Source organism: Natronococcus sp. A-GB7, from assembly GCF_029688865.1.
Classification (GTDB): domain Archaea; phylum Halobacteriota; class Halobacteria; order Halobacteriales; family Natrialbaceae; genus Natronococcus.
On the sequence record NZ_JARUKV010000020.1, the window covers coordinates 1 to 57,671 of the forward strand.

A 57,671-nucleotide genomic window follows, 5' to 3' on the forward strand; every position below is an offset into this window, starting at 1 on the left:
AGACTGTGTCTTTGGGAACTCATCAACAAACAGCACTTCTCGCGGACGAAACGGCTTGCCGTGCTCCCGGCCGACCATCGCCCGAATTTCCTCGCGCAGCTCATCGGTTTCCTTGAATCCGTCCTCAACGACGACATAGAGGACTACTGCCGTCCCCGTCGTGTCATCGGGGACACCGACGGCCGCGGCCTGGTTCACTCCATCGTGTTCCATTGCGGCGCTTTCTACCTCTGCCGGGCCGACCTTTCGGCCGGCGACGTTGAGGGCATCGTCGGCGCGCCCGTGGAGGAACCAGAGACCGTCCTCGTCTTTCTGTGCCCAGTCACCGTGGTCCCACAGCGGCGGGTCCTCGAACGATGACCAGTACTCCTCAAGATAGCGCTCGTCACCGCACCAGAGCGATTTCGTCATCGACGGACAGGAGTCACGAGCCACCAGATACCCACGCTCGTAGTCACCCTTGATGCTGTTACCGTCGTCATCAACAACGTCGATGTCCATGCCGAGGCCAGGACCGCCGAGCGTGCCGGGTTTGAGCGGCTGGATTGGCATCGGCATGAGGAAGCAGCCCATGATTTCGGTGCCCCCGCTGATGTTCACGATGGGCGTCTCGCCGCCGCCGACGTTCTCATAGAACCAGCGCCAAGACTCGGGGTCCCAGGGTTCACCCGTCGAACCGAGCATACGGAGCGAGGAGAGATCGTAGCCATCAACCCACTCATCTCCCTGTTTGCGAAGGGCCCGAATCGCCGTGGGAGAGATACCGAACTGGGTGAGTTTGTGGCGGTCGATCAGCTGCCAGAACCGATCCGGCTGGGGGTGGTCCGGCGCACCTTCGTACATGAAGATGGTTCCGCCGAAGGCGTGGTTGCCGATGAGCGTCCAGGGACCCATCATCCAGCCTATATCCGATACCCAAAAAAAGCGGTCCGAGGGCTTGAGATCGAACCCGAAATGGAGTTCCTTGGCGGCTTGCACCAACGCACCGGCGTGGGTGTGGACGATGCCCTTGGGTTTGCCAGTGGTGCCCGACGAGTACAGAAGCATTGACTCCTGGTCTGACGGAAGCTCCGTGGTGTCGTAATCGTCGTCCTGGGCTTTGACCGCGTCGGTCCAGCGTTCGTCGCGGTTGTCGTTCCACGGGATCTCACCCTCGCTGACGAGCCCGAGTCGATCGAAGACAATAGTATGCTCGACGTGACCGGCCTGCTGGATGGCGTTGTCGGCCGCTCCCTTCAGCATGATTTCCCCGCCCCGGCGCTGAAAGCCGTCACCGGTGAACAGGACGCTACACTCGGAGTCCTCAATGCGTGTCGCAGCGGCGTCGACGCCGAAGCCCGAGAAAATGGGGACTGCGATCGCGCCGACCTTGAAGCAGCCGTAGAGGATGGATATGACCTCGGGGACCATCGGCATGTACAGGCCGACGGTGTCGCCGGTCTCGACACCGCGCGCCTCGAGAGCGTTCGCGACCTGATTGGCCTGACGGTACAGTTCGTGGTAGGTCACCTCACGGATCTCGCCGTCCTCAGCTTCCCAGATACAGGCGACCTTGTTCCGGCGTTCGTTGTCGGAAGCGGCATGTCTGTCAAGGACGTTGTGAGCGATGTTGAGTTCGCCACCAGGGTACCAGTTGGTGAACTGCGGTCCTCTGGTGTTGTTTCGTACCTGATTATAGTCCGCGTAGAACTCTATATCGAGATAGTCGACGAGTTCGTCCCAGAACCACTCGACGCCCGAATCGGGGATGCCGTCGATCTCAGTCGTTGTGCGTTCGATGAGGTCGTCGTAGTCGTCGATGTTGTATGCCCGCATGAACTGCCAGACGTTCGTCGACTCGACGAATTCCTGGCTTGGCTCATGGACAATATCTGTCTCTGTCAATGACTCCTCTTGCTCCGCCATAGTCGCCTATACATGTGCGCGCCTACAAGGTATAATTGCCGGTCATCAGTGCTCGAACGCAGCTGGTAGGACCCACCCGTCAGTCGAAGTAATATTCATCCTGTGATCAATGTACTATGAAGCAGGAATAGATATTCTGTTTGTCCTCGAACACACCCAGCTCGCATTCCTGGAGTCTACTCCAGCCCAGCCTCCTTGTAGATCTCGGCGTGGTTCACGTAGAGTTCTTGCACGCGAGCGAGTTCCTCGAGATGTGCGTCCTCAATCGGTCGTGTCTCTGCGGGAGCGCCGTACGCAAGGTGGCCCTCCGAGATCGTTTGCCCCTCGGTCACCAGACTACCCGCAGCAACGAGGCAGTTTGACTCGACAATGGCATCTCTTTGGATGGTACTGGACATTCCGATGAGCGAATCATCTTCGACAGTCGCGTAGTCAATGATGACGTTGTGCCCGATAGTTACACCGTCACCGATGGTCGCGCCGTGCAACATCGAGAACTCCTGAACATTTGTTTCGCTGCCGACGATGATCGGTCCGCCGTCGCCGCGAAGACAGACAAACGGCCAGAGACTCGATCGTTCGCCTACAGTGACGTCACCCACTGCGTACGCCAGTTCCGAAACAAATGCCGAGTCCGCAATCTCTGGAATTGAACCGAGTACTGATCGTTCCATGCAACACCCGTACAGTGGGGCGTGATTTAGCAGTACCGGACGCTCCGCGTGCGGAGAATCCCGAACAATCATTCGGCCGTGAACTCTCGACATGCTCTGGTGGCTTCGGAAGGCGTACTCGATTCCCGAGAGACGAATAGCAATCAGAGACGGATATTTTCCAGATACGGTCTCGTATGGGCCGTACCATTGATTCGCCATTCAATTCAATCCAGAATCGGATTTCGGATCTGTGGCTCTTGTGAGGGCGCTCTTCGGCAGTCTGGCGAAAGACACTGACAGCGAAACAATCAGTGAGGCCGTGAATCAGGTTCAGCGACCGGAGGAACTCGTAGATACGAGCGTCCCACTCCGAGCCTTGCTTGAAGAGGTCGCGGAACTTCGCCAACCATGGATAGAGCAGGACTAGAGGCACTCTGCTTAGTTGGTATAGTCGCTGTCTTCTGAGACGTATTCCTTGTCGTAGAGCATAGTTCGGTGATCATGCTCTATTGCTTGTTGAGACAATAACTCGTCAGTCAAGACCACTTCCAGCGGCTGGGAGAAGTCATCAACTCCCATGATTACCGGTCCAAATTCTTCGTCGTAATCAGTTCATTCTTCGGCTGAGACGATCTGACGATCGCTACCCTGCTCTCCTGTCCATCACGTTCGGCCGCCTTCTGGCGGCCCGCCGCGGTCAAGGCCTTCCCGCGGCAGATTTCGATCTTTCTATCAGATATACCTGCTGGGTTTCATTGACTTGCGTTGGTCCATCGACTGTTTAAGAGATTCGCGAGCAGAGAATTATATATTGTCCGCATCCGACTGTGGAGGAGGTGTTTGCGGTCGAAGAAAATAAACGCGGTCTGAGCATATTCGGTCGTCGAAAAACAATTCTCTCTACATTGAATTACCGCTAGAACCCTTCTATGAGGGTCTGCTCGAATTCCACCGGGAGTCGAAGGCGAATCGCCGAAAAGGATGCCATACGAGAACGGGCAGAGTGAATTATGAATTCTTCAGGCACACACAGTACCGTTCTTCGGACAATTCCTCCCCGTCGTCTGGTGAGCAAAACCGATCGTCTGGAAGAACTACTCCGCCCCGACCCATATTACAGCAATACTAATGTAAAACAGTCGATGACCGCTTTGTTCAACCCTCCCGAACGGTTTGATCGAGACCTCAATGCTTTATGTACTGAAGTATTCAGAGGCCGGTATGGACGACAAGAACGGACGATCGATCAAGTCTGTTGAACACTCGATACCATCATTGAACACCTACGAGAACGGGGACCGATCGGCGTCTCGTTGATCAAGCGCACGCTCGGCTCTGCCGTACGTATGCGAAGGTGACAGTCCGAGTTTCGAGGCCGATGCCCAAATCTATTGTCTACAATCTTCGGTAAACAGGACGAATCCGTAGAATTGATCACAGTATCAGTGATCCTTCCCACTGACGCAATGAGTGGAAAAAGTCAAGAACCATCTAGCAACCTCACGGTGGAATTACACTAATACATTTGTAATCCGCATGTTGAAAATCGTCCCGTACACTGAACGACCCGACTCAAAACCAGGCGTTATAATGTGACGTTCCGCACTGATTTGGCTACTATTGGTCTCAAATCGAGCAGTATCGGCCGCCATTTCGCATGGTAGAATGCCACTGTATAATCCACCGGGCTCGATGACAGTGGACAGATGTCGTCTCAGCCGTACGCCAGCGTCACCTTGATCTCGCCAGCCTTGTCTCGGAGTCGATCGACAAGTTCGTTCCGAACAGATTTATCCTTGAACCGACTAGCGGGACCAAACAGACCAAGTCCTCCAAGCAGATCATCATCCGGTGTATAGACCGGGACGGCTACGCCACAGAGTCCGCTCATATACTCCTCGTTGTTGATCCCATATCCCTGGTCGCGAATCTGATCGAGTTCCTCGTAGAGGGCATCCGGGTCTGTAATCGTGTTTGCTGTGTGCCGTTCGAGGTCCGTTTCTTCGATGTACCGGTCGATCTCGTCATCGTCCCAATCTGCGAGAATGACCTTCCCCGAAGCCAGCGAATATAACGGTCGACGCTTCCCGATCATCGTATCCGAGAGACTTCCATACCGGTGGAGGTAGACGCCTTCGTACTCCTCCTCCACTAGGAACACGGCCCGCTCGTCGGTCTCCTGACCAAGTTCGAACACTTTGCGTTTCGCAGCCGTGTATCCCGCCTCGCGGTTCCGTGTCTTCTCGCTGATTTCAAGCAGTCCCAGGCCGATGTAATATCCACCATCAGTTTCGATGATGTACCCCATGTCGGTAAGCGTCGCGAGGTGACGATAGACTGTACTCTTCGAGAGGTTCGTTCGTTCGGTGATTTCAGTGATGGAGAGCCCCTCTTCGGTCTTCAGTGCTTCAAGGATCTCGAATGATTTTTTCGTCGTCGAGACACCCACATCGGTTCGGCCGTCCTGTTCTGTAGTCATATCTACCCATTCACCGATATAACAATCAATGTTCCGGAAGGCAAAACGGAGATACCACTGTGCGGAACAAGCGTAATCCAATCTGATCATCGGCACAAGTGTTTCACTATGCGGAACTCGAGGCAGAGTTCCAGGTCAGTCCCTCGAGTAGCGTTTTACCGATTCCAGTGATGAGTACTCTTGGTCACGAAGGCGTAGCTATTCAAGGATCAAAGAAAACGGAATAATCGATTCAGTATCGCTTCGAGCGACGATCCTATTGGTAAGCCTGGAGACCGGTAAGCTCCTCGCCAAGGACGAGCGTGTGGATGTCGTGGGTACCCTCGTAGGTGTAGACGGTTTCCATGTTCGCCATGTGGCGCATCGGAGAGTAGTCGGTCGTAATACCGTTTCCGCCGAGCATTTCGCGGGCGACCTTGGACTGCTCCCGGGCCATCCTGACGTTGTTGCGCTTGGACATCGAAACGTGCTGTGGCTGCATCTCGCCGCGCTCTTTGAGCTCCGCGAGCCGGTAGGCAAGCAGCTGGGCAAGGGTGATCTGAGTTGCCATCTCGGCAAGTTTCTGCTGTTGAAGCTGGAACCGGCCGATCGGGCCACCGAACTGTTCGCGATCGGTCGCGTACTGGCGGGCCTCCTCGAAGCAATCCCGTGCCGCACCGACGGCTCCCCAAGCGATTCCGTAGCGAGCTTGGGTAAGACACGACAGCGGCCCCTTCATGCCCGACACACCCGGTAAGACGTTCTCCTCAGGCACGTGCACGTCATTGAGTCCAATCTCGCCCGTGATCGACGCCCGCAGGGAGAGCTTCTCGGTGATCTTGTTCGTCGAGACGCCATCCCGATCGGTCTCTACGAGGAACCCCCGAACAGGATCGTCCTCGGCAGAGCGATCGCGCGCCCAGACAACGGCGACGTCGGCAATTGGTGAGTTCGTGATCCACGTCTTGGCGCCGTTCAGCACGTAGCCGTCATCGTCGCGTTCGGCGTACGTCGTCATTCCGGAGGGGTTCGAGCCGTGCTCGGGTTCGGTGAGTCCAAAGCAACCGATCGCTTCGCCTCGTCCCATCGCTGGAAGCCATTCCTCTTTCTGCTCCTCACTCCCGTACGCATGGATCGGATACATCACGAGTGCGCCCTGGACCGAGGCCATCGATCGGAGTCCCGAGTCGCCCGCTTCAAGTTCTTGCATTAGCAGGCCATAGGCGGTTTCGGAAACGTTGGGAGAGCCGTACCCCTCGAGGTTCGGCGCGTAAAAGCCGAGTTCACCCATTTCGGTAATGAGTTCCTCCGGGAAGGTCCCGGCTTCAAAGTGGTCGCCAATGTCGGGTTTGACGTGTTCCTCGACGAACTCCCGGGCAGTGTCCCGAATCATTCGCTCTTCCTGGTCGAGATCTGCCTCGAGCTGCACGAAATCCAGCATACCACCTAGTATGCTAAGGGAGCAATAGGCGTTGTGGTCTCCTATCACCGCAGACGACCGTACTCAGCGTTCTACCCTGCGGGAATCCCATCGATTTCTGGCAATTGATCGATCGATTCCGATGGTCGCAATTCACTATGTGAAACGGCGTGACAACTCCCAGCTCGGTGCCTAACTTGTCAACACCGATCCAGGATATTCGAGCACAGACCGATTTCTCGTGGCACAAAAAACGATACGAGTGGCTCGCTGCGAACCAATACCGATACCAAGCGGTACTATTATATATTATCACTATGGATTACCTTACCATGCCGATCAGAGAACATTACAGCCGCCAGACTCGTCGTTCGTTGCTTGCTGGGGCTGGAATCGGGGCCGCTGCAGCGACCGCCGGCTGTCTCGATGATATCCAGGGTAGTCTCGAGGACGATGAACAACACGACATCCGAATGCGTACTTCAGGGTCTGAAACGGCAGCTTACGGCGCTAATGAGGGAATTGCAAGTGTCGTTAACGATAATACCGATGCCGTGTACGTTGAGGCTCAAACGAGTTCGGGGACAGAGGCTAATATCGGCGCGCTCGACGACGAGAGCGCCGAGATGGTGTACATCCAGAACTGGTCTGCCAGGGAGGTCGCCGAGGGCGTCGAGCCGTTTGACGACCTCAGCTTCGAGATGGCCCAGGTGTTTCACTTTTATGACCTGCCGTGGTTCTTCTGTACGCCTGATGAGAACCTCGAGACCCTCTCGGACATCGATGAAGGGACGACAATCTCGCCGACACCGGAGGGATCGGGAACCGCGCCCGCCCTTGAACACGCACTAGAACAGGTTGCGGGATACGATCGTGTTAGCTATGACTTCGGGGAGCAGGGTAACGCGATGAATGAGGGCCAGCTTGACGTTGGCGTCGGTACCTACATGAATTTCCAGATCATCCCGGGCTGGATCCAGGAGATGATGGGGACAGTCGATCTGCACGTCCTCGGTGTCGACGACGAGATGCTCGAGGCATGGGAGGGCGACGACCAGCTGCTGATCGAATCGTTCGACGGCACCGAACTCGAGGGCGCCGCTTCGACGCCCGACGACGTTCACTGCCCGACGTTCGCCTACAATTTCGTCTGTCGGGACGACCTTGATTACGATGCCGTCTACTCGTTCCTTGAGACGATGTACGATAACCGCGAGACGCTCCAGGAGTACAGCGCGTTACTCGAACGGCTTGAGGACGACCAGTTCTGGGTCGAGAATATGTATGATGAGGTCCCGTTCCACGCCGCCGCCGCTGACTTCTACGAGGAGATCGGCGTCTGGTCCGACGAGTTCGAACGAGCGGACGGCGAGTAACTAACGATGGATGCTACCAGTCAGTCCGACAAACACGACAACGCACCTCGGGTGCTAAACGGTGCCGTCTACGCGTTCGGGGCGCTGTTGACGCTATTGACGATCGGCTACGCGACAGTGCTCGCGTTCGGCCTGCCGCGGGTCGGTATCTACCGCCAGTCGGAGTTGTACGTGAACGTCTTCCTCGGGCTCGGGCTGGCGACGTACTACGTCGACTGCGCGCGTACGACGTACCAGAGTAACCCCAACTCGGCGGCGGCCGCCGACGCGGGATCGAAGGGGTTGCGTGGTCGGCTCGGAGCCGTATACGCGCGGATCGATCCCGTAATTGTCATCGGCCTGGCAATCGCATCCCTCGCCTCGACCGCGTACGTTCATGTCAACTTTAATCGACTGTTTGAGGACGCCCACCTCGTCGGCTACACGACCGTCGACATTCTGGTCGGAACCGTCCTCATCGTTCTGGCCATCGACGCCACGCGACGCGCGTTCGGCTGGGTGATCGCGGCTGTCGCCATTGGCTCGGTGTTGTACGCTCACTGGCTGACGATCGGGCTTGTTTTCCTCGCTTCGAACGCAGTGCCCGTCGTCGACGTTCCCGAGGTATTCCGCCACACGGGAATGAGTTGGACCGAAATCGCTCGCGACGGCGCGATCAGTATCAACGGCGTCTACGACTCGACGCTGATGGGGATCGGCTCAACCTGGGTTGCGATCTTTATCATGTTCGCCGGCATCGCAAAGGCGTTCGGGTTGATGGAGTTCGTCCTCGACATCGGTCGCGAGTTTGGCTCTAGTCTCCGGACCGGTGTCGTTCAGGTCGCGGTCATCTCTAGTATGATTATGGGATCGATTACCGGCAGCGCCGCCGCGAACACGGCGACCACGGGGAGTTTCACGATCCCTATGCTCCAAGAACAGGGCATTCGTGACGATTTCGCCGCCTCGATCGAGGCTGTCGCTTCGGCCGGCGGACAGATGCTCCCCCCGGTAATGGGTGTTGCCGCGTTTCTGATGGCAGATCTCTTGGGCGTCAGTTACGTCCAAGTCGTCCAAGCAGGTGTGATTCCGGCCGCGTTGTTTTATTTCTCGGTCTGCGTTGCGGTTCACTTCGCCGTCCTCAAGTTCGGGTGGACGTCGGTCGAACTAACCTCATTCGACTGGCGGCTCCTGCTCAGTGGACTCCACTTTGTGGTCCCCCTGTTCGTGTTGCTGTACACGTTGATCTACCTCCGGTACACACCGCTGTCGGCAGGATTGTATACGATCCTCACGATCGTCGGCGTGATGGTCGTCAAAAACTTCTATGACGCTGGTATCGGACTCAACACCGCGCGATCCACAGGGAAACAGACACTCGACGGCGTCTCCCGTGGCGGTCTCGAGATGGCGCCGCTGGTCGGCGTCCTCGCTGCGATGGGTCTGATTGTCGAACTGCTCGAAGGGACAGGCCTGACCCAGGGAATCGCCACGACGATCATCGGGTTAGGCGGTGGATTGCTCATTGTCGTTCTGGTACTGGCGATGATCACCAGCATCTTGTTCGGCCTAGGGATGCCGACGCCAGCGGCGTACATCCTCGTCGTCGTTCTCGTCGCCCCCGGCGTCATTCAGATGGGGGTTCCTGAACTGACGACTCACATGTTCGTTTTCTACTTTGCGATGCTGTCGGCAATTACACCACCGGTCGCCATCTCGGTAGCCATCGGCTCGCGTATCGCCGGGACAAGCTTCATGAAATCATGCTTACAGGCGCTGCGGATCGGTGCGCCCGGATTCGTTATCCCGTTCGCCTTCGTCGCGAACAACAGCCTCATTTACTGGTCGACGGAGACGATGGTTGCATTCCCTCTCGTCCTTTTAGGGACAGTCGGGCTCATCGTGGCCACCGTTGGCTTTGACGGCGCACACGACCTCAGCTACCCGATCAGAGTCGGCTACGTGGCCGCAGCGTTCGCTGCGATGTTCGGCTCGCTCGGTCACTTCGGCCTTCAACTCGCCGGTGCCGGGCTCGTCGCCGCTGGGCTGGTCTACGCAAACCTGGTCGTCGGCTACAACGCCGAGGCTCGACGGGGAACCGAACCGTCGACGGCCGAGTGAGCGGCCGAGCGAACCCCTCTTCAACACGATTCAGAGTGACAACGCTTTTGTAGTGTTCACAGGACTCATACATATGACGAATCTCGTGACAGCGGTCGCCGACACCGTCGACTCAAACTCGGAGGCACCAGCTATCGCGTTCGATGGCCGGGAGGTGAGCTACGAGACGTTCTGGGAGCGTGCCGGGCAGTTCGCGCGGGCGCTCGACGACCGCGGGATTGGTGAAGGAGACCGCGTCGGGATCTACCTACCGAACCTTCCCCAGTTCGTGACGGCCTTTTATGGTACGCTGCGGGCCGGCGCCATCGTCGTCCCGATGAACCCTCAATACAAAGCCCGAGAAATCAGTCACCTACTCGGCGACAGTGGGGCGAAAGCGGTTGTCTCGCTTGCCGAGAAGGTTTCCGAGGTCGTCGACGTCATCGACGACACCGACGTCGAGCACGTGATCTCGGTCGGCGATGGCGCTGGCTCGGACAAGCCTGTCGACTTCGAGGTCTTTCTCGCCGACGAGACACTCGATATCGTTGATCGTGCCAACGATGACATCGCCGTCCAGCCCTACACATCGGGAACCACTGGAACGCCGAAGGGTGTCCTGTTGACACATCATAACATCGCGTGGACAACGCGGGCGAACGCGGACGTTCCACCGGGTGGCTTTCAGGCCTCGGATCGGCTCATCGGCACCCTGCCTCTGTTCCATATCTACGGTATGTCCGTCGTCATGAACGGCGCGATGTATAGCGGCGGCACCTACTACCCGGTTTCCTCCTGGGATGCCCCAGCAGTAATGGACCAACTCGAGAACGACGAAATCACCATTATGTTCGGTGTACCAGCGATGTTCAACGACATGATCAACCAGCCGGACGCCGCCGAGTACGAGTTTGAGGCGCTGCGGTTCGTCAACTCCGGCGGTGCGAGCCTCCCGACCGAGGTGCTCGAACGGTTCGAGTCACTGTATGATATCCAGCTCAACGAGGGTTACGGGTTAACCGAGACTAGTCCTGTCACTCACGCCAACACGTCCGATGCCCGTCGGAAGGGCAGTATCGGTCGACCGCTGGAGGGCGTACGGGCGAAGGTCGTCAACGAGGAGTTCGAAGAGGTGCCCCGTGTCAACGAAGGGCCCGTCGACGAGGAGGAGGCAGCGCTCCAAGAAATCACTGGAGAACTCGTCGTAGCCGGGCCGAACGTGATGAAAGGGTACTACGGCTTGCCGGAGGCCAACGAGGAGGTATTCACCGAGGTGGAGGGAACCCGCTGGTTCCATACGGGCGATATCTGCTACTGGGACGAGGACGATTTCTTTTTTGTCGTCGACCGCGAGAAGCACATGATCGTCACAGGCGGCTATAACGTTTACCCGCGCGAAGTTGAGGAACTCCTGTTCGAACACGAGGCTGTCGCCGACACCGCCGTTGTCGGCGTCCCCGATGAGCGGCGAGGTGAGACTGTCAAGGCGCTCGTGGTCCCGACGTCGGACGCTGAAGCAACACCTGAGGAAATCAAGCAGTACTGTCTCCGGAACATGGCGGAGTACAAACACCCACGCGAGGTAGAGTTCGTCGAGGAGCTCCCACGAACAACGACCGGTAAGGTCCAGAAGTTCAAAATTCAGGATTAAGCGCGAACCGAACGGAGCTAAGCCGTTCTCGGCCACTGGGCCCTCACGCCGATCGAATAGCGACGCTTTTGTTTACAATTTTAACAAAATAGTAGATATTCCTTCCACTGTTTGTCAGAACCGAAGTTGTTTTGTAACCGGGTAACGTTATAGAGGTATGGCATTCGCCCTGTCCGACGAGCACCGGGCAATCCGTGACGCCGTTCGCGAGTTCGGCGAGAACGAAATAAAGCCGGTGGCGGAGGAGTATGACCGAGAAGGAAAGTATCCCGAAGAGATCCGCAAGGAGGCGGCGAAATACGATTTCGTTGCGCCAGGAATACCCTTGGAATACGACGGAGCCGGGATGGATAAGATTTCCTCGACTATCGTTACTGAGGAACTGTGGCGCGCCGACCCCGGCATCGGCTCCGCCGTCGGCTCCGCCGGCTTCGGAACGAACATGATCATGGAGTTCGGCGACGAGTGGATGAAAGAGGAGTGGTTACCGAAGATCGCTAACGGCGAGACCGCCTCTTGTTCGATGATCTCCGAGCCCGCACACGGTTCGAACGTCGCGGGCATCGAAACGATCGCCGAGAAGGAGGGTAACGGTTACGTCCTAAACGGCAACAAGATGTGGATCACGAACGGGACGGTTGCCGACGTCGGCGTTTTAATGGCCAAGACCAGTCCGGACGAGGGTCATCGTGGTATTACCGCTTTCCTCGTCGAGATGGACACCGACGGTATCTCAACCGAAAAGATCGATAACAAGCTTGGGATCCGTGCGTCAGACCTTGCGGAGGTCGTCGTGGACGACGTTCGCGTCCCCGAGGAAAACGTCATTGGCGAGGTCGACAAGGGGTTCTATCAGCTTATGGAGTTCTTTGCCTCCGGCCGAACGAGTGTCGCCTCGCAGGCGGTCGGTGCCGCACAGGGTGCACTCGACGCCGCGATCGACTACGCTGGCGAGCGCGAGCAGTTCGGCCAGAAGATCAAGGAGTTCCAGGCCATCGAGCACAAACTCGCCGAGATGGCGACCCGCGTCGAAGCGGCCCGCTCGCTGACCTACCGTGCCGCGACCGAAGTCGAGCAGAACAACCAGGACGTTGCCGCGCAGTTCTCGAGTATGGCGAAGCTTTTCGCCAGCGAAATCGCGGTCGAGGTCGCAGACGAGGGCATTCAGGTTCACGGCGGCTCGGGCTACGTCACGGACTACCCAGCCGAGCGCTACTACCGTGACGCCCGCATCACGAAGATCTACGAGGGGACCTCGGAAATCCAGAAGAATATCATCGCGGATCAACTGCTGTAAGCAGCGGTTCGGTCGTTTTTTGTTCGTGTCCTCCACTCAGGGACTGGGTACGCGGAACTCCACCGCAGCACCCTGCCCGTAACCGACGCACATCGTCGATAGGCCGAGGCCGCCGCCGCGTTTCCGAAGTTCGTGGATCAACGTGACGGGGAGGCGAGCGCCCGACGCACCGAGCGGATGCCCCAGCGCGATTGCACCGCCGTTGACGTTGAACACGTCGTCGTCAAAACCGAGTTCGTCCCGACAGTACAGCGTCTGACTGGCAAAGGCCTCGTTGAGTTCGACGAGGTCGTAGTCGGTTGCGGAGCGGCCGTTTCGGTTCCACATACCCTGTACGGCTGGAACGGGTCCGATCCCCATCACTTCGGGGTCGACGCCGGCAACTTCGTGGTCGCCGACTTCGGCCATGATCTCGAGTCCTCGTTCTTCGGCAAAGGCCTTGCTCGTGAGCATGACGGCCGCCGCCCCGTCGGAAATCTGAGAGGCGTTGGCAGCGGTGACAGTTCCATCTTCTTCAAAAGCCGGTGGCAGCCCCGAAATCTTCTCCTGGGTCGTGCCAGGACGGAGACCCTCGTCTTCCTCGACGACCTTCTCGTCAGTTTCGATGGGAACGATTTCGTCGTCGAAGCGGCCCTCATCGCTGGCCTCACAGGCGCGCTGCTGGCTGCGTGCACCGTAGGCGTCCTGTTCCTCTCGGCTGATGTCGTACCGCCGAGCAACCGTCTCGGCTGTCTGGCCCATCTGGAGGTCCGCGGCGTTGTACTGCTCCGCAATGGCGTCGTAGGACCCAATTCCCTTCTGGCGTTCAGTTCGGCTCATGTTCTCGACGCCACCCGCGACGATGACCGTCCGCTGCCCTGCACGGATGGAGTCGCTGGCGCTCATGATCGCCTCGGCAGAGGAAGCACAGAGCCGATCGATGGTAGTCCCAGGTACGTCCTCGCCGAGTTCGGAGCAGAGTGCGATCACGCGAGCGATGTTGTTGCTCTGTTCGTCAACCTGCATCGCACAGCCCCACCGAACGTCATCTACGTCATCACTCGTCAAGCCGGTGCGCTCAAGCATCGTGTCGACTAGCGGTACGGAAAGTTCTGCGCTGCCGGTTTCAGCGAAGGCGCCGTCGTGTTTTCCTTGTGGCGTTCGAACGGCTTGGACAACTACTGGCTGGATATCACTCATCGGTTGTCACGATGTTTCAGGGGGAGGGGTAAAGTCGCTCCGTTCTCGGCAGGCGTCACGTTGCCCTATATCTCGCCTCGTCCCGTTCCGCCGACCGTACTGGTCACCACCAGCACGTAGAGTGCGCGAACAGGAACGCTTTTCATCGGTTCGCTTGTGGGTTTCGACCATGCAAGTCACGGTACTCGGAGCCGGCAGTATGGGTCACGGAATCGCACAGGTATCTGCGATGGCGGGCTACGATGTTGTCCTTCGAGACATCGAAGAAGAACTCGTCGAAGACGGACTCGAGGGCATCCGACAGAATCTCCGTGGGGGTGTCGACCGGGACAAAGTCAGTGAAGACGAGATGGAAGCAACGCTCGAGCGCATCGAAGGCATGACCGACCTCACCGCTGCTGTCGACAACGCCGAACTCGTCATCGAGGCCGTCCCAGAGGACATGGATTTGAAGAAGGATGTACTCTCAGAAGTGGAGAGAAAAACAGACAAAGAGACGGTGATCGGCTCGAATACCTCCTCGCTCTCCGTCACGGAGATGGCGAGCACGCTCGAGTCGCCCGAACGAGTTATCGGCCTGCATTTCTTCAACCCGCCGCACCTGATGGACTTAGTCGAGATCGTAATTGCCGAGCAGACGAACGATCAAACCGAGAGGATTGCGACCGACTACGTCCGTGAGATCGGAAAAGAAGACGTCGTCGTCCGCGATAGCGCCGGTTTCGCGACTTCACGACTCGGCCTCGTGACGGGACTTGAGGCGATCCGAATGGTCGAGGAAGGCGTCGCTAGCCCAAACGACATCGACGAGGCGATGAAGATCGGCTACGGTTATCCGATGGGTCCGATCGAACTCGGGGACCACGTCGGACTCGACGTCCGCCTACACATCGCGGAGCATCTCCGCGAAGAGCTCGGCGAGCGGTTTAGGCCGCCTCAGGCACTACGCCGGAAGGTCCGTGCGGGCAAACTCGGCAAGAAGTCGGGTGAGGGATTCTACGTCTGGGAGGACGGCGAGCGCGTCGGAACGAGCGGCGACTGGGGTGAGGAGGAATGAGCGAGACCGGACTGGCTGCGCTCGGCGACGAACTCGAACTGGTTTCCGTCTCGGTTGGCGACCATGCTGAAAGTGTCGCAACGATTGCGATCGAGCGCCCCGACGCGCGCAACGCGCTCAACGGACAGGTTCGGAGCGAACTGAAGGAGGCCGTTGCCGCCGCGGACGACGACGACGGGGTCCGGGTACTCGTTCTCACCGGCAGCGAGGGCTCGGGCGCGTTCGTCGCTGGCGCGGACGTGACCGAGTTTAAGGATCGCGGATTAGTCGAGCAGCGCGAGGCCAGCGAGCACCCACGGGTCTACGAAACCGTCGACGACGCCTCGATTCCGATCATCGCCCGAATCAACGGTCACGCGCTCGGCGGCGGCTGTGAACTCGCACAGGCCTGCGACGTTCGCATCGCGGCTGCAGGAGCGAAGCTCGGTCAGCCCGAAATCAATCTCGGACTCATTCCAGGTGGCGGTGGCACACAACGGTTGACCCGCCTCGTCGGTGAGGGACAGGCAATGCGACTCGTCCTCTCCGGCGAACTCATTGACGCCACGGAAGCCGAAGAGATTGGCCTCGTCGATCAGGTATGCGACGAAGGCAACCTCGATGACACCGTCTACGAACTTTCAGCGTCGATGGCAGAGAAAAGCCCTCTCGCGCTCGAGTTCGCCAAGAAGGCCATCAAGGCGGGCTCGCGCATGGGAATCGAGGAGGGCCTTGAGTACGAGTCAGAGCTATTCGTCCAACTCTTCGCGACCGAGGACAAGGATGAGGGAATCGAGGCGTTCCTCGAGGGGCGTGAGCCGGAGTTCGATGGGAAGTAAGAGCCCGATATTCATTTGGAGATGCCTTCACCGCTCTCTCGGATCGTCCTCCTAACGCACGCACTCAACAGGTCCGATACATCGAAACAATTCGGCTATTCAGTGGTGTTGAGATGGTTCGACGGAGACATCTTCGGAAAGCGGATTCCGAAAGGCTGCTACTGAACAAGAACTAAGTCGCGGCCCCTCGCCTAATTGAACATGAACGTCCTCGCGCAGACGGAGGTGACGAGGGAGACCTACTGGGGGCTCAGCAGCACGGAGTACGCGCTGTTCTATCTCCTGGCGACCGTCACGATCCTCGTCTTCCTCTACGGGGTGTACAGCCGGTTTACGCGGTACACGGCCGGTGACGACGACCCGTTCGCCCGCCTCGACAACCTCGCAAGCCGGATCGTCTCGAGTACGAAGATCGTGCTCTCGAACGAGAAGCAGTTCGACAGGGACCTCTACGGCGGACTGATGCATGCCTTCATCATGTGGGGTTTTCTGACCCTACTGATCGCGACCACGATCCTCTTCATCGACGGCTACTTCTGGGAACCGTTCCAGGGCTCGTTCTGGGTCGGCGACTTCTACCTCGCCTACCAGTTCATCGTCGACGCGATGGGGCTGCTGTTCGTCGTCGGGATCGGGATGGCGATGTATCGGCGCTACTGGGTCCGCAACGAGCGCCTCTGGGACCGCCACACGTCGAGCGAGGACGACATCTTCATCTGGACGCTGTTCGCGCTGGGCGTCGGCGGCTTCCTCCTCGAGGGACTGCGCATCTACGCGACGGGGATGCCCGATCACGAGATCGTCAGCTTCGTCGGCTGGGGGCTCGCCCTGCTGTTCCAGACGATCGGCCTCCCCGTCGTCGAAGGGACTGCCACGGATCCGAACTACACTGCACTCGGCGTCCTCGGCTTCAACGCCGAGACCTTCCACTGGCTGGCCTGGTGGTCTCACTCGCTGATCGCCTTTTTCTTCATCGCGTGGATCCCCTACGCCAAGCCGTTCCACATGCTCTCCTCGTTCGCCAACGTCGTCACCCGCGACGAGAACGCCGGCAAGCGCCTGCCGAACGTTCCCGCCGATCTGGACGCCACGAACGCCGAGTCCATCGAGGATTTCACCTGGAAGGAGATGCTCGACCAGGACGCCTGCACCAAGTGCGGGCGCTGTTCGTCCGTCTGTCCCGCCAAGGCCTCGGGCCGACCGCTCGATCCGCGCAACGTCATCCTCGATCTCAAAAAGTACCGCGAACACCGCGCCGAGGGCGGCGAACAGCAGCCGATCATCGCCGACGGCGGCACCAGCGTGATCGACACCGAGACGATGGAGTCCTGCATGGCCTGTATGGCCTGCATGGACGCCTGCCCGGTCGAGATCGAACATCTTCAGTCCTTTACCCGCCTCAACCGCCAGATGACCGATCAGGGCGACGTCGACCCGGGGATGCAGGACGTCTTCCAGAACGTCATGCAGAACGGCAACACCTTCGGCGACAGCCAGCGCTCTCGTGGAGAGTGGGCCGACGACCTCGAGTTCGACGTCGCCGACGCCCGCGAGCAGGAGGTCGACTACCTCTGGTACGTCGGCGACTACCCCAGCTACGACGACCGTAACAAGAAGGTCGCCCGCTCGCTGGCGACCATTCTGCAAGAGGCCGACGTCAGCTTCGGCATCCTCTTCGACGACGAAAAGTACGACGGCAACGACATCCGCCGCGTCGGCGAGGAGTTCCTCTACGTCGAACTCGCCGGCCACCACGTCGAAACCTGGGACGACTGCGAGTTCGACAAAATCGTCTGTACCGACCCCCACTCGTACAACACCTTCAAGAACGAGTATCCGGAGGTCGACTTCGAGGAGTTCGCCGACGACCCGATGATGCCCTTTGACTACGAACAACGGTGGAACAAAGACGGCGAGATCGACGTCTACCACTGGACCCAGGCCGTCGAGGAACTCGTCGACGAGCGCCGACTCGAGCTATCTGGTACCGAACTCGACTACACCGTCACCTACCACGATCCCTGTCACTTGGGCCGGTACAACGACGAGTACGAGGCCCCCCGCGAGATCATCAAAGCCACCGGCTGCGAACTCGACGAGATGCCCCGCAACCGCGCCGATTCCTTTTGCTGTGGTGGCGGCGGCGGCGGCCTCTGGATGGAGTTCGACGAGGAACCAAAGCCCAGCGAGGAACGGCTTCGGGAGGCCTTAGAGGACACCGACGCCGGCTCGAGCATCGAGAAGTTCGTCGTCGCCTGCCCGATGTGCATGACGATGTACGAGGACGGCCGCAAGACCGGCGGCTTCGAGGACGATATCGAGGTCGTCGACGTCGCCGAACTGCTCGTCGAGGCGATCGACGCTCAGGAGAAGGCGGGCCTCAAGATTGCGGCAGCCGACTAACGGTAAATCAATCAGTTGAGCCGGGCGGTACTCGAGCATCGATACTGTATATACACTTCGCTAAAGTTGCTGGATAGACTCGCTCAACTGGGGCGACACGTGCCGAAGCACCTACATTTATTCTCACTATCTTCACAGTCTAACCAACGAATGAAGATTCTAGTCACGGTCAAGGAAGTCTCGACTGTCGAAGACGAGTTCGAGATCGAAGGCACGACCATCGCCGACCAGTATCTTGGCGCCGATCTCAACGAGTGGGACGATTACGCCATCGAGGAGGCCGTCCAGCTCCAGGAAGCGGGCATCGCCGACGAAGTCGTCACCGTGACGATCGGCCCCGAGGAGTGCGAGCAGACGATCCGCCAGGCGCTCGCGAAGGGCGCCGACCGTGCGATTCGCGTCTGGGACGACGCCCTCGAGGACGTCGACCTGCTCGACGTCGGCGCCAAGACCGCGATCCTGCGGACGGTCGTCGAGGCCGAGGAGCCCGACCTCGTGCTGACGGGCGTCCAGTCCGGCGACGACAACTGGGGCGGCACCGGCGTCTCCCTGGCCGAGGAGCTCGGCTTCGAGTGGGGCGCCGTCGTCAACCACCTCGAGCACGACCTCGAGGACGGCACCGCCTCGGTCCGGCGAGAGCTCGAGGGCGGGGTCGAGGAGCTGACCGAGATCGAACTCCCGGCGGCGCTGACGATCCAGACGGGGATCAACGAGCCCCGGTACGCCAGCCTGCGGGGCATCCGACAGGCCCAGCGGAAGGAACTCGACGTCCACACGCTCGGCGACCTCGGCGTCGACGAGGGTGCGGTCGAGGGCGCAGTAACGGTCACGGACATGTACGAACCCGAAAGCGAGACCGACGCGACGGTCTGGGAGGGCAGCCCCGAGGAGACCGCCTCGGAGCTCGGTGAACTGCTCCGCGAGAAGGGGGTGGCACCATGACGGATATTCTGGCGGTAACCGACCACCGCCGGGGCGAACTGCGCGATGTCAGCTACGAGACGATCACTGCGGGTCGCCAGCTGGCCGACGAGACCGGCGGCGACCTCCACGTCGCCGTCGTCAGCGGCCCCGTCGGGGACTTCGCCGAGAAACTCAACCGGGAGGGCGTCGACGTCGTCCACACCGTCGAGTACGGCGAGGAGTTCAATCACGACGTCTACACGCAGGTCGTCACCCAGCTCTACGACGAGCTCGCACCCCAGTACGTGCTGGCACCAAACAGCGTCAACGGCCTCGGCTACGCCCCCGCCGTCGCCAACGCGCTCGATCTCCCGCTCGTCACCGACACCGTCGGCCTCGAGACCGACGGCGAGACGCTGACCGCAACCCGCGAGATGTACGGCGGCAAAGTCGAGACGGCCAACGAGCTGACGGGCAACGCCGTCGTCACCATCCGCGGCGCCGAGTGGGCCGGCGCGGACGGCACCGGTGACGCCGAGATCCGGGAGTTCCACGCCGAGATCGACGAGGACGCGATCCGCTCGAGCGTCACGGGCTTCGAGGAGGTCGGCGGCGGCGACGTCGACATCAGCGAGGCCGACGTCCTCGTCTCCGTCGGCCGTGGGATCGAAGAGGAGGAAAACCTCGAGCTCATCGAGGAGCTGGCCGACGCCCTCGACGCGACGGTCTCCTCGTCCCGACCGATCGTCGACAACGGCTGGCTCCCCAAGAACCGCCAGGTCGGCCAGTCGGGTAAGGTCGTCACGCCCGACGTCTACATCGCGATCGGCATCTCCGGGGCCGTCCAGCACGTCGCCGGCATGAAAGGGTCCGAGACGATCGTTGCGATCAACACCGATCCCAACGCCCCGATCATGGACATCGCCGACTACGCCATCCACGACGACCTCTTCGACGTCGTTCCCGCGCTCACCGAAGAGTTCCAGTAAATCAACTATTCATATTTAGTATAGACGGTCTCGATGAGTTCATTGATCGATGTGTCAAATAAGCACCATCCAATCTTCCGGCGACAAAAGCTGTTGCTCCCCACTTTTTATCGGTTCTGGAAGAAGATTAACGAGTGATATCTCAGATTGACTTATGGGTCAATTTCAAATACGTCTGCTAATCGCTCACGCATGAACTCACGTCGGTACTTCCGGCGCTCGGCTTCCGAGAGGTAGTTTTCCAGTACAACGTTCGCATCGGAACTGCCCTGGTCGCCTGCGATTACGTCGAGATTCTCGAGCAGTTGCTTCTGCGCCTCCATGTACGTCGTATACCAGAAACGCCGGCCCATCTTCGAGGTCGGCGCCTCGCCACGAACGGTAACGCCAGCACGGTTTGCAAGCCGCTGAAACCGTGATTGGACTGTCTCACCAACGATATGGCCACTCGAGGACGCCGTCGAGGAAAATAGATACCCGTTCCACTCGTCGTCTCGAGCACCAAGCGTGTCGATGTGATCCGTCAGTTGCTCGCGGCCATAGACCAGCGCAACCGTTCCCGGACCGTTCTTTCGCTCCTCGAAGTAGATATGTGGATCCTCTCTCTCGAGTACCACCTGAGACACGTGCAACGACGCGACCTCGTTCCGTCGAAGGCCCCACGCACACAGCGCGAGCACGAGTAGTTCCTCCTCAGGACTTTCGGCAACCATGTACAGCTGCTGGACGTCCTCGCTCGAGAGCGGTTGGTTGTCTTTCTCCTCGCGGTTCCAGTTGTACTCCTCGCTGATTCTCGAGGACGGGTTGAAGGCGGCGATCGCCCGACGCTCGAGGTGGCTGTAGAACTGATTGACGTCGCTTAGATACCGTTGCTTCGACGCGTCAGTCCCGAGATCGGCATCGAGTTCGTCGAACACCGCAAGGACGCGTCGAATCTCGGCAGCCCGTTCGGCGGTGTCGACGACGCGGTCCACGAGATTGGCCTGGCCGTGGAGTTCATCGTACAGTTGCGCGTAAGTCGCAAGCCGGGACCGCTTCGTAGCGACCGTGGTGTCGGCGAGGCCTTGCCGGCGTTCAAGCGTCCGGATGAACGACTCGAGTTCCTCAATAGTGGTTTCATCATCGATACCCCATGGATAGCCCTCTTCAGACTCCTCTACGTAGCCTACAGATTCGAGAAACTCTGAAAGGGTCATCTCGTGGTGCTCTCGAAGCGTGTAAGTGAGCCCGCCGTAGCCGACGTCGAGTAGGTCCTGGTAGGTGGGTTTGTCCTCGAGATCGTGGCCAGCACGTTGCATCTCGAGTTCGATTTCGGTGTTCCAGAACTCGCGGAGTTCCTCCAGAGATTTGTGCGACCACTGGATCTGCTCGCTACTCACGCGAGATCCCCTCGAGTAACCCGTTTGCTCCGGATTGTGGTGATTCTAAGAGTGTCATTTTCGTACGGTTCGCTACTCATGGCACTCACTAAAACATATCGTATATTTGGTTGTCGCAAGCCGGACAACCAAAATACACAGTATAGCTCTACTGGCGCATAGAAGTGCCATAAACCATGTATGACTATATAGAATTTTCTCCCCGGAGGAAGTTTCGGAGGAAACGGTAGAGGTAGGCTTCGTAGCGAACAAGGTTAGCACTTCTACGGAGTTCGTTCTCGTTCGAACCCTGGCAATGACTGGTAGCGATATAGTGTACGAACGGATACGGAGTATCGTATAGCGCTCGAGCGGATCGAAACCCTCGAATGTACGCTCTGCGGAGCGACGTACGACCCCGGCCAGGTCAATTACACCCGTCCAGAACACGACGAGATTGCCAGCACCCCCGAGGTCGGTTACGACTATGACGTCCTCGCCCGCCCCAAAGCGCGGAGCTTCCTACGATGGAAGCCTCGCATCGGAGGTTTCAGGACTCGAAGGCTGCAAGCGACGTCTGTCGGAATCGCCGACTCAGCGTGCGGTGTCCTATGGCCGTGTCACAACGGCTCCCATTCCGTGGCATCGAAAATCGGAGTTTTCGGGCCGTTAGAAGACGGAGCCTTCCAAGAAGTCATGTCGTTCCGGAAGTGGTCAAAGCGTTCGTCCACGCGCACTCGACGGCACCATGCTCTTAGAGGCGCTTCAGTGTCGTGTACAGATCCTTACGGAGTGCTCGCGCACGACCGCCATCGTAGACGTATGGCTGGGTCGAAGTATCGTTCTGATAGACACAGCCCGTCAGCAGTTTGGAGTCGCTGATATCGAAACCGATTCGAATCGGGTCGTCCGGCGTTTCCGGTTCGGCTACCTCGGACTCGGCAGTGATGTTTTTTGCGGTGCTGTTAGAGTCGGAGCTCACCGGCTCTCGCGTTTCGTCGAGCAGGCCGAACCAGAGCGATTCCTGCTCGGGGTTGACCCGGAGCGGAATCCAGAACGCATTGCCACATCATGCTTGAAGAGACGCGCCGGCAGGACTCGTGCATTCGCTCGTCAGAGCGATCGATCCGGAAGCCGCGGTTCGTGAACCGGGTGGCCATCAGCCAGCTCCGACGCGTTGTACGTATCCCGAAGCTTCGGGACTTGGGATAGGGGGTGAGTGTGTACGGCGTGACGGCATCGATCACCGCCGATGGCGTGTCAGTGCGACTCTCGAACGGGACATCGAGATCAAGCCACTGTCGGTTCGCGATTGCAGAGGGGATTGCTCACCCACTCAACTCCTCATCCGTTGATCGAAGCTACATCACAGCAGGATCGAAGGACGGTGAATTCGCTCGTTACCGCCCGTGCAATCAGGATGGCACTGTCTAGTTTAGTACCTCCGCAGGCGCTTGTCCGTTGAGTGATTAATGCAGTCGTTGTATGTTATAATAGTGTATGAACTGTCCAAGTCATTTCCTGACGCTCGCCCGGCTGCCTTCCCATGAGTTGTGGAAGCGGTCAACTCGCATCTCGAGAATATGAAACCACTTTTCGATCAGGTTTCGATCAACGTAGTCAAGCTGATCGCTCGTCCTAATCGAAAGAGGAGAGTTAGATACCACAGCCATCGACGAGAAACACCGTTCCATCAAGGTCGTGTTTCTCGGTCAACTGATGCAGGAACGCAGCGGCTGGATCGGTGCCTCGTCGTCCGAACACTGCGACGTCAGGGGTTAGCCGTGAGTGTAGATTTATTGCAACATGTGCCCAAGACCAATCGAGGTTAATTTTGACAGCAGTCTTACCAACTGCGACCCGCGACGGTGAAGCCGTCCTCAGAACGTGAGGCGTTCTGATGGGCCACACGAAAGCGAAGCTCTCGTTGGCGTCGGCGGGTCTGGCGAGCTATAAACTTCCCGATATATAGTGCCAGATAGCCTGATGAGTGCGTTCTACGCCGATCAAGCGAAGAGTTGCTTGTGTCTCTCGGAGTGAACAACCGGTCGCGTAGAGACGGACGGCAAACACCCTAACGGGTGTCGCCGTCCGCTCACGCTCCCAAGGTTCATCAAATTCCGCCGCGTATCACTCGCTAAGCAGGCCTGCGGGATTATTTCAAACTAACCTCACGACCTGCTCGTTCCTCAAACTGCGCACTAAGCGGTGCCCCCGATTAGGAACTAACATGAGTGGTACGTGAGCCACCTATACTGACCACAGCTTCACAGACAATTCTGAATAAAGAACCCGTACTTCCAACTACTGTAAACCATCGTATTCAAGATACTTATTCGGGTTTCGCTTCTGAATCAGCCACTCGATAAGAAAATAGACTGCGTATCCGTTCCTCTCTATTTCTGAATAACGAAACCGCGCTACTATCTACCGTTATAGATCGAAACTCACAGCCGGCACCGCTGTCTCGTCTTCTGGTCTTGTGGTTTCCCTCGTTCGGACAGTGCCTGCCAGTCAGTCGTACTTTCGAAAGCCCATGTCACGGGCCATCTCTCGAAACGACTGTCGACACAGCCAGATCTCGTACTTGCCGATCAAGCCCTGTTCTCGTCCGGTGTCTCTACAGACGTGTTCGTTTCCGGTACGTTCGCCGTTCGTGTCGGTACTGTCGGTTGTTTCGTTCATAGACTCGGTCGATAGTCCGTCAGTCGTTCGAACGTCTGCTCGGCCGCTTCGTCCGCCGGGATATCGGCGGACTCGACGACGAGATCCGCGCTGACGGTCATCTTACCGGTATCGCTGACGAAGGCGGCACAGTCTCGGTCGCCGCTCCCGTGAACTGCATGATCGAGCGCGGTCGTCTTTCCGGACCAAACGTCCCGGAACGCACGGGCACGGGGATCGTCTGTCCACCTGCGTGTTGCTAATTTATAGTAGCTAGGTAATACAAGTTGTTATTCTATTCAGTGCTTTTATTAACTTTCGGCGGTTGCCTTCGGGCACCGACGCGACGGATCTCATATGACGACACACGACTCCACTCGAAAATTCGGCTGTACCGTCGTTGGAGGAGGGATTCATGGAACGTACCTCGCCCAGCGGCTCGTCGAAGATACTCCGCTCGACAGCTCCGACGTTCTCGTCGTAGATCCTCACGACCGATTGCTGACGTCGTTCCGTGAGAAGGCCAGAGCCTGCGGTATGGATACCCTGCGATCGACGTTCGTCCACCACATCGGAACCGAATCGTTCGATCTCGAGAACTTTGCCGAAGCAAACGATCGGGAAGACGAACTCGTTTCGACGGTCGACTATCCGCCCCGGCCGTCTCTCGATCTGTTCGTAGATCATGCCGAGTATGTGATCGAGCAAAAGAATCTCGACTCGCTGCATTGTCAGGCAGCCGTCGATGCTATCCGGGAGCGTCCCGATACGGCGGGGCTTCGGCTCGAAACAACGGTGGGAGCCATCGATACCGAACACTGCGTTCTGGCGATCGGTCACGGTGGTCGATACCGGCGACCCGACTGGGGAGTCGAGCTCGATGGAGTCGAACACGTCTGGGGCGAGTTCGACCCCGACGCGTCCGCCGACCGAACCATCGTCGTCGGTGGGGGGATCACCGCCGCACAGCTCGCGTGTGAGTTGAGCGATACCCAGTCGGTCACGTTGTTCTCACGGCACCCCCTCGAGTGGGAAGTCTCCGAGGCGAATCCGCCGTGGATCAACTGGTCGCACATCGAAGCGAATCTCCACGTACACCCACCAGGGTCGAGCGACCGATTCGACGTGATCTCGGATGCTCGGCACACTGCAACGGTTCCACCGTCTCTCTACACAGCACTCATGAACCGAATCGACGACGGTGACCTCACGCTCACGCAGGGAACGGTTGATTCGGCGACGAACGAAGACGGCTCGGTTCGACTGTCCCTCGATCACGGGCTGCAACTCCTCGGAGACCGCGTTGTCCTCGCAACCGGCTTCGAACCGGTGTTCGACCATCCGTTCGTCGAGCGGATCGCCGACGAACTCGAGTTGACACGGGGGTATCGAGGGATGCCAGTTCTCGACGACGGGACGCTTGCCTGGCGATGCGACGACGGACGAACCGTTCCGCTGTACGTTTCGGGAGCGCTCGCCGTTGAAACGGTCGGGCCGTACGCGCCCAACGTTCCCGGAGCTCGACGAGCCGGCGATCGGATTGCGGCTGCTATCGCGCAGCACCATCGCCCGTCCGGAACGGATACAGCACGAGAACAGGTCGACGGAGCGGAAGTGTCCGACTGATCAGACCCAGCACGGATTCAGCCGAGACGACGGCTCGATTCACAGCTCGGCCGGTTGGTTCTGGGCGTTCAGTCTCGATTCGAGAAATCCAACGATTTGCGCTCCCGCTCGTCTAGCACCGATGACGTTGCGAGCGAACGGACCGAGAACCTGCTGTGCAGCGACGCCCGAAACCGCAACGCGAGAGAGTGTTCCGTCCTCCCGTCTCCAGCGAAGCGTGCCGTCGTCCAGGAGCGGCGCCCCGTAGTAGCCCGTCTGGAGTGACGATTGGTGGCGTATACGCCGGAACAGATCGCCGTCGTACGGCGATCCGAAACCCGTGGCACAGATCAGTTCGTCGAAACAGAACGAACTGCCGTCGCGGCAGGTGACGACGACCGTTCCGCCGGCTTCGGTTGCGACCGTGATCTCCGATCGTTCGAGTTCGACCCGCTCTCGCTCGAGCGCTCGCTGTAGTCGACGAAACACGTACGGTGGCATCGTTCCACTGTATCGTGCCTCGGCTACCAGGTTCTCGCGGCTCCCTGATGCCGGTGGACGTGCGTGGAGCTTCTCGATATCCCCCGAGAAGTGCATCCAGTCGGTACTCGCCTCGAGCGTCTCCACACGAAACGGGCTTCGAGCGAACAAGACCACGTCCCGACCCGGCGGCTGGGCGACCTCCGTCGCAAGCTGTGCGGCGGTGATCCCGCCGCCGACGATTCCGACTGACGACGTCTCGCCGATCGCGTTGGGATCGAACGAGGGGTCCCAGACGTGGGTTACCGACCCTGTCGAGGCCAGCTCGGTCGCCCACTCCGGATACGCAACCGAGCCGCCGTGTCCGACGGCGAGGAGGCACCATCGAGTGGAGACGTGGTCCTCCCCGGTTTCGATCTCGACCGTCTGCCGATTCTCCCGGATACCGGTTACTCGAGCCTTCGTGTGACACGATTCGAGATCGTATCGATCACAGATCCAGTTGGCGTGATCGAAAAACAGCGAGACGGTCGGTCGCTCTGCACCGACCGTACTCGGAACGAGTTCGTCCTCGCGACCGCGTGCTCGAGCGAAATCCCTGAGCGAGAACGGATCGGTAGCGACGTGATGGACGAACGGTGATCTGAGCTCGATCATTCCGCACTGTTGACAATTCCGACGAAACGAATCGAGGAGTCCGACCGGATCGATGAGACGGAGCTCACACGGGTCGATCAGATCCTCCTGAAGCAGCCGAACCGCCAGGTGAACGCCGTGGACACCGCCGCCGACGATCGCAACGAGAGCGTCGGTTTCCGGGCCGGTTCGTCTCATCGTCGTACCGAAACCCTCCGGAGAAAACGCTGTACTCGATTCGGAGTGAGGCGAGCGTCAGCGTCCATTCAGTTCGATTGCCGACGCGCTAGCACGTGCCCGTCGTGACAGCGGCAATTGCACTCGAAGTAAGCCGCACTGTGCCCGACCGTTTCGAACGAGTCGATGAGCGAATCGGCGTCGTCTCGCTTCTCGACCTCGACGTTGACGATCGATCGGCCGCCGCGTTCGAGCCCCTCGAGTGCTCGCTTGGGACCCTGTCGTTCGGGTTGGAGGGCCTCGACGAGTATCGCTTCGACGGTCCGGTTTGGAAGTACCGGTACCCGACCCTCAGCAATCGCCGACGAAACGTCCTCATCGTAATAAAAGTACTCGGCGAGTTCCGGACCGTCGAACGATTGAAGCTGAGCCCTCGTCGACTCTCGAAACCGGTTGACCAGGAGATAGCAGTCGACCTCGCACTCGCGGGCGAGACGCTCGTAGGCTACCGTAGTTTCGATCGTCTCGGGGGTGGCGACGACGAACACTGTATCCGGCCGTTCGGCACGCGCACCGATTGCCTCCGGGCCCGACGGACAGTCTTCGACCGTCCATTCGATCCCGAGCGTGCCGTCGGTTCCAGCATCACGACCGTCCACTAACTGTCCTGCCTCTCCAGCAACTCGTACACCCGTTCGCTCGTTCAATCGAGCTGCAACGAGTGCAGCGAGTGTCGTCTTACCGACACCCGGATCGCCGACGAACGCGATGTGGAGTGTTTCCGACTCCCGTTCGTCCTCGACTACCCCGATTTCTGTTAGCTTCGTCGACACAATTGTTGACAACTACACACTGCTAAATATTCAAAGTTATTATTTTGTGTTCTATTTTAATAATACCGCTGCACATCGACGTAGCTCCGGCTTCTGCAACGGTCCGTCGGCAGAATCGCTGTCGAAACGAACGCTATATAAACTCCATAGCAGCCTCCGGCGGGACGGAGGTACGCCTCGACCTCGTGGTGCTCGTCCGACGCGGCACGGATCCGACGGCCGCGTCGCTAATCCTCTTCCCAGTAGTACAGTTCCTCCTTCGGACTTCCACACTCGGGACACACGTCCGGAAGATTCCCGCTGAACCGTCCCATCTCGCCACATTCCCGACACCGCCACATACTGTGACCTCGGTTCTCGGGCTCTCGCGGTTCGCCGATCGGAATCTCCGTCTCCTCCTTGTTCCGGAGTTCGCTGTCGGCGAACGGGGTGTCTTGGTCGGGGCTCATTCCAGGCATCGGTACGGCCCGAGTCATGTTAAAACATACCGCTAGTGAACGCCGTTCGAACGGTCTTCGATCAGTGACCGTTGCGTCGCATCGTCCAGAGGTCGTCGAAGTCGATAACCTCGAGCGAGTCGCCCTTGCTATCGATGTGCTCGAGCAGCGTTTCGTACTCGTCGGCGTCGATCGTATTATCCAGGTCGAACGCGTGGAAGTTCAGGATCGTACACTGGCGGTGCCGTGCAGCGAGGTCGACACACCGCATCGCGATGCCGAGATCGTGACCGATCGTTCGCGGAAGGACGAGCGGATCGAAGCCGTGGACACCGGTGAGATTGACGTCGCCAGCCTGGTTGAACCCGCCGGCGTAGTAGTATTCCGAGACGACGTCTAGAACCGTCTGGTCGAAGCTGTTGTGCGGATAGACGATGTAGTGTCCGCCCTGGAAATCGTTCTGGACCGCCCAGTTCTTGTCTCGTCGAAGGCTGTCCCGAAGCGACTCCTCGTCCATCTGGGCGAGGTAGGTGTGAGTCCCGTGGGCGACGATCTGGTCGCCAGCCTCCTGACGCTCCCGGAGCTGTTCGGCGGTCATGATCCCGTCGCGCTGTCCCCTCGTCCACTGGCGAACCGCGGCCTGCACCGCGTTGACACCGTACTCGTCGTGGAGCGGGCTCGCCACGTCGTAGTAGTCGTCGAGCCCGTCGTCCCAGCAGAGCACGACATACCCCTTCTCGGGCTTGTCGTGGATGCGGAGGTCGTCGACCCACACCTCCGCCTCGTCGGTGTTGTAGACGATAATCTGGATCTCGTCGACGACGTCACGCTCGAGCGGAGTCGTACTCTCCTCGAAGACGCCGGGATTCGTCCGGAACCACCCGATATCCGGCGTTCGGTAGGTGACACTCCGAAGTTGGTGGTGGGCGTACCCCCCGTAGATATCGATGAGGCGAATATCGACCGCTACGTTTCCTGGGGTAGACGTTCGCACGGCAAGCGAGAACTCCCGGTCGGTCAGGTCGGCCGTCTCGATGCTCCGTTCGACGATGACGTTCTCGCCGTCCTCGGCGGTGAGTTTGAGGCTCTGGGAGCCCTCGAAGGCGACATCCTCGTCGACCTCCGCGGATCCCTGAACCGTCTCCCAGACGTCGGGTTCTTCGAAGTCGTCGAACGCCTCCCCGGGTTGGCCGAACTCCTCGCGACTGTTGTACTCCGTCTCGACTGCCAGCGCCGGTGATTCGTAGCTGTTCGCCTCGCTCTGTTCGGTGGTCCCGGAGGTCGATTCGTTCGACGATCCGCTGCCGTTTTCTTCGGACGCTTCCGAGCTGAATCGGTCCGTGCAACCGGCGAGCCCCGCGAGCGTCGCCGACCCCGATAGTGCGAGAAACCGTCGCCGCGTGTTATTACTGCCTGTCATCCGTGATCTATAGGAGATACAGTAATAAAACTATTACAGTCATAAGATATTATCTGTCGGAGAGGCGAGGGTCGAGCGAGAGCTAGTGGGGAGATTACCAGCCGAAAGATGGGAACGCCCGATCGGCGACCGATCGAACGACTGATAGCCCGGGCATTCCTCCGCCCGAACGATGGATACCGGACTCGGATTTGCGATCGTCGCCGCTTTCGTCTGGGGATTCTACGTCTACGTGTTGAAGCGCTCGTTTTCGCGATACCCTCCTGCCGCATTGACCGTCCTCATCAACGCCTTCGCTATCGCGTGGTACCTGCCGATCCTGCTCACGCGAACCGAACGCTCCGCGGTCGCGTTCGACGGGTTCGGCCTCTTCGAGGTCGGCGTGATCGTCCTGACGATCGTGTCGACCGCCGCCGCGTTCGTGCTGTTTCTACGAGCGATCGCACAGGGGGACGTCTCGTACGTGACACCGATCAACAAGATCGTCCCGATGTTCGTCCTTCCGCTCGAGATCCTGTTTCTCGGGCAGTTACTGACGCCGTTACAGGTCACCGGAGTCGTCGTCGCGACGCTCGCAGTGTATGTGGCGAACTACGACCCGGGTGGATTCTTCCGACCGTTCGTCAAGGCGGCGCGGTCGCGGCCCGCACAGCTCGCGCTAGTGAGCGCGATGTGTTACGCGATTAGTGACCTCGGAAAGCGTGTTTCGTTGCAGGAACTCGCTATTCCGGAGACGCTCTGGGTTCCGCTGTTGCTATCCGGGGTTGCCGTCGTTCTCCTCCCGAGTGCGGTCCGAAACCCACCGACCGAGATCCGAGCGGATCTCCCCACGCTAGCTGTCGGAGGGGCGATGGTCGCGCTCGGAGAGCACCTCACGACGCTGGCGTTCGCCCTGTTGCCGGCGAGTATCGCCTCGCCCGTGATCAACACGCAGGCGATTATCGTCGTCGTCCTCGGCGGAATCCTCCTCGGAGAGCGTTACTTTCGGATTCGGCTCGTTGCAGCCGTGTTGGCGGTCGTCGGGGTCACGCTCATTGCGATCTGAGCCTTACGCGTACGCGGAAGAAGACGAGACACTCAAGTTTCGATGCCGTTGAAACGCTCCCTTTGCGATCGGTCGGACGTCGGCACAGGAGAGAAAGGGGGGCGATCGTCGTCTCTAGTCGTGAATTCCCATCGCGCTGATCTGCTCCTGGTACCGGTTTCGAATCGTGACCTCGGTTACCTGAGCGACGTCGGCGACCTCTCGCTGGGTCTTCTTCTCGTTACAGAGGAGCGCACTCGCGTAGATCGCGGCCGCGGCGTACCCGGTGGGCGACTTGCCCGACAGCATCCCCTGTTCGGCCGTCGTGTTGATGATCTCGTTGGCCTTGAGCTGGACTTCTTCGGGGAGGTCGAGCTCCGAGCAGAACCGTGGGACGTACTTCTTCGGATCGACGGGCTCCATCTCGAGGCCGAGCTCCTGGGAGATGTAGCGGTACGTGCGCCCGATCTCCATGCGATCGACCCGCGAGACCGCCGCGACCTCGTCGAGCGAGCGCGGAATGCCCTCCATCCGACAGGCGGCGTACAGGGTGCTCGTCGCGACGCCCTCGATCGACCGCCCGCGGATGAGGTCCTCGTCGAGCGCGCGCCGGTAGAGCACACTGGCTACCTCTCGCACTGAGCGAGGAACGCCCAGTGCGGATGCCATTCGGTCGGTCTCGGAGAGGGCGAACTGCAGGTTCCGTTCGCCGGCGTCCTTCGTTCGGATCCGTTCCTGCCACTTCCGGAGCCGACTCATCTGGTTTCGTTTCTCCGAGGACAGCGAACGACCGTAGGCGTCCTTGTTCTTCCAGTCGATCGTCGTGGTCAACCCCTTGTCGTGCATCGTCTGGGTCGTCGGCGCCCCGACTCGGGACTTGCTGTCCCGTTCCGACTGGTTGAACGCTCGCCACTCGGGTCCGTGATCGATGCCGTCCTCCTCGAGAATGAGCCCACAGTCCTCACAACTGACCTCGCTTCCGTCCGAACTCCGGACGAGTGCCGTCGAATCGCACTCCGGACACGCCCGAACGCCCTCCTGTTCAGTCGTGTTGTTCTTCGTCTGCTCGTCACGTTGTTTCTGACGGGTCGGGCGTTTCATCAGTCGAGTAGAGAGAGTGACCCAAGAAGGTTAAACGCTGGGAGTGATCGGAGCGAAACGGGCCGAAAAGAAGTCGCGAAAATAACCGGTTTCGCTCATCGCACGTCTTGATAAGACATGCGTCCGTCGCTGTTCCTATGAAAGCACTCGTCGGAATCGACGCCGGAACGACCGCTATCACGGCTGTCGCGTACGATACGAGCGGATCCACTCTCGCGACCGCGACGGAAACGCAGTCCGTCGACCGTCCGAACACCGGTCAGGCCGAACTGGATATGGGGGCGGTCTGGGACCGAACCAGGGAAACGATCACACGAGTGGTCACGAGCCTGGACGAACACGTCGAGATCGCCGGCGTCGGCATTACGGGACAGGGCGATGGCTGCTGGCTGATCGATACGAACGGAGAGCCCGTTCGAGACGCCGTCCTGTGGTCCGATAGTCGAGCAGCATCGATCCTCGAGAGCTGGACAGAGGACGGGACGATGGACGCGCTGGTCGAAACGTGTGGCTCACCCGTATATCCGGGAATGTGCCTGCCGATTTTGACGTGGCTCGCCGAACACGAGCCGGAAACGCTCGAGCGGGCGACGACCGCGTTCTCGTGTAAGGACTGGCTCGGCTACAACCTGACCGAAACTCGAGCGACCGATTACACCGAAGCGACGGTGCCGTTTCTCGACCGCGAAACGGGCGAGTTCGAGCCGGCGGTGTTCGAGTGGGCCGGTATTCCGGAGCGGAGCAACCTCGTCCCGGACGTTCGCTCCGGGACTGACGTGATCGGAGCGGTCACGAGCGACGCCGCCTCGGAGACGGGGCTCCCCGAAGGGACGCCGGTGGTAGCCGGAACGATCGACGTCGTCGCCTCGGCGGTCGGCGCCGGTGCGGTCGTGCCGGGCGACGGGGCGGTTTCGCTCGGAACGTCACTGTTTGCCCAGACGATTACCGAGGGACCCGGAGCCGACGGCCGGGGGATCGGGATGGCGTTCGGAATCGACGATCGCTGGACGACGGCGATCGGTTCGAACGCGGGGACGCCGAGCCTCGAGTGGGTGTGCGAGGAGCTGCTCGAGATAAAAGAGATCGAGACCCTCGAATCGATCGCCACGTCGGCGGCGGCGGGGTCGGGAGGAGTACTGTTTCTCCCCTATCTCAGTACGACCGGGGAGCGAGGACCGTTCACCGATCCGAACGCTCGGGCCGGATTCGTCGGACTGACCCCAGAGCACACTCGAGCGCACGTCGTCCGCAGCGTCTACGAAGGGCTCAGCCTTGCAGTCCGGGATTGTATCGAACATCTTCCTGCGACGCCGAATCGAGTGTACCTCACCGGTGGGGGGAGCCGATCGGCGTTCTGGTGTGAACTCCTCGCGGACTGTCTCGGGATCGAGTTGTTCGTTCCGGAGGCGGAGTACCCCGCGGCGAAGGGGGCGGCGACGTTACTCGCGGTCGGGCTCGGGATCGAATCTTCCCTCGAGCAGGCCGGTTCCCGACTCGGCGAAACGGAGCGGCGTTACGAGCCGGACGGAGACGTCGCGGAAACGTACGACGAACTGTACGAACACTACCGTCGAACGCGTCTCGATATGCAGCCGATCTGGCAACGACGGGCCGAGTTGCGATACGTCTACGATAACGATCAGGGATGAGTTGGACACCGACGAAGAGAACGATCAGTAGTGAACGATCCGAACCCGGTAGCTAATGAGCGCTCCGAACTCGGTAACGAGTGGCAAACTCCACAGTGGGAGATCCGAACGCAGCCGAATTCGTCGGTTCGAGTCCGACTTCGGTCGAGATCCGAGAACGGTCGAGCGGCACGCTTTTGAGAGGCGGCAGTGACGGTGGCGGTGTGGGACGATATCAGCCGGGACGACACGATTCGTTCATCAAGTGCGACGCACCTCGGTGCGGAGCGAGCAACGCTCCGGAAGGATCCGCGGAGTACGACGCCGAGTGTTGGCGGTGCGGGGAACCCCTCGGCGGAAAACCCGAACCGGGCGACGAGGTGACTGTCGACATCGTCGACGAGAAAGCCGACGGGACACTCGTTTGCAAGACCGAGAGCGGGTTCGTACTCTTTCTCGAGGCGGATATCGCGGCGATCGAGGCGATAGTCCGGGTTACGACGGTCGACGAGACCTACGGCGAGGCGGAACTCGTCGAAGCGAACCCGTAACTGAACTGTCCGATTTGCGACGACCTGGGTTTACACAGTTCATCGTACAAACGCTCGACAGGATACCCTACGTCCTAACCAAATTTTTCAAGAGAGGCAGTCGGAAAGGTAGTCGGAAGAGCTGTTGCAAACGACGAACTTGGGAAGGGTTCCCAGAGGAAGGAAGCCGAAGTTCGAGAAGGGAATCGCTGGATCGCACACACACACCACGTTTCCGGTGAAACGGCTCGAGAGGGACGTGGGAGAAGACGTGTTTCGTGACAACTTACTGGAATATATAGCTCGTTGTCCTAGATTTCTTGACCCACTCTACTGGTGGTTTTATTACCTATTAGGACGTAAAGTCCATTGACTAGATCACTTCATAGGAAAGGTGACTATAGTCACCGTAGGGATCGTCTTCTCGAGCCGAATCTGCTGCCTCTCACGTTCGAATTGGAGAATCGGATCCGGCTGCGCCTCAGCCTTTCCCCTTCGGTAACTGGCTCTCGTCCCATCTTCAACCCCCGTTTCCCCTCCACCCCACCCACCTTCGGAGCCGATTTCACCGGAAACGTGGTGTGTGTGTGCGGCCGGCCGATCTCGCTCGCCGAAACCCTCAAGTCGATTCACCGGAAACACGGTGTCTGAATCAATGCCCGAGTCCGATGACCTGTTCGTCCGGGAGGATCCGATCTTCGTCAACAAGGAACTCCTCGAGATCAGTCACCTCCCGGACGAGGGTCGTATCGTCGGTCGGGACGAGGAGATCAGCCACCTCGCTAACGCGGTCAATCCGGCGATCTTCGGCCAGAGTCCGAGCAACGTCCTAATCTACGGAAAGACCGGGACCGGAAAGTCCCTCTGTGCGAAGTACATCTCGAGACGACTCGTCGAAACCGCGAAGGAAGAAGACATCAACGCAGTCTTCGCGTACGTCGACTGCGCACAGGATACCACCGAGACCCAGGCCGTCCAGACGATCGCGAGCTCGGTCAACACCGATGGGACCGATATCTACATTCCGGATAAGGGGATCAGCACAGCGACCTACTACAAACGACTCTGGCGTCTGCTCAACGAGGAGTACGACGTTGCGCTCATCATCCTCGACGAGATCGACAAACTCGAGGACGACGCGATCCTAATGCAGCTTTCCCGAGCGGGCGAGGCTGGAAAAGTCAGAGACTGCAAGATCGGTGTCATGGGAATCAGCAACAAAATCAAGTACAAGGATCGGATGGACGAGCGGGTCAAATCGAGCCTCTGTGAACGGGAGTTCGTCTTCCCGCCGTACAACGCGAGTCAGCTCAACAAGATCATGACCGCCAGAAGCGATGCGTTCCGAGAGGGTGTATTGGAGGACGCGGTAATTCCACGGGCCGCTGCGCTGGCGGCCCGCGAGCACGGCGACGCGCGCAAGGCGATCGACATCCTCCGGTACGCCGGCGAGATCGCTCAGACTCGAGGCACGGAGACCGTTCGCGAGGAGTTCGTCGTTCAGGCACGGGAACGCGCGGAGGTTGATCGATTCCGCGAACTCATCCGCGGTTCGACCCCTCACTCCCGGTACGTTCTGCAGGCACTAACGGTGCTCTCGCTCGACCAGCAACGCGAGGACGAGGGCGTCGAGAACAGCGGGTTCAGAACCACGCGCATCTACGACGTCTACGAACAGATCTGTCGACAGGAGGGAACCGATGCGCTCTCGCTTCGCCGCGTCCGCGACCTCCTGAAAGAACACGCCTTCCTCGATATCCTCGAGCAGACCCGCCACAGCGGCGGGAGCGCGGAGGGTAGTTACACCGAACACACGCTCCTCGAGGATCCCAAAGTGGTCAAAAACGTTCTCGAGGACACCGTTGAGTAGTTCTCGAACGACCGTTCCGATCGATCGTGATGGAACCGTCCGTTTGCGGAAAGAAAACGGCCTGATTCACCGGAAACGTGGTGTGCTCCTCCACCGGAAATTCGGTGTGTCTTCGTCCGTCGTACAAGTTCGATTCGACCGACCGAACTTCTGCTGATTCTCGGTTCTGAAATCCCCGGCTACAGCGCACTTATGTCCAATCTAACCACCCCGTCCAGCATTCCACCGGAAAGATGGTGTCTTCGTCGACGACAACGTTCCCCCGTCGACACACCGGGGTTCCGGTGAAACTCCGTCTGACCGGTGGTTTCTGGTTCCCTCGGAAACTGACCTTCGCGAGGGTCGATTTCACCGGAAACGAGGTGTGTCTGACTAGTATTTTTGGATTGACTACTTCTCGGGAATGAGATCCAGCTGGTGACGGTTCGCAGAGGGATTCAGACAGCCCCAATCTGTATATCGCGATATACGGTACATTGGTTTTGGATTCGAATCACTGCTCCGACCGCTGATCCATCGAACTCCGAGCTGGTCTCGGCTCGAGAGCGTTCACTCGAAGTCGTAGCCCCAGTCGCGTAGTACGTCGGCGACCTCGTCGACGCGAGTCATTCCGACGAGAAGAGCGGCCTCCCGGAGATCGGCCTTCTTGACGGACTCACCGAGTTCGCCCTCGAGACTTCGGCGGGTCTCGCGCTGGTGGTCGAGCGTCGACTCTTGAAGGTGTAGCTGGACCGTCTTCGGTCGGTCGTCGGAGATGCTATCACGTCTGTAGATCCACGGCAATCCACCGACCGACGAGCCACCAGCCGACTCACTGACGTTCGAGTCGCGATCGGCCTCCGACCTAGCCGTTGACTCGGGAGACAGTCGTTCGGAGTCGGAGTCCGTGCTGGATGACTCGTTGTCTTCACCGCCGCCCTCGTTATCGCTGCCGAACGGATCGTCGCTGCTCGCACCGCTTTTGAACCCGCTCATGCAGTCGTCACCTCCTCGAGCGCGCCCGGCTCCGGCGGGTTCGGCGCGTCGATCCCGGCCTGGTCCTCGAGGTAGCGGGCGAGGCGATCGAACTGCGCCAGCGTCTCGAGTTCGTAGTCGCGACGGCGGTCGCGGTGTTCGCGAACGAACTCGAACGCGGAGCACTGTTCCTTCCAGCAGCCCTCCATCAAGGAGGTTCGGTCGGGGAGCACCTCCGGGGTGGGGAACTCGATCTCCTCGATCAGCGCCGTCTGGTCGTTCGTCCGTTTGAACCCGTTCGGAACGGCCGCCAGCACGCCGACCTCGATCCCCATCTGGTCGGCGAAGTTGCTGGCGAGTTCCTCGAGGCCGTCGACGGAGGCTCGCCCCTTCGCACTGGGTTCGACCGGGAGCACGAGGTTTCGAGTCGCGTAGATCGCGTTGTAGAGGTGGTCGGACTCGGTTGCCGGCGGATCACAGATCAAGACGTCGTACTCCTCGGCGACCCCGCCCTCCTGGAGTACCCGTTGGAGCTGTGCGTAGATATTGTACGCGTCGCCGAGCTCCTCGGCTTTCTGTTTCTCGCGTGCGAGGTGGTTCGACAGATCCGAGAGCATGTTGTGCTCCGGAACGATGTCGACGCTCTCCGCCGATCGGATCAATCCGTCGAACGATCCCTTTCCGCTACCGACGAGGTGACGAACGAGGTTGTCGACGTCCCGGTCCGCGCGCCCCTCGTCGACGCCGAGCAGTCGACTGAGGTCGCCGTCCTGGGGGTCGAGCGGGACGACGAGCACGTCGAGTCCCGCTCGAGCGTGCGCGACGGCGAGGTTCGCCGCCAGCGACGACTTCCCGACGCCCCCCGCTTCGGAGTAAACCGTGTACGAGAGCATACTTCCTGAAAGTCACTACTCAGATATGAAAGTACGTCAGACAACTAATCTACGACTGACAGGTAAGTCACGTATCTTTCGAACTCGTCTGCGAACCTAATCTAAGACTCTTAGCTAAGACACTTAGATAAGTGGCTCCGAAGAGTTCGGCTCACGGTGTACGCCCTCGAGTGGGGCGATCTCCGCGGATCGACGTGATCGACCGTCGCTTCGGTTTCGGCCCTGTTCTCCGTAGCTCACCCGAGTCGTTTCACTACGAACTCGATCTATGGTCGAGATCTAAGATAGATGTCTAAGACACTCATCCACGAACGTACAGTATCGGTCTAACGTGTCTGTGATGGTTCGCTACGACGGCTCGTCCGTTTCGGTGAGATTCGGATACGACTGCGCCCCGCCGCTCGAGTTTCGCGCGATCAGCGTTACGACCGCCGCGGTTCCGTCGGTGACGGTTCGCACGCGCTCCTCGTAATGAAGGATCGTCAGATCGAGACACGCGCGAAGCAGGTCGTTCGAACGGTACCGGTGGCGCTTGCTCGACGGTCCGATATCGACGTCGTCGGCCGAGCGCAGGTGGTGTTCGTAGACCAGGACTCCACCCGGTGCGAGCGCCTCCTTCAGATCGGGGAGGTACTCGAGCGCGGCGAAGAAACTCACGGTGATCACGTCGTAGGTGTCGGGTTCGGGATCGAACTCCTCGAGATCGACGCGGATCCAGTCGACGTCGACGCCCCGCTCCGCGGCCCGCTTCCGTGCTAGCTCGAGGGCTTCGTCGGAGACGTCGACCGCGTCGACGTCGTACCCCTGCTCGGCGAGATAGAGCGCGTTGCGACCGGTCCCGGTCGCGATGTCGAGGCCGCGACCGTTCGGCAGCGTCTCGATCCAGCGCTCGAGTTCGGGGATCGGATCCTCGGGCAGTTCGAACTCGGGATCGCCGTACTTCTCGTTCCAGCGACTGCGGTCGTCGGTCATACGGACCCAGTCGAAACCGACCGTCTTGGAGGTCCCGGTCGCGGTCGGCATCCGTCCCACCCTGCGGTCCCGTCTCGAAGCTGGGACTCACGTCACGTCGTCGTGCGTGAGCAACTCCCGACCGCGTCCGTCCGCCGGGGAGCCGTAGGTAATCACCTCGAGCAGGTTCCCGTCCGGATCCAGGAAGTAGAACCCCTCGAACTCGCCCCAGTCGTAGGGACCCTGATTGGGGAACTGATCGTCGAGATCGTCGACGTAGTCGTCGTAGCTCGCCCGATCGGTCTCGAACGCGAGGTGGGCCTTGTCCAGCGGGTGCTCGAGATCGGCGGGGTTCCAGCCGCCGGCTCGCCCCGTCTCGGCGAGCGTGACGACGGTGTCACCCACTTCGAACATGGCGTGCTCGCCATCGAACTCTTCCGGCGGTCGCCGAACCGACAGTCCGAGTTCGTCGCGGTAGAACGGGTACGTCGCCTCGAGGTCGTCGACGTCGACGTTGATGTGATCGACGGCCCGCATCGTCACCGTCCCACCCGTTCGGCGTACTCGCGGACGATTCGGGCCTCGCTATCGAGGTAGTCGTTCGTCCACGCGGCGTCGGGTTCGATCTCGCCCTCGAGGAGGTCGGTTTCGGCGAGGGCGCTCGCGAGGCGTCGCCAGCGTGCCCCGTCGTGGTTCCCCCATCCCGCCTCCTCGACGTGCGGGCTGAACTGGAGATCCCGAGCGGCCGTCTCGAACTTTTCGCGCTCGATCCGGCGACGTCGCTCGAGGGTCGCGTTCCGCGCGACCAGGGAGTCGATCGCGGCCTCCGGATCTGCCGTCGCCTCGGCCCAACCGCGAGCGGTCGCCCGGAGGAACGCGCTCACGGTCCCGGATTCCTCGTCGGCGAAGGTTGGGTTCGTGACCAGCATCATCCCGTAGACGGGGAGGTGGTCCCCGATCGGAAGCTCGTCGGCGACCCGGTCGTGCTCGTACTCGAGTTCGAGGCCGTTAGTGACGACGCCGACGGCCGCGTCGACGCTGCCGTCGAGCACCTGGTGTTGGACGCGGTGGTGGGTGTGGGGATCGACCTCGAGCAGGTCGACCTCCTCGCGGATGCCGACGTCCTCGAGGAGTTGGGCGGTCAGGATTCGGGTCTTCGTCGCTGAGGGGGCGACGGTGCGACCGACCAGCTGTTCGGGCTCCTCGAGGGGTTCGCCGAAGACGTCCCGGAGCGTGTAGATCGCCGCCGGCGTCTTCGCGGTCACCGCCGCGACGGCAAGCGGATCGTAGCCCTGGCTCTGCACCGAGAGGACGGCGCTGGCGCCGGCGAGGGCGATATCGGCCTCGGCCTCGTCCTTGGCCGCCTGCTCGGCGGCAAAGGGTGAGCCGTGGCCCTCGAGGAAGGCGACGTCCAGTCCCTCCTCCTCGTAGAACCCGCGCTCACGGGCGAGGAAGTATGGCGCCTGGAACCCGTTGGGTTCCCAGTTGAGCTGGAAGGTGAGCGTCTCCATCCGTCACACCTCCAGCCGGAACATGTCGTCGGGCACGTGATCGACGCCGAGCGCGTCGGCGCCCGCGACCTCGAGTAAGTGGTCGAACAGCCGATCCATCCCGTCGATCGTCTCCTCGTCCCAGTCGGCGACGACCATGTCCCGCCAGCCGTCCCGAACGGCACGGACGATCTCGGGGTCGTCCTCGTACATCAGGCGCTCGCCGATGTCCTTCCAGAGCTCGTCGTCGCTCGTCAGCCGGTCGACGGCGTCACGGTAGGCGCCCTTGAATCCGCGTACCGCGTCGGGGTTCTCCGAGAGATACTGTTCGCTGGTCAGGAACGTCGAGATCGGGAGCTTCCGGTCAGTCTCGGAGAGATCCTGGACGAGTTCGGCCATCGGCAACACCTCACGATACGGCCCGGTCTCGGTGATCTCGGGGACGATCGGCCAGAACTGGAGGATCCCGTCGACCTCGCCGTCCTGGAGCATCCGTGTGAGCTCGACCTTCGAGCCCGCTTCGACGGGCGTCGCCTCCTCGTCGGGGTCGAACCCGTGGCGCTCCCGGCACGCGGCCCGCACGAGGATCCAGTTCTTGTCGAGGCGGCGAACGACGCCGATCCGACGGCCGCGGAGGTCGGTCAGGTCTTCGATCGGGGAGTCCTCGGGAGTGACGAGCCCGCCGACGGTCCGTCCGTACGGGTGGACCGCCACGATCGGCGCCCCGTCGGCGCGCTCGCGGGCCGTCGAGATGTAGTCGATGTCGATCAGGTCGGCGTCGCCCTCTTGCAGTTTCGCCTCGACGGTCTCGACCCCACCCTCGAGCGAGTCCGAGACGAGTTGCACGTCGAGGTGAAAGCCGTGCTCGTGGTCCAGCCCCAGCCGCTTGATCGTGTACAGCATGTACCGCGGGCTCCCGTTGTGCTCGAAGCGGGCCCGAAGAACGGGTCGATCGCCGGGTTCGTCGTGGTGGGCGTCGAGTTCGGCCTGCTGGCTCTCGATGTCGACGGCAGTTGATTCCGACATCTCGGTCACCCCAGCGAGGCGACGATGGCGTCGATCTCGGCCTCGTCGTCGATCAGTTCGCGCTCTTTCATCCACTCGAGTTGCGTCCCGAGATCCTCTCGGTCGGCGAGCTCCGGCACCTCGTATCGCGGCACCGTCACCCGCTCTCGAAGGGCGTCCATGTCGATGTCCTCGAAGAGATCGGGTGCGACGCGGGCATCCTTCTCGAGCATCTCGAGGTACTCCTCGCGGAACGCCTCCGGAGCCTCGTTGATATCCCGAACGGCCCGGCCGTAGGCCGCGACGTACGCCTTGAGCAGGTCGGAGTCGACGTCGTCGCCGCCGACGATCCCCATGTGGTTCTCGAACTCGAGGACGGGCTCGAACCCCAGCTGCTCGGCCAGCGTGGACTGGGGATCCAGCAGCGTGACGGCGTCGACCTCGCCGTCCCGTAGCGCCCGCAGTCGATCGGTCGGCATCCCGTAGTGGACGAGCGAGACGTCCTCGGGAGCGACGTGTTCCTCGAGGGCTCGCATCGCGGTGTACTCCTGGCCGGTGCGGCGGTTGACGGCGACGTCGATCCCGGCCAGATCGGTCGGCGACTCGATCGCGGTTTCCGGCCGGGTGAACACGGTGTAGGGCTGGTCGGCGAAGGTGCCGTTCGCGACGACCTCGCCGTCGCCCATCCCCCACGTTCGCTTCAGGCTCTCCCACTTGCAGACGGGGTAGAGATCGACCTCGTAGTCGCCGGTTAGCGTCTCCTCGGCGGGGATATACTTGATCTCGACGGACCCGCGGTCGCGCTCGATCAGGTCGACGTCGAGTCCCTCGGCCTCGAAGTACCCCCGTTCGACCGCTACCCGCTGTGGCAACACGAACGAGAACGGGAGGTGAAACAGCTTGAGCGTGTTATTGTCTGCCATGCAATCACAATGATCACGAATTCACTGATAAACCTTTCTCGTCAACTTTTATAAGAGGTGTTGTGGTTGTGTGTCATGGGTCGTGATATCATGGAAACGGTGAACACCGGTGACGCGGGTTTCGAGGAGGTCCACGATGGCGTCTACCTCGCGGACCTCGCGACGGGACGAGAGGCGAGCGTGAAGTACTGGCGCATCGATCCGGGGGCAACCCTCCCGGTTCACGAACACGACAACGAACAGATCGGCTACATGCTCGAGGGGACGCTGGTCGCGATAGCCGACGGCGAGGAGGTACGGCTCGAGCCCGGGGACTGCTATCACTTTCGGAGCCGGGAACGTCACGGGGCCGAGAACCGATCGTCGAGCCCCGCTGTCGGAATCGGCGTTCTCGCTCCGCCGCGGGAACGGCCCGACTGGGGTGATCGGTGACCGTCGTCCACACCCACCGGACCGTCGCCGTCGTCCTCGAAGCCCGGTCCGAGTCGGAGCCCGTGCCGAAGCTCCCGGTAGTTCACCACTCGTACCGAGCGATCTCGTTCGATTCACATCGGGGACACTCGATCGTCTCCGTCGAGAACGTCGTCCCGCACCTGCGACACTCGTACAGGACGACGTCGTCGCCGTCGAGCAGTTCCCGGAGTGACTCGAGTGCGTTCATTCTGCGCGTTTACGCCGATGAGCCTTCGGGCAGGTCGTCCTCCAGTTCCGCGTCGTCTCCGAGCCCCGATCCGGTATCTTCACCGTCGACGGATGCGTCGTCATTACCTTCCGCTTCGGGTCCCGCGCCGTCGCCCGGGGGATCGTCCGTTTCGCTCGGCGGTTCCTCGTCCGGCTCCTCGGGCTCGTCGCCGTCGGAGGTGGGATCGTCGTCGTCCTCCTCGGGTGGATCGTCCGCTTCAGTCGGTGGATCATCGTCGTCCTCGTCGATCGGTTCCTCCTCGGTCGGTGGGTCGTCGTCGTCGGTCGGCGGCTCCTCGATCGGCTCGTCTCCGTCCTCGAGGGGATCCTCGTCCGTTTCGTCGGCGGGGGGCTCCTCGTCCGTTTCGTCGGCGGGGGGATCCTCGTCCTCTTCGACCCCGGACACCGGCACGGTTCGTTCGTCGACGTCGTCCTCGCTTTCGACCCGGATCGCGAGCTCCCGATCGTCCTCTGCAGGCTCGGTCTCGTACTCGAAGTCGACCGTCTCCACCTCGCCGCCGGAAAGCGTCACTGACTCGGTGTCCTCGAGCGCGTCGTCGACGAAGAACTCGAGCTCCTGGGTCGCTTCCTCGTCACCGGTGTTATCGACCTCGACGACCACCGCGAGGGTCTCTCCGGCCTCGAGGGATTCGTCGGCCTCGACGATCTCGACCGCGAATTCGGCGGGTGCGGCGTCGTCGCTCACCTCGACGGTCGCGCTCGCCTCGTCGTCGTCGGTCCGAGCCGCGACCTCGAGGTCGCCGAGGTCGTCGTCGGTCGTCTCGTAGGCGAACTCGACGGTGTCCTCGCTTTCGGCGTCGACTTCCACCGATTCGGTCTCGATCTCCTCCCCGTCGATCTCCAGGACGACGTCCTCGGTGACCGTCTCGTCGCCGAGGTTCCGGAGCCCGACGGTCACCTCGACCTCCTCGCCGACGGTGACCGCGTCGTCGACGTCGAACGCGGCGATTTCGAGTTCGTCCGGTTCCTCGAACTCCTCCTCGTCCTCGAGTTCGTCGGGTTCCTCCGGGCGGTCCTCGGGCTCCTCGAGCTCCTCCGGATCGTCGAACCCCTCCTCGGCCGACTCGCTCGCTCGCTCCTCGAGTTCGTCCTCGTCGTCGGTCTCGGTCTCGACGGCGTGTTCTACCGTCTCCCCCGCGGTGTGAGTCGCGATCGCCTGTAGCTCCTCGTCGGAGACGGGCCGATCGCGGACGAGTTCGCCGACCGTCCGATCCGTTACTAGGGCAGCTGACCTGAGTTGCTCCGGCGTGGCATCAGCCGCGCGCGAGACGACGCCGCTCGAGGTGCCGAAGGCCATCGACTGGACCTGCCGTACGTCGACCTCCTGGATCTGTACCGCGCCCTGTGCGGCCCCCTGGGTGGCGTACTGGACCTGCCGCACGTCGACCGTCTGGCGCTGGACGACGCCGCTGGCGGCTCCCTGAGTCGTCCCCACTGCGGCGTACTGGAGCTGTTCGACGGTCACTTCCTGATGCTGGACGACGCCCGTGAGACAACCCCACGCGGCGCCACCGGTCAGATACTGGACCTGCTCGACGCTGACTTCCTGATACTGGAAGGCGGCCGAGATCCCACCCTGCGCGACGCCGGAGGCGACGGCCTGAACCTGTCGAACGGTCACCCGCTGGTGCTGGACGACGCCAGTGAGACAACCCTGTACGGCGCCGTCGGCGACGTACTGGATCTGCTCGACGGTCACCTCCTGGTACTGGACGATCGAACGGACGCAGCCTCGCGCGGCGCCGAACGCGGCTACCTGTACCTGTCGGACGGTTACGCGCTGTCGCTGGACGACCGCGCCGCCACAGACGCCCCTCGTCACGTACTGGAGCTGTTCGACGGTCACCTCCTGGTACTGGGAGAGCCCGCCCGCTACGGCGCCGGTTACGGCGGGTCCGATCGCCTCGACGGGCGTCGCCGTCCGGGGCTGAGCCGAGCCGCGAGCCGTCGAAAGCGTCGTCAGTAGCGCTTCGTCCCCCTCGTCCGCCTCGAGCGGTTCCGAGGGAAGCAACGCGCCCTCCGCCGCGCCGGCCGTCGCCGCCCGGATCGCGTCCGGATCCGCGTCCGGGTACCGGGCCGCCGCCTCGAGGGCGCTCTCCTCGAGTGCGGCCTCCTGTTCCGGGCTCGCTTCGACACCTTCCGCCCGTGCGGTTTCGATCCCCTCCGCGACGCCGTCCTCGATCGCGGCTACCGCGTCGGCGGGAACCGCTTCGCTTCCACCGGCTGCGTCGCTCTCGCCGGGTTCGTCGTCCGCCTGCGCGAGCGCGGACGGGAGCTGTGCGGCCGCGACCGTCCCGGCGCCCAACCGGAGTACCGTCCGTCTCCCCACCGTCAGGGTCCGGCTGTCCGAAGGTCTCGTTCGATCCTTCGGGAGCCCGTTTCGGCGCGGCTCGCTCTCCCCGTAGTCGGTATCAGTCATCGTGATCGTTCCCGATGCGTGCTCTCGAGCGAGCGTCCCGCGGCGTTGTCTCGTCGCTTGCCGTCTGCCGCCGAGGAACCTGCCACTCGATCCACTGGGGGCCGTCCGTCCGGGTCGTGCGCTCCCTCCTTTGACAAAGCATGGCATTTGCTATCTCACAACACGCAAAAGTTGTATTCGGTGTTCCGCGAACACCCCCTGATCGAAGAACGGGGGATATTCCGTGCGCCCTTCGCCCGGTGGCTCAGAGGGGTGCCAGCGTACGGTTCAGGGCATCAAGGGGTCGGCTCGGGTTCGGTAGCGGTCGTAGGTCCGCTCGGCCCACTCGCGGACTTCCTCGGCGTCGGTCTCGACGAGGGCCCGAGGAACGCCGTCGTCGTTCTCGACGCCGAGCTGGACGCCGTCCTCGAAGAGGCCGAGGTAGAACTCGACCCCGCGGTCCGCGACGTACAGGTCGCAGTTCCCGGACTCGAGCATCTCGTCGATCAGTCGCCCGTACTCCGGCTGACTCCGAACCGTCGCCGCGATCTCGCGACCGTAGATCAGTTCGTGTCTGCTCCCGCCGTCGACGACACGGTCGCGTGCCACCGTCATCGCCGGCAGCCCGACTGCCGGAAGCAGACATCGGAACCGATCGGCACGCTCCATTGCCTCGATGTGGCGGTTCACGGGCGCGTACGGATCGCTCGAGTCCGCGGCGACGACCGTCGCGTCCTCGAGCGCCCGGAGATCGAACTCGAGCTCGTCGTCGGGAAACCACCGCACGAACGGCCGTAGCCGTTCGACAACGTCGACCAGCGATAGCGCGGGAAGCACGTCCTCGACGACGAGCTCCCCCAGCGACGTGATCTCGCAGGTCCGTCCCGTCACCTCGATCAAGTCACGCTCCTCGAGCGCGCCGACGTTGCGCCGAACCGTCACGCGAGAGGCGTCGAACCGTTCCCGCAACTCCCGCTTCCGGAGCCGTCGCTCGTCGTACAACGTCTCGAGCAGCCGGATCCGAACGGACGACTGCGTCAGAAAGCACATTCCGTCGACCCCCGCTGTAGTGGACATGTATGAACTCACCCCGACACTGATAGCTTTGCCGGGAACACAGTTTACTCTAGTCAACACGATCCGAACCGAACCGGCTGAAAAATTGTTCTATCGGCGACGAGGGGACGCAATCGCTCGCGATACGGGAGCAAGTGGTGGGCCGGGTGAGTCGTACGGTGGCGCCTCACCCGCGGTGTGCGATTCCGACGTTGAGCGCGGAACTCGAACAGGAGAGTCCGACGATCCGCCCGGTGAACCAGAGGGTATCGCGCTGGCCCGCCGACACGAACAGCGTCTCACTCGAGGGCAACAGTCGCGGATCCTGCACGTAGCGTTCCGTGGCGACGTTGCCGGTAACGTCGAGGGTCACCTCGCCGCCGCTCCCCTCGCAGGCGCGAACGGTCATCGCGCCGGTCGACCAGTCCTCGGGCGTGAGATCCTCGTCGCCACAGCCTCGAGTCTCGACCCGACCACCGTCCTGTTGTGCCATCGCCGTTCCGGAACCGATCGCCGTTGCCCCCGTCAGCGCGCTCAGCGCCGCGAGTACCGTTCGCCGGCGCGGCGCCGTCTCCGAACCGTCCTCCGTAGCCGAATCCGCCGTATGCATGGCTGGATACCTCCGGCGGGTCGTACCGTCGACGTCGCCATCAAACTAACACGCGTTCGTCGAACACCCCTCGCCGATCGAACGACCCCTGTTCGCCGGATTGCCCTTCCCGCGCGTTCGTCGGCCGTCATGCCACCCTCGCTCGAGAGCCGCCTTCGGTCGCGTTGCTGGAGGGAGCGAGCTCCGTCGAAACCGGCCACGTCAGTGGGTCCGAAATCACTGCTCAGTCGTCGGCGGCGGCCTCCGTCGAGTCGACGACTTCGAACGACGTTTCGCCGCACTCACACCCCGTTCGCTGTCCGATCGGCTGGACGGTTCCGTCGGATCGCTGCTCGGAGGCGTAGGCTTTCCCGCAGGTGGTACAGATCGCTGCGACTTTCCGCGTCGTCTCCGTGTCAGCGTCCGAATCGGCCGCCATGTCGCGGCCGGAACGATCGTTCATTTACTGATCCAAGACGACGCTCGTCGAAACCCACTCTGCATTGAAGTCGAGAGTATTTATATGGGGAGTGGTACACATCAGTTCGCGTCGGGCAGGCCTTTCGGAGTCGAGACGGTGAGTGTGTTCCTGACGAGGTTGTCCGTCGCCCGACGCAGTCGCTGGGAGACCGAGTTCGTCGAGATGTCGAGCTCCGCGGCCAGCTCCTCGATCTGGGTCTCGCGAGGAACGTCGAAGTAGCCCATCTCCTGGGCGGTCGTGAGCACCTCCCGCTGTTCCGGCGTGAGGTCGTACCGCCGTTCCTTCGGTTCGATCCCCCGGTACAAGCGCTGGAGTTCGAACGCGTGACCCCGATCGCGAAAGTGCGCCTGAAACTCCTCGAGGACGCTCTCGTCGACGAACTTCAGCTTGAGGTACCAGCGTCCGTCCTTTGCTTCGGCCTCCTGTACGATCCCGTGCTGGTCGACGACCTCGTCGATCAGGCGCTGGAGCTCCTCGCTCCAGTGAACGTTGAAGTAGCCGATGCCGTCGGCGAGGTTGAGCGTTCGAACCCCCTCGATATCGGGATCGGCCTCGAGGGCGTGTTTTACGGCCTCGAGATCGTCGCTCCTCACCCACAGGAACGGCATCACCCACTCGCGGCTGTGGGTCGCGAGGCGTTCGATCTCGACCGTCGCGTCGGGTACGGTATCGAACGTGTGTTCCAGCGCGAACGCGTCGGCGGGAATCGTGAACTCGGCGACGACGCTCATACACGTTTCGTTCGGCTCGAGACACTGAAAACCGGCACCTGCGACTGCAACAACGCGTTCCGGGCCTCCGACCTCCATTGCGGTACGACTCTCAACACCACTAATTTCACAGAAGGAGCAGTAGACATACCGTCGATCAGCGACGGAAGTAAACCCGTCGCGACGGTCCGTCACCGTTGACACGTTCGTCTCAGTGCTTCCGTTTTCGCTCGCGGAACTCCTGCATCTTCCGCAGCGCGGATTCGGCTTCGGACCGATTCTGCTCGAGCCGACTCACCACCGGTTCGGGGTGATCGAGGTTCTCGGCCAACAGAACCAGCCGATCGAGCAGCGTGATCTCGATCCGCTCGTTGATCGTGCCGACCCCGATCGCGTCGAGATCGCGCAGCTCGGCGCTCTCGACCTCGCTGATGAACTCGTCTTTTTCGGCGAGCAGTCCCTCCATGATCGGACTGCCACGCTCCTCGAGGGGAAGCTCGGCCAGCTCGAAGATCTCCTCGATCCGGGTGATCTGTGCGACCGTATCCTCCCTGTGGTCGGCGAACAGCTCCCGAATCTCCTCGCTGGCGGCCGCCTCCGAGAGGTCGCCGTTCAGATCGAGGATCTCGAGTTCCGCGTGGTACAGCTTCTGTAGCTCCCGCTCGAACATGTCCGCTTCAGTTCTGATGCTCATAATGGTTTCTCGCGTGGTGCGTACGGATGTCGGTCGTATAGCTCTGCTCGCCGCCGCAGTCGTTCACTCCGCATCGACGACCAGCTCCCTGAGACAGTCCCGCGCGGCGTCGGTGTCGACCGCCTCGCTCTCCAGCAGGAGACACAGCTCCGCCGTCGACACCTCGTTTCCCGCCCGTAACTCCTCCAGAATCGACGCGATCGGCGCGCGGGTCGCATCGATCGAGAGCTCGAGGTCCTCGACGAGGATCTCGTCTCGCTTCCCGGCCGCGTACACGGCCTCCCGGAGGAGCCGTTCCGCCGTCGACTCGGTTCGGTCCGAGTGCGCTTCGAGCATCGCCTCCGTGATCCCCGTGTTGTACAGGATGAAGGCCAGCCCGTCCCGGAGCCCCGCCGTGAACTCGTCGTCCTCGTCGCCGTCCGCGAGGCGCTCGAAGAGCTTCTCCCGTTCGGCCTCCTCGAGGTGCTCGAACAGGATCGTGAAATCGAGAATCGTGTTGTGGACCCGCTTGCGGATGTCGCGTCGGCGCTGGTAGCGTTGCTGTTTGGCGTGCTCACCCTCGTAGGACTTCTCCCCGGTGAGCCACCGACGATCCTCGGTCGTCAACATCGCGTTCTTTCGGTCCGTCATGGTTGCGTCGTGTTCGTTCGGCTCCGGTCCGCCAGCAATGACACTATATTCAACATACCCTATAAATAGGAATATATTTACCCGAACATCGTGACGTCATCTCATGCGTCGAGATGACACCCCGATCGGCATGAAGATTGTGCCATCCACGAGCGCAAGACGGCCGACCGCCGGCGATCGATCGACCGCCGAGAGCGATGGTTGACGCGACGGCCGACGCGGCGAAGACGGAGTACCGTGGCCGCGCTACCCCCGCCAAACTCCTCGAGGTCGCCAAGTACTACCTCTTCATCGGGATCGTCGGCTTCGGCGGTCCGATGGTCCACATCGCGATGATGGAGGACGACCTCGTCGGTGAGGACAGCAAGGAGTGGACCGATCAGTCGGTGTTCATGGAGGGGCTCGCGATCTGTAACATGCTCCCGGGGCCGGCCTCGACCCAGCTCGGAATCTTCATGGGCTGGATCTACGCCGGGACGAAGGGCGCGCTCGTTGCCGGCTTCTTCTTCATGCTGCCGACGTTCGTTCTCGTCGTCTTCTTCTCGTGGCTCTACTTCGCCTACCAGCAGGTTCCCGCGGTCGAGGCGGTGTTCTACGGGATCAACCCTGTCGTCATCGGCCTCATCGTCGGCGCCTGCTACTCGATGATCCGAAGCGCCTTCGAGGAGGGGCGAACGGACACCGAGTTCGAGGTCCGGGGTGAATCGTGGAACGTCGACTACCTGCTCGTCGTCCTGCTCGTCGCGACCACGGTCGTTCAGGCCGTCCTCGGTCCGAACCCGGTGTTGCTGTTCATCGCGTCCGGGCTCGTCGGCGTCGCGGTCTACCGCTCCGACTGGGTCCGAACGAACGCGCGCCGACTGGCGCCGTGGGCGATCCTCGGCGCCGTCGCAGGACTCCTGTTCGTCCTCCGCGATTGGGTCCTCGAGGCTCTCGGTCCCGCCGTTCGCGGCGCGCTCGAGACCAGTCCGATCTGGGGTGCGTTGATCGCGCTCTGGGCCAACCCCTGGATCCAGCTGTTCGCGTTCATGATTTACACCGGCTCGTTCATCTACGGCGGCGGGCTCGTATTGATCCCCTTTATCGAGACCTACGTGGTCAGCGAGTTCGGCTGGATGACCGGACGCGAGTTCGTCGACGGGATCGCGATCGGACAGCTCTCGCCCGGCCCGGTCGTGATGACGACGGCGTTCGTGGGGTACAAGCTCATACTCGACGTCTCCGGTGGGATCGTCGCCCTCGCGGTGATCGGCGCGCTCGTAGCGACGATCGGCGCGTTCGGCCCCTCCTTCGCGTTCATCATCGGCTTCTTCCCGTACTTCGCGAAGGTCCGCGAGAACGAACTCGTCCAGACCGCTCTGGTCGCCGTCAACGCGGCCGTCATCGGGGCGATCCTCGGTGCGACGGTCATCCTCGCCGAGGAGTCGTTTTTCGTCGAGCAGCCGACCGTTCCGATCCCGGCCGCCGGAGCGGTCCTCGATCTGTTCGCCGTCTTGCTGGCGGTCGTCACCTACTGGCTGTTCGTCCGCGGTGTCCACGCCGCGTACCTCATCGCCGCCGGCGGCGCGATCGGTGTCGGCGCCTTCTTCCTCGTTTAGCTCCGTCGCTGGAGTAATTTCTGCCCGGTTCGGAACCGTCGACGCCCGAGACTGCTATCCGGTATAGTAAAATGTATTTACTACGCTGTTCAATCCGATCGGTAGATGGGCACGGAACGCGAAACCGCCGACCTCCTCGGACCGTTTCGCCAGTTCTTCTCGCTGCAGCGGGACGTCCTGGTGCTCTCGCTGGCGATGTTCGCGTTCAGTCTCGGGTTCCAGATGACGAACCGGTTCCTGCCGGATTATCTGGTCTACCTCGGCGCTGGCGGGTTCGTGGTCGGCCTGTTCGCCACGCTGGGCAACGTCATCGGCGCCGTCTACCCCTACTACGGCGGAGTCATCTCCGATCGGGTGGGATCACGGTACGCGCTGACCGTCTTCGGCTTCCTCTCGACGTTCGGCTTCGCGATCTGGCTCGGCTCCGCCTACGTACCCGCGATCGATCTCGGCGCCGTCGTCCTCGAGCCGTGGGTGTGGGTGTTCGTCGGTCTACTATTAGCGCAGTGCTGGAAGTCCTTCGGGATCGGCGGCCACTACGCCATCGTCAAACAGGCGACCGAACCGAGCCGACTGGCACAGGGGTTCGCTAGCACGGAGACGTTTCGTCGGACCGCCTTCCTGATCGCGCCGCTGATCGTCGCCGTTCTCGTCGCCGACGAGCTTATGCCCGGCTTCCTCTGGGTGCTCGCTATCGGAATCGTCTTCGCCGTCCTCGGAACGATCGCCCAGCACCTGCTGTACGAGGCCGACGAGGACTCGGTGGGCAAGGAGTTCGAGGGCGTCGGTCAGATCGTTGACGACCTGCGGGCGCTGCCGGATCCCCTGCGACCGCTGCTGGTCGCCGACACGTTCGTCCGCTTCGCCAACGGGATGGTGTACGCCTTCTTCATCCTCGTGATCACCCAGCTGCTCGAGATCGGACTGACGCTCTCCCTCCCCGTCGTCGGTACGATCGACCTCTCGCCCGCGGCCTTTTTCGGGCTCCTCCTGAGTATCGAGATGCTGGTCGCGTTGCTGACGATGGCGCCGGCGGCGAAGATCGCCGAGTACGTCGGCCTCAAACCGGTCGTCGGGCTGGGATTCTTCGTCTACGCGATCTTCCCGGTACTGCTGATCTTCGGTCCCCAGTATCTCGGCGGAGTCGACGAAACGTGGCTCTTGATCGCGCTGTTTGCCTTCTCGGGGCTGCGGTTCGCCGGCCTGCCGGCTCACAAGGCGCTCGTAGTCGGGCCCGCCGAGAAGGGCGCAGGCGGCCGCGTAACGGGATCGTACTACCTGATCCGCGGTGCGATCGTCATCCCTAGCGGCGCCCTGGGCGGATTCCTCTGGCAGTTCGTTAGCCCAGAACTCTCCTTTACGATCGCGACGGTCGTCGGCATGATCGGCGTCGTCTACTTCGCGATCTTCGGCCAGGAGTTCGAGGCCTATCGGTAGCCCGTGGATCGCGTTCGCGCCGTTTCGAGGACCTCGAGCCCGCGCCCTCGACGGCGCTCGATCGAGACGCGGAGCACGGATTTCACTCGAGGGCTCCCAGCTCCTCCCACGAGCTGACTGCGCCGCCGTGCTCGTCGGCGAACGCCGACGCCTCTTCCCGATCGGAGAACGGTAGAAACTCCTCGCCCATCGCCCCCTCGACCGCGCTGTCGACGACGTAGACCAGTTCGGTCGCGTCGGCGAACGCCGACACCTCGGCGTGGGTCGAAATGTACTGCGTGCCCTCACGCTCCTCGAGGCGGTAGTCGACGCTCGAGTAATCGGTGGCGAAGGCCGCGCGGTGCTCGTCGCCCCGAACTTCGCGTTCCTCGTGGACGGCGACGAGTTCGCGGAGACTGTCGAACGCTGCGGGACCCTCGTCTTCGTCGGCGTAGAGGAGCTGCCCGGCGGGACCGTGGTGGTCCGCGATCACCATTCCGCAGGCGTCACACGTCGCCCCGTCGTCGAGGGCGATCGGCTCGGCCGACTCCTCCGTGGTCGTCTCGTCGTCCTCGAGACAGCCAGCCAGTCCGACCGTCGCTGCCGTCGCGAGCGTTCCAGCGCCGACGAGGACGTGGCGTCGCGGACAGCTCATAGCCGTCGCCTCCGTATCGCGAGCGTCGCAAGGACGGTCGGAACGACGATCCAGGCGACGAGCGCTCCCAGGAGCACCCCCGTCGAGAGGCCGGACTCGGCGAGCACCGTAGCGAAGCCGGCGTCGCCGGCCGCACCCAGCGTCCCGAGGACGAGCGCGCGGAAGATCCCCGTCGGGTTCGCGAGCAACATCGCGGAGACGGCGGTCCCCGAGAGGTCGAACGCCGCGACGAGACCGAGCCCGAGCAGGTCGTGGACGAGGACGAACCAGGCCCAGATCAGCAGGGCGATCCCGAGCGCGTGGGTCTTCTCGCGAGCGAGCGTCGAGACGAGGACGGCGACCGCGAGGAAGGCAAGCCCCAGGCCAACGGTCGCGAGCAGGAACGTCGCGTAGGCGTCGAAGCCGGCGAGGCCGAACTCGAGCAGCAGGAAACCCCCGGCGATCCCGAACCCGAGGATCGTCGCGCTCGCGAGGACGACCGCCCGTCCGAGCAGGGTTCCGACGACGATCCAGGCCCGCTCGACGGGCAGCGCGAACAGGGTCCGGAGCCAGCCGCTCTCCTCGCGGCCGACGACGGCGTCGTAGCCGAACGCGAGCGCGACCAGCGGGACGAGGTAGACCGCGAGCACGGCGAGGCTCGCGACGGTGCGTTCGAACCCCTCCGGGCTGACGCTCGAGCCGCTGAACGTCGTCAGCCCGAGCGCGAACGCGGCGAAGACCGCGGTGAGCGCGATCGCCCACCGTCCCCGGATCGCCAGTCGGTACTCGGTTTCGGCGACGACCAGCAGCTGCCGGTACCAGTCGCCCGACTCGCTGGAGCGACCGAGTTCGGCGTCGGCTACCGTCCCGTAGCCGCCGTCGGCTCTCGGGCGTGGCTCGTCGCCCCCGTCCGTCGGCTGCCGCGGATTCGACCGCCTCGGATCGCTCATCGCGCGCTCATCTCCGTTCCACCAGCGGACTCGCCGTCGACAGGCGTCCCACCCGATCCGCTCTCGGCCCCCGCAAGCGCCTCGTGGAATGCCGCCTCGAGCCCGGGCTCACGAACTTCGAAGCGATCGACCAGGTCGGCCTCGAGCGCCCCCGAGAGCTCGAGGGCGGCCTCGCGGTCGCAGGCGACCCCGATCTCCCCGTCGGAGTCGGTCACCTCGCCGTACCCCCGGACGGTCTCGAGGACCCGCGTCCGATCCCGCTCGCTCGCGGGCCGGACGGCGACGGTGACGCGCCCGTCGCCCGCCGCCCGCAGCTCGTCGACGGCCCCGACCGCGCGGAGCTGGCCGTCCTCGAGGACGGCGACGGCGTCGCAGAGCCGCTCGACCTCGCTCAGGACGTGCGAGGAGAGCACGACCGTCGCATCGGTCTCGCGATCGATCCGTTCGACGATCTCGTGGAACGTCGCAACGCCGCGGGGGTCGAGCCCGGCCGTCGGCTCGTCGAGGACGAGCACGGGCGGCTCGGCCAGCAGCGCCGACGCGAGCCCGAGTCGTCGTCCCATTCCGTTGGAGTACCCCTCTACGGGCCGGTCGGCCGCGTCGGCCAGGCCGACCGTCTCGAGGGCGTCGTCGATGCGCTCCTTGCGGCCATCGATGCCACGAATTCGGGCGTGGACGTCGAGCACTTCCCGCCCGGTCATCGACGGCGGAAAGCCGGCGTGTTCGGGCAGGAACGCGATCCGCTCGCGAACGCGGTGGCCAGCCCGCTCGACGTCGATCCCGCCGACTTCGATCCGTCCCGCGTCAGGGGTGTCGTGGCCGACCAGCAGCTCGAAGAGCGTCGTCTTTCCCGCGCCGTTCGTCCCGAGGACGCCGAACGTCGACCCGGACGGGATCTCGAATGTCGGCCCGTCAAGGGCGACGACGTCGCCGTAGCGTTTGTGAACGTCAGTGATCGTGATTTGCATAGTACTCCCTCCAGTCGTCGTGTGGCGGTTCGGCGAGCGGCCGGTGATCGACCACGCCGGGCGATTCGATGACGGGGAACGAGCTCTCGGCCATCCGGACCGCGTCGAACGCCGGGCTCTCGGCGAAGACGGCGACCTGGGGCTGCTCGCGGACGAGGATCTCAACGGTTCCCGCCGGCTGGTGGCGGGTTTCGCCGGTACCGTCGCCGTCGAGATCGACCGCCCGGGCGTCGGACCAGTAGTTGCCCCGTTCGGAGTCGTTCCAGGTGATCTGTGCGGTCGTCGGCGCATACGCCGACTGGTCGTTCGCGACGAAGCTGTTGCCGACGACCAGCTCGTCGGAGCTGCCCGCGGTGAACTGGACGCCGACCTCGTTCTCGAGGACGAGGTTATCGACGATCTCGTTGCCGTGGGCGTTGTAGACGTAGAACCCGTTCCGATTGGCCACGACGGCGTTGTCGCGGATCTCGGTGCGGTCGACGTCCTTGACGAGGATTCCCTGGCCGCTCGGGCCGTCGTTGTTCACCGCGACGTTGTCGACGACGGTGAGGTTCTCCGAGACCATGATCGCGAACCCGACGTCGTTGTCGAAGGCGACGTTGCTCTCGAGGCGGTTGTCGTCGGAGTACATGTAGTGGACGCCGTAGCGCAGCTCCCACACCGCGTTATCCGCGGCGACGACGCCGTCGGACCACGAGAAGTAGATCCCGTCCCGAACGGTCGTGATCTCGTTGTCCCGGAGCTCGGCCCCGTCGGCCCGGTCGAGGTGGATCCCGTTACCCCGCTCGGACTCGGGGACGTCCTCGCGGCCGGCGATCGTCGCGTCCGCGACGGTGACGTCCTCGGCCTCGCCGATCCAGATGCCGTACGTCGTGTCGGTGATCCGAACGTCCTCGAGGCTCGAGCCCGATCCGTTGACGAGAACGCCCGCGTCCTCGTTACCCCGGTCGTGACCCGACTCGCGGATCCACAGCTCTTCGAGGGTCACGTTCTCGGCCGCGACGTGGACGACGGTGTCCTCGCCGCCGCCGTCGATCAGCGCCCCCTCGCCTGCGGCCTCGAGCGTGAGTCCTTCGGTTTCGATCGTCACGCGCTCCTCGAAGGTCCCCTCGAGGACGACGGTGTTGCCGGGTTCGGCGGCGTCGACGGCGTCCTGGACGGAGTCGAACTCATCGTCGCCGACGGTCGCGACGCCGGGCTCCGCGGGCGGCTCCGCGTCGCGGGGGTCCGAGACGTCGGGCGTCCAGCCCTCGACGGTCGCCTCGCGGTCGTCGGAGCCGTCGGTCGCCGCGACGGCGGCCGCCGCCAGCGAGACGACGAGCACCGCGACGGCGGCGACGACGAACCACGTTTCGCGGTCGACCCTCGCGCGGTCAGTCATCGCGGCTCACCTCCGCGTCGGCGTCGTCCGCGGCCGGCCGGGGCGCGTCGTCCCGCCCGCGTCGGTTTCGGATCCACGTCCGGGTCCGCTCGAGTCGGTACGAGACGATCGTCGGCACGTCGCCGACGGTCGCCGTCGAGTTCCGGAACGCGTAGGCCGCGACCAGCAGCGCGATCGCGATCAGCGTAAGGTAGCCGCCGGGACCGAACCAGGCGAGGCCGCTGATGTTGGCGATCTCGTAGGTGCCGAGCAGCGGCGGCGTGAACCCGTCGATGCCGCGCATCGGCGCGTCGGGATCGAGCGAGTGGCCGGCCTGGTGGAGTCGGTACTGGATGAGCGCGAACATCGTGACGAACACCGTTATCGTTCCAGCGAGCTGGCAGGTCAGCCCGAGCTTCAGCTTGTGGACCGTCGGCGCGAGCGCGACGAACACACCCGCTGCAGCGACGGCGACGAACGCGAGCGGTCCGACCGACCACTCGGGTACCTCGATCGCGTTCGGACTGACGTCGTAGTTGGGATCGAGGTAGACGGGATCCGGGTAGTAGAACCCGACGTACCGGTTGAGCCCCTGCGTTTCGGCGACGTCGCCCTCGAGGCGCGGGTAGGCGTATAGCTCGACGAACAGCCCGTCGGGGTACTGCGGGGCCTCGAGCGTGATCCGCCACATCGGAAGCGCGATCGCGACGAGCAACAGCGCCGCCGCTGCGAGCGGGAGCGCGCGACGGAGTTCGGTGAGCTTGTCGAATTTTGACATGGCGGATGGGTGGGAGTGTGTGGTCAGTCGGCCGGTTCGACCAGCAGCCGCGAGCGCATCTCGAGGTGGAGCGCGCTACAGAAGTACGCGCAGTACATCCAGTAGACGCCCGGCTCGTCGGCGGTGAACGTCACCTCTCGAGTCTCCTGCGGGGCGAGCTTGACGTTGACGTCGTGCTGTGGGATCGCCAGCGAGTGGATGATGTCCTCCTCGCTCTCGATGTTGGTCGACCTGATGGTGACCTCGTCGCCCTCCTGGACGGTGATGTCCTCGAAGCCGAAGTGGTTGCGCTGGTTGTACATCTCGACGTGAACCCGGTCGCCGTCGCGGTCGACGAAGTTCTCGTCGTCGTCGGGCGAGATGAAATCCAACTCGAGATCGTCGGGATCGTACACCGAGGCGGGATCGAGGCGGTCGGCCCGGACGATCGAGGCGTCGTGGGGCTCGGGGTAGGTGGGGGTGTCCTTGACCAGCTCCATTCCGGCGTCGTCGTCGCCGATGTAGAACAGCTGGTCGTTCTCGGGGAACACCGGCCCG

The 57,671-nt window shown here is 61.8% G+C and carries 50 protein-coding genes and 2 pseudogenes (1 of these 52 running past the window's edge); 17 read left to right on the top strand and 35 right to left on the bottom strand.

From position 1 onward, the window contains the following. The 5 genes and pseudogenes from QA609_RS16925 to QA609_RS16945 form a co-directional block, all read right to left on the bottom strand. Positions 1–1,905, bottom strand: a 1,905-nt coding sequence (locus QA609_RS16925; RefSeq protein ID WP_278303790.1) for an AMP-binding protein, incomplete at its 3' end; no start/stop codon positions are given. Between the two features lie 176 nt (positions 1,906–2,081). Then, positions 2,082–2,579 (bottom strand): gamma carbonic anhydrase family protein, encoded by a 498-nt coding sequence (locus QA609_RS16930; protein ID WP_278303791.1) that lies wholly within the window; start codon positions 2,577–2,579, stop codon positions 2,082–2,084. Between the two features lie 265 nt (positions 2,580–2,844). Beyond that, positions 2,845–3,354 (bottom strand): annotated as a pseudogene (locus QA609_RS16935) (IS1595 family transposase); the annotation flags it as partial. Positions 3,355–4,275: 921 nt separating this feature from the next. Beyond that, positions 4,276–5,040, bottom strand: coding sequence for an IclR family transcriptional regulator (locus QA609_RS16940; RefSeq protein ID WP_278303792.1), 765 nt, complete (start codon positions 5,038–5,040; stop codon positions 4,276–4,278). Between the two features lie 256 nt (positions 5,041–5,296). Next, complete coding sequence (locus QA609_RS16945; protein WP_278303793.1) at positions 5,297–6,460, bottom strand: acyl-CoA dehydrogenase family protein; 1,164 nt, start codon at positions 6,458–6,460, stop codon at positions 5,297–5,299. A gap of 176 nt (positions 6,461–6,636) precedes the next feature. On the opposite strand from QA609_RS16945, the gene QA609_RS16950 reads away from it, so the two are divergent. The 4 genes from QA609_RS16950 (at position 6,637) to QA609_RS16965 (ending at position 12,842) form a co-directional block, all read left to right on the top strand. Beyond that, on the top strand, positions 6,637–7,815 hold the full coding sequence (locus tag QA609_RS16950; protein ID WP_278303794.1) for a TAXI family TRAP transporter solute-binding subunit: 1,179 nt from the start codon (positions 6,637–6,639) through the stop codon (positions 7,813–7,815). 6 nt (positions 7,816–7,821) lie between these two features. Beyond that, positions 7,822–9,915, top strand: coding sequence for a TRAP transporter fused permease subunit (locus QA609_RS16955; protein WP_278303795.1), 2,094 nt, complete (start codon positions 7,822–7,824; stop codon positions 9,913–9,915). A 73-nt stretch (positions 9,916–9,988) separates the two neighbouring features. After that, a complete protein-coding gene (locus QA609_RS16960) occupies positions 9,989–11,545 on the top strand; it encodes a long-chain fatty acid--CoA ligase (RefSeq protein WP_278303796.1) in 1,557 nt (518 codons plus the stop codon). 157 nt (positions 11,546–11,702) lie between these two features. Beyond that, positions 11,703–12,842 (top strand): acyl-CoA dehydrogenase family protein, encoded by a 1,140-nt coding sequence (locus QA609_RS16965; protein WP_278303797.1) that lies wholly within the window; start codon positions 11,703–11,705, stop codon positions 12,840–12,842. A 36-nt stretch (positions 12,843–12,878) separates the two neighbouring features. Here QA609_RS16965 and QA609_RS16970 read toward each other — a convergent pair whose 3' ends face one another. Beyond that, complete coding sequence (locus QA609_RS16970) at positions 12,879–14,021, bottom strand: thiolase family protein (RefSeq protein WP_278303798.1); 1,143 nt, start codon at positions 14,019–14,021, stop codon at positions 12,879–12,881. Between the two features lie 169 nt (positions 14,022–14,190). Between QA609_RS16970 and QA609_RS16975 the strand changes: the two genes are divergently transcribed. The 5 genes from QA609_RS16975 to QA609_RS16995 all read left to right on the top strand — a co-directional run bounded on the left by QA609_RS16975 (position 14,191) and on the right by QA609_RS16995 (position 20,191). Further along, the gene (locus tag QA609_RS16975) at positions 14,191–15,078 is read left to right on the top strand and encodes a 3-hydroxyacyl-CoA dehydrogenase family protein (protein ID WP_278303799.1); all 888 of its coding nucleotides are present in this window, start codon (positions 14,191–14,193) and stop codon (positions 15,076–15,078) included. After that, positions 15,075–15,896, top strand: coding sequence for an enoyl-CoA hydratase-related protein (locus QA609_RS16980; protein WP_278303800.1), 822 nt, complete (start codon positions 15,075–15,077; stop codon positions 15,894–15,896). The genes QA609_RS16975 and QA609_RS16980 overlap by 4 nt, the downstream gene beginning before the upstream one ends. Before the next feature lie 201 nt (positions 15,897–16,097). Next, the gene (locus QA609_RS16985) at positions 16,098–18,299 is read left to right on the top strand and encodes a (Fe-S)-binding protein (RefSeq protein WP_278303801.1); all 2,202 of its coding nucleotides are present in this window, start codon (positions 16,098–16,100) and stop codon (positions 18,297–18,299) included. A gap of 150 nt (positions 18,300–18,449) precedes the next feature. Continuing rightward, positions 18,450–19,241 carry an electron transfer flavoprotein subunit beta/FixA family protein gene (locus tag QA609_RS16990; protein ID WP_278303802.1) on the top strand — a complete coding sequence of 264 codons (792 nt, stop codon included), beginning with the start codon at positions 18,450–18,452 and terminating at the stop codon, positions 19,239–19,241. Then, the gene (locus QA609_RS16995) at positions 19,238–20,191 is read left to right on the top strand and encodes an electron transfer flavoprotein subunit alpha/FixB family protein (protein ID WP_278303803.1); all 954 of its coding nucleotides are present in this window, start codon (positions 19,238–19,240) and stop codon (positions 20,189–20,191) included. The genes QA609_RS16990 and QA609_RS16995 overlap by 4 nt, the downstream gene beginning before the upstream one ends. Before the next feature lie 152 nt (positions 20,192–20,343). On the opposite strand, the gene QA609_RS17000 is transcribed toward QA609_RS16995, so the two are convergent. The 3 genes and pseudogenes from QA609_RS17000 to QA609_RS17010 form a co-directional block, all read right to left on the bottom strand. Further along, on the bottom strand, positions 20,344–21,570 hold the full coding sequence (locus QA609_RS17000; RefSeq protein ID WP_278303804.1) for a tyrosine-type recombinase/integrase: 1,227 nt from the start codon (positions 21,568–21,570) through the stop codon (positions 20,344–20,346). Positions 21,571–23,018: 1,448 nt separating this feature from the next. Then, positions 23,019–23,694 (bottom strand): annotated as a pseudogene (locus tag QA609_RS17005) (DDE-type integrase/transposase/recombinase). A gap of 369 nt (positions 23,695–24,063) precedes the next feature. Continuing rightward, positions 24,064–24,234 (bottom strand): 30S ribosomal protein S14, encoded by a 171-nt coding sequence (locus tag QA609_RS17010; RefSeq protein ID WP_278303805.1) that lies wholly within the window; start codon positions 24,232–24,234, stop codon positions 24,064–24,066. Positions 24,235–24,570: 336 nt separating this feature from the next. Here QA609_RS17010 and QA609_RS17015 point away from each other — a divergent pair, with 336 nt between their 5' ends. Then, complete coding sequence (locus QA609_RS17015) at positions 24,571–25,839, top strand: FAD/NAD(P)-binding protein (protein ID WP_278303806.1); 1,269 nt, start codon at positions 24,571–24,573, stop codon at positions 25,837–25,839. A gap of 39 nt (positions 25,840–25,878) precedes the next feature. Here the strand turns inward: QA609_RS17015 and QA609_RS17020 are convergent, their stop codons facing one another. The 4 genes from QA609_RS17020 to QA609_RS17040 form a co-directional block, all read right to left on the bottom strand. Further along, entirely contained in the window at positions 25,879–27,132 is a 1,254-nt protein-coding gene (locus QA609_RS17020; RefSeq protein WP_278303807.1) for an FAD/NAD(P)-binding protein, read from the bottom strand. Between the two features lie 68 nt (positions 27,133–27,200). Continuing rightward, positions 27,201–27,770, bottom strand: coding sequence for an ATP-binding protein (locus QA609_RS17025; RefSeq protein ID WP_278303875.1), 570 nt, complete (start codon positions 27,768–27,770; stop codon positions 27,201–27,203). Positions 27,771–28,171: 401 nt separating this feature from the next. Next, positions 28,172–28,393, bottom strand: a complete 222-nt coding sequence (locus QA609_RS17035; protein WP_278303808.1) for a hypothetical protein — start codon at positions 28,391–28,393, stop codon at positions 28,172–28,174. 70 nt (positions 28,394–28,463) lie between these two features. Then, positions 28,464–29,801: a polysaccharide deacetylase family protein gene (locus QA609_RS17040; RefSeq protein ID WP_278303809.1), complete on the bottom strand. Its 1,338-nt coding sequence runs from the start codon at positions 29,799–29,801 to the stop codon at positions 28,464–28,466. A 172-nt stretch (positions 29,802–29,973) separates the two neighbouring features. Here QA609_RS17040 and QA609_RS17045 point away from each other — a divergent pair, with 172 nt between their 5' ends. After that, positions 29,974–30,846, top strand: coding sequence for a DMT family transporter (locus tag QA609_RS17045; protein WP_278303810.1), 873 nt, complete (start codon positions 29,974–29,976; stop codon positions 30,844–30,846). Positions 30,847–30,960: 114 nt separating this feature from the next. Here the strand turns inward: QA609_RS17045 and QA609_RS17050 are convergent, their stop codons facing one another. Then, on the bottom strand, positions 30,961–31,926 hold the full coding sequence (locus QA609_RS17050; protein WP_278303812.1) for a transcription initiation factor IIB: 966 nt from the start codon (positions 31,924–31,926) through the stop codon (positions 30,961–30,963). A gap of 137 nt (positions 31,927–32,063) precedes the next feature. On the opposite strand from QA609_RS17050, the gene QA609_RS17055 reads away from it, so the two are divergent. The 3 genes from QA609_RS17055 (at position 32,064) to QA609_RS17065 (ending at position 35,954) form a co-directional block, all read left to right on the top strand. Next, complete coding sequence (locus tag QA609_RS17055; protein WP_278303813.1) at positions 32,064–33,575, top strand: FGGY-family carbohydrate kinase; 1,512 nt, start codon at positions 32,064–32,066, stop codon at positions 33,573–33,575. A 203-nt stretch (positions 33,576–33,778) separates the two neighbouring features. Beyond that, complete coding sequence (locus QA609_RS17060) at positions 33,779–34,105, top strand: TRAM domain-containing protein (RefSeq protein WP_278303814.1); 327 nt, start codon at positions 33,779–33,781, stop codon at positions 34,103–34,105. A 634-nt stretch (positions 34,106–34,739) separates the two neighbouring features. Further along, positions 34,740–35,954 carry an orc1/cdc6 family replication initiation protein gene (locus QA609_RS17065; RefSeq protein WP_278303815.1) on the top strand — a complete coding sequence of 405 codons (1,215 nt, stop codon included), beginning with the start codon at positions 34,740–34,742 and terminating at the stop codon, positions 35,952–35,954. Positions 35,955–36,503: 549 nt separating this feature from the next. On the opposite strand, the gene QA609_RS17070 is transcribed toward QA609_RS17065, so the two are convergent. The 7 genes from QA609_RS17070 to QA609_RS17100 form a co-directional block, all read right to left on the bottom strand. Beyond that, positions 36,504–36,929, bottom strand: a complete 426-nt coding sequence (locus QA609_RS17070) for a hypothetical protein (protein ID WP_278303816.1) — start codon at positions 36,927–36,929, stop codon at positions 36,504–36,506. Further along, positions 36,926–37,801, bottom strand: a complete 876-nt coding sequence (locus tag QA609_RS17075) for a ParA family protein (RefSeq protein ID WP_278303817.1) — start codon at positions 37,799–37,801, stop codon at positions 36,926–36,928. Before QA609_RS17075 ends, QA609_RS17070 begins: the two co-directional genes overlap by 4 nt. Positions 37,802–38,149: 348 nt before the next feature. After that, positions 38,150–38,773, bottom strand: a complete 624-nt coding sequence (locus tag QA609_RS17080) for a class I SAM-dependent methyltransferase (RefSeq protein WP_278303818.1) — start codon at positions 38,771–38,773, stop codon at positions 38,150–38,152. A gap of 87 nt (positions 38,774–38,860) precedes the next feature. Next, positions 38,861–39,289, bottom strand: coding sequence for a VOC family protein (locus QA609_RS17085; protein ID WP_278303819.1), 429 nt, complete (start codon positions 39,287–39,289; stop codon positions 38,861–38,863). A gap of 2 nt (positions 39,290–39,291) precedes the next feature. After that, complete coding sequence (locus tag QA609_RS17090; protein ID WP_278303820.1) at positions 39,292–40,263, bottom strand: ABC transporter substrate-binding protein; 972 nt, start codon at positions 40,261–40,263, stop codon at positions 39,292–39,294. 3 nt (positions 40,264–40,266) lie between these two features. Next, on the bottom strand, positions 40,267–41,268 hold the full coding sequence (locus QA609_RS17095; protein ID WP_278303821.1) for an ABC transporter substrate-binding protein: 1,002 nt from the start codon (positions 41,266–41,268) through the stop codon (positions 40,267–40,269). Between the two features lie 5 nt (positions 41,269–41,273). After that, a complete protein-coding gene (locus tag QA609_RS17100; protein WP_278303822.1) occupies positions 41,274–42,170 on the bottom strand; it encodes an ABC transporter substrate-binding protein in 897 nt (298 codons plus the stop codon). A 90-nt stretch (positions 42,171–42,260) separates the two neighbouring features. Between QA609_RS17100 and QA609_RS17105 the strand changes: the two genes are divergently transcribed. After that, positions 42,261–42,602 (top strand): cupin domain-containing protein, encoded by a 342-nt coding sequence (locus tag QA609_RS17105; protein WP_278303874.1) that lies wholly within the window; start codon positions 42,261–42,263, stop codon positions 42,600–42,602. Between the two features lie 82 nt (positions 42,603–42,684). On the opposite strand, the gene QA609_RS17110 is transcribed toward QA609_RS17105, so the two are convergent. The 8 genes from QA609_RS17110 to QA609_RS17145 all read right to left on the bottom strand — a co-directional run bounded on the left by QA609_RS17110 (position 42,685) and on the right by QA609_RS17145 (position 49,430). Then, positions 42,685–42,831, bottom strand: coding sequence for a hypothetical protein (locus QA609_RS17110; RefSeq protein WP_278303823.1), 147 nt, complete (start codon positions 42,829–42,831; stop codon positions 42,685–42,687). 9 nt (positions 42,832–42,840) lie between these two features. Next, positions 42,841–45,291: a CARDB domain-containing protein gene (locus QA609_RS17115; RefSeq protein ID WP_278303824.1), complete on the bottom strand. Its 2,451-nt coding sequence runs from the start codon at positions 45,289–45,291 to the stop codon at positions 42,841–42,843. Positions 45,292–45,558: 267 nt separating this feature from the next. Then, positions 45,559–46,347: a transcriptional regulator gene (locus tag QA609_RS17120; protein ID WP_278303825.1), complete on the bottom strand. Its 789-nt coding sequence runs from the start codon at positions 46,345–46,347 to the stop codon at positions 45,559–45,561. Between the two features lie 166 nt (positions 46,348–46,513). After that, complete coding sequence (locus tag QA609_RS17125) at positions 46,514–46,936, bottom strand: hypothetical protein (protein ID WP_278303826.1); 423 nt, start codon at positions 46,934–46,936, stop codon at positions 46,514–46,516. A 223-nt stretch (positions 46,937–47,159) separates the two neighbouring features. Next, positions 47,160–47,378 carry a hypothetical protein gene (locus QA609_RS17130; RefSeq protein WP_278303827.1) on the bottom strand — a complete coding sequence of 73 codons (219 nt, stop codon included), beginning with the start codon at positions 47,376–47,378 and terminating at the stop codon, positions 47,160–47,162. A 77-nt stretch (positions 47,379–47,455) separates the two neighbouring features. Further along, positions 47,456–48,127: a helix-turn-helix domain-containing protein gene (locus QA609_RS17135; RefSeq protein WP_278303828.1), complete on the bottom strand. Its 672-nt coding sequence runs from the start codon at positions 48,125–48,127 to the stop codon at positions 47,456–47,458. Positions 48,128–48,317: 190 nt separating this feature from the next. Further along, a complete protein-coding gene (locus QA609_RS17140; RefSeq protein ID WP_278303829.1) occupies positions 48,318–48,800 on the bottom strand; it encodes a DUF892 family protein in 483 nt (160 codons plus the stop codon). A 63-nt stretch (positions 48,801–48,863) separates the two neighbouring features. Next, positions 48,864–49,430: a hypothetical protein gene (locus QA609_RS17145; RefSeq protein WP_278303830.1), complete on the bottom strand. Its 567-nt coding sequence runs from the start codon at positions 49,428–49,430 to the stop codon at positions 48,864–48,866. A 197-nt stretch (positions 49,431–49,627) separates the two neighbouring features. Between QA609_RS17145 and chrA the strand changes: the two genes are divergently transcribed. Next, positions 49,628–51,028, top strand: a complete 1,401-nt coding sequence (gene chrA / locus QA609_RS17150; RefSeq protein WP_278303831.1) for a chromate efflux transporter — start codon at positions 49,628–49,630, stop codon at positions 51,026–51,028. A 105-nt stretch (positions 51,029–51,133) separates the two neighbouring features. Beyond that, positions 51,134–52,465: an MFS transporter gene (locus QA609_RS17155; protein ID WP_278303832.1), complete on the top strand. Its 1,332-nt coding sequence runs from the start codon at positions 51,134–51,136 to the stop codon at positions 52,463–52,465. An 82-nt stretch (positions 52,466–52,547) separates the two neighbouring features. Here the strand turns inward: QA609_RS17155 and QA609_RS17160 are convergent, their stop codons facing one another. The 6 genes in view from QA609_RS17160 to nosZ are tightly spaced (at most 23 nt apart) and all read right to left on the bottom strand, a layout consistent with a single transcriptional unit that may run on beyond the window. After that, positions 52,548–53,099, bottom strand: a complete 552-nt coding sequence (locus QA609_RS17160) for a nitrous oxide reductase accessory protein NosL (protein ID WP_278303833.1) — start codon at positions 53,097–53,099, stop codon at positions 52,548–52,550. Further along, positions 53,096–54,028 carry an ABC transporter permease subunit gene (locus tag QA609_RS17165; RefSeq protein ID WP_278303834.1) on the bottom strand — a complete coding sequence of 311 codons (933 nt, stop codon included), beginning with the start codon at positions 54,026–54,028 and terminating at the stop codon, positions 53,096–53,098. Before QA609_RS17165 ends, QA609_RS17160 begins: the two co-directional genes overlap by 4 nt. After that, positions 54,025–54,996, bottom strand: coding sequence for an ABC transporter ATP-binding protein (locus QA609_RS17170; protein ID WP_278303835.1), 972 nt, complete (start codon positions 54,994–54,996; stop codon positions 54,025–54,027). Before QA609_RS17170 ends, QA609_RS17165 begins: the two co-directional genes overlap by 4 nt. Then, the gene (gene nosD / locus QA609_RS17175; RefSeq protein WP_278303836.1) at positions 54,977–56,377 is read right to left on the bottom strand and encodes a nitrous oxide reductase family maturation protein NosD; all 1,401 of its coding nucleotides are present in this window, start codon (positions 56,375–56,377) and stop codon (positions 54,977–54,979) included. The genes QA609_RS17170 and nosD overlap by 20 nt, the downstream gene beginning before the upstream one ends. Continuing rightward, on the bottom strand, positions 56,370–57,134 hold the full coding sequence (locus tag QA609_RS17180; protein ID WP_278303837.1) for a hypothetical protein: 765 nt from the start codon (positions 57,132–57,134) through the stop codon (positions 56,370–56,372). The genes nosD and QA609_RS17180 overlap by 8 nt, the downstream gene beginning before the upstream one ends. Positions 57,135–57,157: 23 nt before the next feature. Next, positions 57,158–57,671, bottom strand: partial view of a TAT-dependent nitrous-oxide reductase gene (gene nosZ, locus QA609_RS17185; RefSeq protein ID WP_278303838.1) — the 3' end only. The gene runs 1,394 nt beyond the window's last position; only the last 514 of its 1,908 coding nucleotides appear in the window; its start codon lies off the right edge, out of view; its stop codon occupies positions 57,158–57,160.

Bases quoted from the DNA above. Each gene is read 5' to 3' on its own strand.
- QA609_RS17095 (WP_278303821.1), bottom strand. From the start codon at position 41,268: ATGTCGGAATCAACTGCCGTCGACATCGAGAGCCAGCAGGCCGAACTC.
- QA609_RS16930 (WP_278303791.1), bottom strand. From the start codon at position 2,579: ATGGAACGATCAGTACTCGGTTCAATTCCAGAGATTGCGGACTCGGCA.
- QA609_RS17110 (WP_278303823.1), bottom strand. From the start codon at position 42,831: ATGAACGCACTCGAGTCACTCCGGGAACTGCTCGACGGCGACGACGTC.
- QA609_RS17075 (WP_278303817.1), bottom strand. From the start codon at position 37,801: ATGCTCTCGTACACGGTTTACTCCGAAGCGGGGGGCGTCGGGAAGTCG.
- QA609_RS17180 (WP_278303837.1), bottom strand. From the start codon at position 57,134: ATGTCAAAATTCGACAAGCTCACCGAACTCCGTCGCGCGCTCCCGCTC.
- QA609_RS17020 (WP_278303807.1), bottom strand. From the start codon at position 27,132: ATGAGACGAACCGGCCCGGAAACCGACGCTCTCGTTGCGATCGTCGGC.
- QA609_RS16980 (WP_278303800.1), top strand. From the start codon at position 15,075: ATGAGCGAGACCGGACTGGCTGCGCTCGGCGACGAACTCGAACTGGTT.
- QA609_RS16970 (WP_278303798.1), bottom strand. From the start codon at position 14,021: ATGAGTGATATCCAGCCAGTAGTTGTCCAAGCCGTTCGAACGCCACAA.
- QA609_RS17080 (WP_278303818.1), bottom strand. From the start codon at position 38,773: ATGACCGACGACCGCAGTCGCTGGAACGAGAAGTACGGCGATCCCGAG.
- QA609_RS17035 (WP_278303808.1), bottom strand. From the start codon at position 28,393: ATGAGCCCCGACCAAGACACCCCGTTCGCCGACAGCGAACTCCGGAAC.
- QA609_RS17040 (WP_278303809.1), bottom strand. From the start codon at position 29,801: ATGACAGGCAGTAATAACACGCGGCGACGGTTTCTCGCACTATCGGGG.
- QA609_RS16965 (WP_278303797.1), top strand. From the start codon at position 11,703: ATGGCATTCGCCCTGTCCGACGAGCACCGGGCAATCCGTGACGCCGTT.
- QA609_RS17070 (WP_278303816.1), bottom strand. From the start codon at position 36,929: ATGAGCGGGTTCAAAAGCGGTGCGAGCAGCGACGATCCGTTCGGCAGC.
- QA609_RS17105 (WP_278303874.1), top strand. From the start codon at position 42,261: ATGGAAACGGTGAACACCGGTGACGCGGGTTTCGAGGAGGTCCACGAT.
- QA609_RS17130 (WP_278303827.1), bottom strand. From the start codon at position 47,378: ATGAACGATCGTTCCGGCCGCGACATGGCGGCCGATTCGGACGCTGAC.
- QA609_RS16975 (WP_278303799.1), top strand. From the start codon at position 14,191: ATGCAAGTCACGGTACTCGGAGCCGGCAGTATGGGTCACGGAATCGCA.
- QA609_RS17050 (WP_278303812.1), bottom strand. From the start codon at position 31,926: ATGAAACGCCCGACCCGTCAGAAACAACGTGACGAGCAGACGAAGAAC.
- QA609_RS17010 (WP_278303805.1), bottom strand. From the start codon at position 24,234: ATGAACGAAACAACCGACAGTACCGACACGAACGGCGAACGTACCGGA.
- QA609_RS17015 (WP_278303806.1), top strand. From the start codon at position 24,571: ATGACGACACACGACTCCACTCGAAAATTCGGCTGTACCGTCGTTGGA.
- QA609_RS17165 (WP_278303834.1), bottom strand. From the start codon at position 54,028: ATGAGCGATCCGAGGCGGTCGAATCCGCGGCAGCCGACGGACGGGGGC.
- chrA (WP_278303831.1), top strand. From the start codon at position 49,628: ATGGTTGACGCGACGGCCGACGCGGCGAAGACGGAGTACCGTGGCCGC.
- QA609_RS17145 (WP_278303830.1), bottom strand. From the start codon at position 49,430: ATGACGGACCGAAAGAACGCGATGTTGACGACCGAGGATCGTCGGTGG.
- QA609_RS17090 (WP_278303820.1), bottom strand. From the start codon at position 40,263: ATGGAGACGCTCACCTTCCAGCTCAACTGGGAACCCAACGGGTTCCAG.
- QA609_RS17170 (WP_278303835.1), bottom strand. From the start codon at position 54,996: ATGCAAATCACGATCACTGACGTTCACAAACGCTACGGCGACGTCGTC.
- nosD (WP_278303836.1), bottom strand. From the start codon at position 56,377: ATGACTGACCGCGCGAGGGTCGACCGCGAAACGTGGTTCGTCGTCGCC.
- QA609_RS17125 (WP_278303826.1), bottom strand. From the start codon at position 46,936: ATGCATACGGCGGATTCGGCTACGGAGGACGGTTCGGAGACGGCGCCG.
- QA609_RS17065 (WP_278303815.1), top strand. From the start codon at position 34,740: ATGCCCGAGTCCGATGACCTGTTCGTCCGGGAGGATCCGATCTTCGTC.
- QA609_RS17115 (WP_278303824.1), bottom strand. From the start codon at position 45,291: ATGACTGATACCGACTACGGGGAGAGCGAGCCGCGCCGAAACGGGCTC.
- QA609_RS17155 (WP_278303832.1), top strand. From the start codon at position 51,134: ATGGGCACGGAACGCGAAACCGCCGACCTCCTCGGACCGTTTCGCCAG.
- QA609_RS16990 (WP_278303802.1), top strand. From the start codon at position 18,450: ATGAAGATTCTAGTCACGGTCAAGGAAGTCTCGACTGTCGAAGACGAG.
- QA609_RS17045 (WP_278303810.1), top strand. From the start codon at position 29,974: ATGGATACCGGACTCGGATTTGCGATCGTCGCCGCTTTCGTCTGGGGA.
- QA609_RS17135 (WP_278303828.1), bottom strand. From the start codon at position 48,127: ATGAGCGTCGTCGCCGAGTTCACGATTCCCGCCGACGCGTTCGCGCTG.
- QA609_RS17085 (WP_278303819.1), bottom strand. From the start codon at position 39,289: ATGCGGGCCGTCGATCACATCAACGTCGACGTCGACGACCTCGAGGCG.
- QA609_RS16945 (WP_278303793.1), bottom strand. From the start codon at position 6,460: ATGCTGGATTTCGTGCAGCTCGAGGCAGATCTCGACCAGGAAGAGCGA.
- QA609_RS16955 (WP_278303795.1), top strand. From the start codon at position 7,822: ATGGATGCTACCAGTCAGTCCGACAAACACGACAACGCACCTCGGGTG.
- QA609_RS16960 (WP_278303796.1), top strand. From the start codon at position 9,989: ATGACGAATCTCGTGACAGCGGTCGCCGACACCGTCGACTCAAACTCG.
- QA609_RS17160 (WP_278303833.1), bottom strand. From the start codon at position 53,099: ATGAGCTGTCCGCGACGCCACGTCCTCGTCGGCGCTGGAACGCTCGCG.
- QA609_RS16995 (WP_278303803.1), top strand. From the start codon at position 19,238: ATGACGGATATTCTGGCGGTAACCGACCACCGCCGGGGCGAACTGCGC.
- QA609_RS17055 (WP_278303813.1), top strand. From the start codon at position 32,064: ATGAAAGCACTCGTCGGAATCGACGCCGGAACGACCGCTATCACGGCT.
- QA609_RS16940 (WP_278303792.1), bottom strand. From the start codon at position 5,040: ATGACTACAGAACAGGACGGCCGAACCGATGTGGGTGTCTCGACGACG.
- QA609_RS17100 (WP_278303822.1), bottom strand. From the start codon at position 42,170: ATGGCAGACAATAACACGCTCAAGCTGTTTCACCTCCCGTTCTCGTTC.
- QA609_RS16985 (WP_278303801.1), top strand. From the start codon at position 16,098: ATGAACGTCCTCGCGCAGACGGAGGTGACGAGGGAGACCTACTGGGGG.
- QA609_RS17120 (WP_278303825.1), bottom strand. From the start codon at position 46,347: ATGTCCACTACAGCGGGGGTCGACGGAATGTGCTTTCTGACGCAGTCG.
- QA609_RS17140 (WP_278303829.1), bottom strand. From the start codon at position 48,800: ATGAGCATCAGAACTGAAGCGGACATGTTCGAGCGGGAGCTACAGAAG.